Raw genomic sequence first — 57,671 nt, forward strand, 5'->3', positions numbered from 1 at the left:
TTCCCTCCACCTTGAGCGAATGAAAGGTAAATTCATTTTTCTGCTGGAACAGGATCCGCTCCGGCAACGGTGTAATAAAATTGCGTCCAAAAGCGCGCGCCCCGATCTCCAACTCTTCAATCTGGTCGGCGATCATTGAACGGCCGAAGGTAATGCCCTGATCTTGCTCAAACAGCATCTGCATCGACAACGCCAGCCCATCAATATCACGGCGAGGATACACCCCTTGCTTCATACCAGGAGGAACTACTTTTCTGATGAAGCCCTGCTTCACTTTGCGGAAAAACATGGCTTTTGATAAGCCTAGTCGCTGCTGCGCTTCTGAAGCTGTATAATATTGATCAGTCATGGGTCAGCCTTTCTCTCCTACAATCTACCATATTAAAATATAACACATTACAGAGACTTTGTAAACTTTTGGAAATCAGTACATATGTTTGCTACTATAGCAGCTTATTTGAAAAACTTGATGCTCAAGAAAACCATTGCCCTCCTCTCTCACGCGAGAATCAAAGGTAAATCTCAAGAAATAGAGATTCTATTTTAGATTTAGTGAATATTACGTATTTTTGATAGCATGCGGCCGTTTGGTTGTCGATAAAAGCATTCAAACCATGGAAGATAAAGTTGAATTATTTCCACTATTGTATACATTAAAAACAATGCATGCTATAATAAAGGCAACAGGAAATATCCTGCTTTATGCCAAAAGGAGACATAGCAACATATGCCCCAACAGTATTACACAGCCTCTGAGGCACAGCAAAAGCTAGGTTTTTCTCGAGCAGCTTTCTTCCGCAAGGTGAAGCAAGGTATCATCCATAAGGTTGTCCTCCCAGGAATGAAACAGGGGGTGTACCCCAAAAGGGATATTGATGCCTTAGCCCTTTCGATGCAGACCGTTTTTGAGCAATTTCAGGATATCGTTTTCAGCCATTCCAGCCCTGAAGAACAAAAAGAAGAGATGGAGATTGGTATTCGTGTCTTTGGCAAAGATTTTATTACCCCTCTCCCTGAACGCATCGCCTTCCAGGAAAAGTGTGAGTTCACCTTTCATTCTCTAAAAGCGCATGGCAAGGTCGTTGGTTATTTCTCACTCTTTCGCTTTACGGATGAATTTCTGGAAAAACTTTTACATGGTGAACAGGTTGAGCGTAATATTACCCTGGATAACATCCTACCATTTACCCGCCTTGAACGTTTCCATCTCTATATTGATGTTCTTGCAATTGATCCTCTTCTTTCTCATCATCTCAGAAATCTTTATGCGGGCCTGCTTGTTTCCCACCTCTTTCATTTATTAGTCTCTTTCCATAACAATGGTTACTTGATTGACAAGGTCTATACCATTACCAGCAATCAAGAGACGGATAAGCTGGCTGCCCGCTTCAACTTTCACAAAGTACAGACCCGATCCCTCACTCCGAACCGTATCGTCTGGGAGCTCCCATTGCGTGAACAGCAACTCCAGCAGCTCTCATCTTTCTGGCATGGCTAGCAGATGATACCAACGTCTTTTCTATGCCTGCAGGCCCACTCACTGAGAGAAAACCCAGGCTCATTCAGTCGCCTATACAGATCCTGCATACTACACTTCCCTCTATCTGCATTCATCCTCTTCTATGATCCAGTTTCTTCTCTATTTCTCCAGAAACCATATAGCCTCTCAACAAAACCAGGGCGGCCGCTTACGCGGTCGCCCATGTGGGAGCGCTCACGCGGCCTTGATACCTTGAGATTGTGTGCTGAGTAAGGACGAGAGCAAGCGTGCCAGTTCCTGTACATATGGCTCGTCGACCATCTCGCTATGTGGGCCCGGTACGATATGGGCGATAATTTCTCGCTGGGATAAACGTTCCCAACCACCCGTCAGTGCGAGCGGTGATGCAGCTCCTTCCGTATTCAGCCTTCCTTTGCTCCACTCCAGGACCTCACTTGAACGGAAGAAGGTGATGCCACCAGGATACACCTCTGGCCTGTAGTACTTGACGGCTAACAGGTTGCGGCAGTTGATATAGGCAAGGCGTCGGAACTGCTCAAAGCCGGTATCTGCGGGAATGCGATTCGCCTGCCTGGCCTGATTCCAGGCATGCTCCAGCTGTATCCCGGGCTCATAGCGCGCCAGATCCTCCGCACTTAAGCTCAAAACTCCTTCTTCCCGCAGGACATCAGCCACCACCTGATCATTGATGGAGCTGGTGGCAGCGGCAGGTAAGGGCTGCTCCGTCAGCATGGAAGGCGGGACACTGCTATCAATCAGGGCCAGCAACGCGACATGCTCCCCTAACCGGGTGAGCTGCTGCGCGATCTCAAAAGCGACCACGCCACCCAGCGACCAGCCACCGATCTGATAAGGTCCCGAAGGCTGGACCTCTCGTATGGCCCCCACATATTGGGCAGCCATCGCCTCCAGGCTCAGGCTTCCCTGATCCCCCTCAGGCGCCTGCAGTCCATAGAATGGCTGCGCGTTTCCCAGAGCGTGGGCAAAGGCCTGATAGCGAAACACGGTCCCGCCCGAAGGATGGACGCAGAAGAACGGAAGGCGATCACCCTGCGTCTGCAGCGGCACAACGATTGAGGGCGCCTCTTCTGGCACGTCGCGCCGCAAGATACGGGCAAAGGCGGCCAGGGTCGGATGCTTGAATAAGGTTGAAAGCGCCAGGTCACACTGGAATTCCTTATGAATCAACGACATCAAGCGTACCGCGATGATAGAGTTTCCACCCAGGTCAAAAAAGTCATCCAGCGCACCAATCTTATGCACCGAGAGAATCTGAGACCAGATGTGAGCCAGGCGCATCTCGATATGATCACGTGGTCGCACATAGGTCTTCTCTATCTCAACGGATTCGCTGCTCTCCGCCTTGATGGGCTCCTGCTCACGCAGTTTCTTGCTATCTATCTTCCCATTGAGCGTCAACGGCAGCGAGGCGAGCTGCACAATAGTCTGGGGCAGCATATACGCTGGCAGGCGCTCACGCAGAAAGGTCTTCAGCTCTTTTTCGGTCAGGATGGAGGATGGCGCCCCCACTACGTAGGCCACCAGCTTCTGCCCACCTGGCTGTCCTTCTTGCATCAGGGCAACGCATTTCTGCACCAGCTCATGCTTCTGCAGCGCCTGCTCGATCTCACCCAGCTCAACGCGATAGCCGCGAATCTTGACCTGGCCATCGGCCCGGCCCAGAAACTCGATCTTGCCGTCGGAGCGGTAACGGGCCAGATCACCTGTGCGGTAATAACGCACCTCCTCTTGCCCATCCCACCGCTTCAGCAAAAACTTCGCCTGCGTCTGCTCTGGCTTATTGAGGTATCCCTGGGCCAGTCCAGCGCCCGCAATATACAGCTCACCCGCCACCCCTACCGGTACCATATTGCCGCCCGCATTCATAACGGCAACGGAAAGATTGCCAATAGGGCTCCCAATCGGCACGCTCGCCTCCCCGTGTTGACCTTGGGCGATCTGCTGGACATGGCCGAGACGATTGACCAGCGCCCCGATGGTGGTTTCAGTTGGGCCGTAGTGATTGATAATTTCGCATGGAGCCTGCACCTCCACCAGGCGCTCCAGTAGTGAACGGCCCAGGGCCTCTCCGCCCAGAATCAGCTGCTGCCGCGGCAAGGAGACGCTGGCATCATCGACAGCGCTATCACTGGCCAGCAAAGCGTTCAGATGTGACGGGACGATCTTTAAGACATCGATCGGATGCTGCCGCAGATACTGACGCCAGCGCGCGGCCGAGGTGGCGATCTCGTAATCGAGGATATGCAGGCACCCACCGGTCACCAGCGAGCCAAAGATGACAGTATTGCCAAGGTCGGCCGCCAGCGTTGAGACTGTGGCAAAGTGCCAGCCGGGCTGCCAGGCCAGCTGCTGCCACAAGCTCTGTATATAGTTACTGACACTTGCGTGCTGAATAAGCACACCCTTCGGATTTCCAGTTGAGCCGGATGTATAAATCACATAAGCAAGGTCCGTCAGCTGGAGGTCCAGAGGCACCTCACCAGCCAGCTCATCATTGTCGCTCTCCTCTGAATGTTCAAGAATGAGAGGCTGAACAGGATAATCCATGAACAGGTGGCACAAATGTTTCTGCGTCACGACGGTTGTCACCTGGGCATCCTGCAGTTGATAGTGCAAGCGCTGCAGCGGCAACTGGGTGTCCAGAGCCATGTACGCTCCACCAGCCTTGAGGATGCCGAGCAGCCCGACAATCATCTCAACCGACCGCTCAACGCAGAGAGCCACCACGGTATTCCGTCCCACACCCTGACCCAGCAAAGCGTACGCGACGCGATTGGCGCGTCGGTTCAGCTCAGCATAGGTCAGCGCCACACCATTGTGCAGGACCGCCACCTCGTCAGCATGATCTATCACCTGCCGCTCAAACAGCTGCACCAGGCTCAGGGCCGGAAATTGTATCGTGGGACCCTGAAAGCGGGCGCGCAATTGCTGCTCCTGCCAGGATTGGAGCAGGCGCAGGCTCTTCATTGGAGCCTCAGGCCGGGCGAGCGCATCTTCCAGCAGGGTACTAAATGCCAGCGTTAGCGCCGTGACCTCATGGGACGGGAAACAGTTGGCCGCGAAATGCAGATTCAAACTCAGGCCATCCCCATCATGGATCGCCTCTAGCTTCAGGTGAAACGGTTCGCTACATTGATAGCAGAAACGCAACGAGAATGTCACCGAACCTCCCTGCTCCTCGCCAGCGACATTGTGCTCGCGCACATAGGTATATTGCACCGGCAACTGCCTGCACACCTCCTGATCATGCTGGCTCCAGGAGAAATAGTTTTGCTCCTCTAAAGCGTTGTCGTATGTACGGCTAATCTGGTGCATCAGATGGGTCCATGTCTCTCCTATCTCAACCATAGCCGGCAGCGGCACAAAGCGGGTGTAGAGACCAGGGATACTGGCAAGCTCTTCATAGGTGCGACCATCGTTGCCCACGCCAACAATGATCTCTTCATGATTGGTATACAGGGCGAGAAAGAGATACCAGGCGGATAAGATGATATGCTCGACCGGCACCTGCTGTTCATTCGCCAGCGCCTCCAATGCCGGCAGCAGCGCAGTGGAGCAGGGGATCTGCCGCACCTGTGGCAGGAAGGCGGTCTCCTCAGATGCAGTGGCACCGGGAATGGAGAAAGTATCGAGCGCGGACAGATCCAGGTGTTGCCAGAGCATACTATGTTCGGCCGCGTCTTCTTCCTGCAACAACTCGTTCTGCCAGGCGGACACGTCGATGTACTGTAGCGGTTCCTCCTCCTCCGTTTCCTCCTTTTCCGGCACCTGCAGACTGTCGTACGCCTGCTGCAATTCCACACCCAGGAGCTGCAGAGTCTTACGGTCGGCGCAGAAAGCTGGCAGGCTGACGATGAGCATATGCCGAGCCGCATCCAGGGTCAAAACGTGGCAGCGCAGACATGGCATCTGACCAATACTGGCCGGCTGGGCGCGTAGTTGCAGCAGCAGATCATCGATAAAGCTCTGCCGCTCAGACGGCGACAGGTGCTCCAAGGAGGTAACCTGATACCCATAGTTGGGCTTCCCCACAATTTGCATCGGCACATCCATCCCCGGTGGCGTATAGAAAGAGGTACGCAAAATTTCGTGGCGCTCGACGACACGCCCTATCGCCTGGGAAAGGAGATCCAGGGACAGCGGACCGCTCAGTTCGATCGCACCTACTGCATGATAGACCGGATTATGCTGATAGAAATCCCATAGACGCGCCTGCTGAACGGATAGGGGCGAGGCGTGAAGCTGCGACGTTTCCATAAATTTGTAGCTCCTTTGTTTTACTCAGGATGATCAAAAAAGGTAGCAAGCAGATCGCGAGTGGTGAATCCTCGCGATCTGCGATAGCACTTAAAGGTCGGTTAGCTGGGTGCGCTTCCCTTTGATGCTGCCTAACTTGCGCAAGCTCGCAGCGCGCCGCTCCTGCCTGCTCTGCTCACTATTCCCCAGCACAGAGCCCTTTCCAGGCACGCTACGCGCATCGCGCGTTATATCGGCAGAAATCACAATGTCTGCGATCTTAAGATCAGGCTGTGCCAGTGCTGCCTGCAGGAATTGCACAAAGGCTGCCACCAGGCGCTGCATGCTCGCAGCCTCAAAGAGGTCTGTACTATAGGTAATCGAGCCTGTCATCCCTCCTTCGGCCGTTTCAGCCATAAAGACAGCAAAGTCGAACTTTGAGCTGGTTACGTCATTGGGCAGTTGCGAGATACGCAAGCTATCGTCCTGCCCGCTATGCGTCCCCATAGAGCCATCAGGAGTATTTTGCAGCACGAAGAGTAGATTGATGAGCGGTGTACGGCCATAGCTGCGCTTGAGGTGCAGGCGATCAACCAGCACATCGTAGGGCAGATCCTGGTAGGTATAGGCACCCAGAACATTCTCGCGTACGCGAGCCAGGGCCTGGCGGAACGAAGGCTCCCCGCTCAAATCCGTTCTCAAGGCCAGTAGATTGATAAAGAAACCGATCAGCGCCTCGGTCTCCTGGCGCGTTCGATTGGCGATGTCCGTTCCAACGACGATGTCTTCAACCCCTGTCTTACGCGCGAGCACGCATTTGAAGGCCGTTAACAGCGTCATAAAGATGGTGGCTGCTTCCTGCTGGCTAAAGGTTTTCAAGGCTCGTGTCATATCCTCGGAGAGGGTAAACACATAGTTGGCCCCACGGTGGCTGCTGACATCCGGACGCGGGTGATCAAGCGGATACTCAAAGGCCTGCGCGCCTGTGAGGCGCTGCTGCCAGTACGCCAGGTGCTCGGCACAGCCATCCCCTTGGAGCCACTGCCTCTGCCAGGCAGCGAAATCGGCATATTGAATGGTCAGCTCTGGCAATGGAGACGATTGTTGATGGCTGCGCGCCTGGTAGAGAGCCTGCACCTCGGAAGAGAAGATCCCGATTGACCAGCCATCGGTGATGATGTGATGCATCGTGACCAGGAACAGGTGCTTGTGCGGCTGCAGTTTTACCAGCAGTGTACGCAAGAGGCTATCCTGAGCCAGGTTGAAGGGGCGAGCAGCCTCCTGTCGCAAAAGCTCGTTGACCGCCTGCTCCTGCTGTCCCTCTTCCATAACGCTCAGATCCAGCACTGGCAGCGTAAAGTTGGTGGCAGGTGGAGCGATACGCTGTATGGCCTCCCCATCAATGGTTGGGAAGGTTGTACGCAGACTCTCATGGCGGCGGATGATCTCCTGCACGCTCCAGGCTAGCGCCTCTTGATTGAGCGGCCCTTCCAGTTGCAGGAATAACGGGATGTTTTGCGCGCTATCACCGGGATGCAGTTGATCCAGGAACCAGAGCCGCTGCTGCGCAAATGAGAGCGGCAACTGCTGGTCTCGCGACACGACGGTCAGGGTAGGCAACTGTGCAGGTTGCTCATTGCGGCGCATGAAGCCATCGATCAGAGCGGCCTGGTCCGCGATGGAGGTAGCGGTAAACAGGCTGCGCAGTGAGAGCTCCATCCCCGCTTTGCGCAACCGCGTCAATAGTTGCGTGGCCAGCAGAGAGTGGCCGCCCAGCTCAAAAAAGTTATCATGGATGCTGATCCGCTCGCGCCCCAGCACAGCACACCAGTGCTCAAGCAGCTGTGCTTCGAGCTCGGTACGCGGCGCGACCAGCGATTCCCCCGCCTCGGTCTTCACCGCCTCAGGAGCGGGCAAGGCCTTGCGGTCAATCTTTCCATTGGGCGTGAGAGGGAAGGCATCCAGCATCACAAAGGCGGAGGGCAGCATGTACTCCGGCAGGTGTCCACGCACCAGCGCGCGCAGCTCAGGAATGAGCGTCGCCTGTAGCCCGGGTCCAACTAGATAGGCCACGAGGCGTTGATCACCCGGCCGATCTTCCCGTACCATGAGCAGGCTTTCCTGGACCGCGTCATGCTGGTTTAAGACATCTTCGATCTCGCCCAGCTCAATGCGTAGACCACGCAATTTGACCTGGTGGTCGATACGCCCTAAAAACTCTATGTTTCCGTCAGGGAGGTAGCAGGCCAGGTCGCCGGTGCGATACAGACGTCCACCCGGCTCGCTCGTGAAAGGATCGGGGATAAACTTGCTGGCAGTCAGCTCTGGCATCTCCAGATAGCCCCAGGCCAGGCCCACACCCGCGATGTGCAGTTCACCGGGCACGCCCACCGGTACCGGCTGCAAGCCAGCATCCAGCAGGTAGATCTGGAAGCGCTGAATCGGCGTGCCAATCGGCGGCCGGCGCTTGAGCTGTGGCGTACACTCCATGATCGTGGCACAGATCGTGCTCTCGGTCGGCCCATACGCGTTATAGAAGCGGCGCCGCTCTGGATCGGTCCAGCGACGCATCAGTTCCTCCGAGCAGGCTTCACCGACCACCACGATTCTGGCCAGGTCCGGCACATCTTCGGGGTTTAACTGCGCCAGCATCGATGGCGCCAGGGTCACCATACTGATGCGCTGCCGACAGATCAGATCAACCAGAGTATGCGTAGAGAGGAGCTCATCTGCCTGCGCCAGACACAGGGTCGCGCCGGTACACAGCGCGCCAACGATGTCCCAGACCGATGCATCAAAGCTTATCGATGCAAACTGCAAGATGCGATCCTCTGGCGTGAGCGCGAACGCCGCCATCTGGGCATCAACCAGATTGGCCAGGCCATAGTGTGGGACCAGAACTCCCTTGGGTTTCCCCGTTGAACCCGATGTAAAGATGATATAGGCCAGGTCGCTCGCATCCACCGCTACCTGGGGCGCGCTGTCCTGTTCCTGTATCAGGGACGGTGCCAGCTGGTCCAACAGCAGCAGCTGCGCCTGATCGAAAGAAAGCTGCCGGGCAAGCGCCTGATTACTCAGAATGAGCTGGATGCGCGCATTCTCAACCATATACTTCAAGCGCTGCACAGGATAGGCCGGATCAAGGGTTACGTAGGCGGCTCCGGCTTTCAAAACGGCCAGGATACTGATAACCATCTCAAAGGAGCGCTCAACACACACCCCGATGCGATCACCACGCTTGATGCCCTGTCGCAGCAGATAATGGGCCAGCTGGTTCGCGCGCTGATCCAGCTGCCGGTAGCTCAGGCTCTGCTCACCAAAGACCAGGGCCTGCTGCTGTGGTGCACGCTCCACCTGACGCTCAAACATATGCTGCCAGCAACGCGGTGTATACGAACTCCTGGTATCATTCCAGCCATGTAGCAGCTGATCCCGCTCATCCTCTGAGAGCAGCGCCAGCTGGCTGAGTCGCTGTGATGGGTCACCCACCAGGCTGACCAGCAGGTTCTGCCAGTGCGCGAACATACGCTCAACGGTCGCTTGCTCAAACAGGTCCGTATTGTATTCAATCGCGCAGTTCAGGCCTTGCTCACTATCGCCCAGGACCAGGCTCAAGTCGAAGCGTGACGTCTGGCCTGTCACTTCAAATGGGCTGATGGCCAGGCCCGCCACCTCTTCATTCACGCGGTTTGTCTGCAGACCACTCTGCAGGCTAAAGAGGACCTGGAAGAGGGGTGAGCGACTGGGATCGCGCTCGGGCTGTACGGCCTCAACAACCTTCTCAAAAGGGACCTCTTTATACATGTGTGCGTTCAGCGTGGTCTCACGCACGCGCCGCAGCAGTTGACGAAACGTGGGATCGCCTGAGAGATCGCTCCGCAGCACCAGGGTATTGACGAAGAAGCCGATCAGTCCCTCCAGCTCCACCTGGTCGCGATTGGCGATCGGGGTGCCTACGCTGATATCATGCTGTCCACTGTAGCGGCTGAGCAGGGTTTGAAATGATGCTAGCAGCAGCATAAAAAGCGTGACGCCTTCCTGCCGGCCAAGCTGCTTTAATTGCGCAGCCAATGAGATCGGGAGATGGCGCAGGATGGTCGCACCATGCTGCGTCTGTACAGCTGGTCTTGGATGGTCAGTCGGCAACTGCAAGGTCTCCGCACCCACCAGCTGGGACTTCCAGTAGGCCAGCTGGGCACCCAGGCGGGCGCCCTGCAGCCAGTTACACTGCCAGCTGGAGTAATCCGCGTACTGTATCGGCAGTGGTTGAAGCTGCGCATCCAGCTTTTCGTGCTCGGCTTTATACAGCGTCGTTAGCTCATGTACAAAGATCTCCGTTGACCAGCCATCCCAGACGATGTGGTGCACCGTTATGAGCAATACATAGTCGTGCTCGGTCAGCCAGAACAGGTTCACGCGCAGCAGTGGCCCCTGGGACAGCGAGAAGGGCTGCCTCAGCTCATGCTGGATGCGATCTGCAAGCTCCCGCTCGCGCTCCACTCCACCGCATCCACGCAGGTCTTGATGCCGCACATGAACAGGCGAGACCGGCAAGATCACCTGGGCCGGCTGGCCCTCTCGGCTCTGGAAGATGGTGCGCAGAACCTCATGGCGCGCCACGATCCGCTGCAAGCCGCGCTCCAATGCGGACTCGTCCAGTTCTCCCTGCAATCTGAGGATCAATGGCATCGTATACGCGCTGCTCCCCTCAGTCAGCTGGTCCAGCAGCCAGAGACGCTGTTGGGCGAATGAGAGCGGCAGGGCCTCATCGCGTGAGACTGGCAAGAGAGGCGATGGCAACAGATCCTGCTCTGTCTGCAGCAGCTCCTGGATCAGCGCCGCCTGGTCCGCCACCGTGACGGCATGAAAGATAGCGCGCATCGAGATCTGTACATTAAAGGTGGCGCGCAGACGTGCGATGAGCTGATTCACCAGCAGCGAGTGGCCGCCGATCTCAAAAAAGTTATCCTCGATACCGACCTGCTGATAACCCAGAATCTCGCGCCACAGTGCCAGGATAAGCTCTTCAAAGCTATTGCGGGGAGCCGCCAGTTGCCGCAACTGTGACTCTGATGCCTCCACCGGAGCTGGCAGATTCTTGCGATCAACCTTTCCATTGGGCGTAAGTGGTAAGCTCTCCAGCAGGACACAGGTACCGGGGACCATATATTCAGGCAAAGCGTCGCGCAGGTAGTGGCGTAGCTCCACCATGGTCGGAGCCATACCCACCTCTGGCACTACATACGCTACCAGCTGTTGATTGCCCGCCGAGACCTCATAGACGATGACCGCGCAGGACTGTACCGCCGGATGCTGAGCCAGGACGGTCTCGATCTCACCCAGCTCAATGCGATGGCCGCGTAGCTTGACCTGCCGATCGGTTCGACCCAGGCATTCCAGCTTGCCAGCCGTATTCCAACGAGCCAGGTCGCCGGTACGATACATGCGCGCACCGGGATGCACACCGAACGGCTCAGGCAAGAATCTTTCAGCGGTTAACTCCGGTCGCTGGCGATATCCCCAGGCCAGGCCATCACCCGCGATGTACAATTCGCCAACTACTCCTGCCGGCGTTGGCATCAGATGCTCATCAAGGACATATATCCGGGTATTGGCTATCGGCCGGCCGATCAGCACCTCGCGCTCATCAACCACCTGATCGAGCGTTGACCAGATAGTTGTTTCGGTTGGCCCGTACATATTCCATAAGCTGGCGCCACGCTCAAGGAGCGGCCGCACGATCTCCTGTGGCAGAACCTCGCCGCCACACAGCATTTTCAAGCTCGCGCGTTGGACGTGCTGCTGTTCACCCGTCCAGCCACTCGTCAGCAGCATGCGCCAGGTCGCCGGCGTCGCCTGCATCAGGGTAGGCCTGACCTGCTCAAGCCAGTGCAAAAGATCAGCCCCATTAGTCGTCACCGCGCGACTCACGACAAACACCTGCGCGCCCACAGTCAGGGGCAAGAGCAATTCAAGGACCGCGATATCGAAGGAGAGCGAGGTCACAGCCAGAACGCGATCCTCAGCAGTCATCCCGGGACGGTTGGCGATGCTGGCAAAGAAGTTGACGACCGATTGATGAGGCAGGATCGTCCCCTTGGGCTTGCCCGTTGAGCCGGAGGTATAGATGACATAGGCCGGCTGCTGTGGATCAAATGGCACCTTTGGATTGGGTGCCCCCGCCTCGAAGTCAAGGTCTTCCAGGCAGACCACCTGAGCGTGATGAGGCGGCAAGCTGGCGACCAGCCAGGGCTGTGTGATGATGACCGGAACCTGGCTATCCTCCAGCATGTAGGCGACGCGATCCTGAGGATAATCGGGATCGATCGGCACATAGGCCGCCCCTGTCTTCAAGATGCCCAGCAACGCGACCAGCATTCCGGCTGAGCGCTCCATACAATGCCCAACCAGCATTCCGGGTCCTATCCCCAGCTGTACGAGATGGTGTGCCAGGACATTGGCCTGGTGATTGAGCTCTTGATAGGAAAGATGCGTCGTGTCAAAGTGCAACGCCGGTGCCTGTGGCGTGCGTTCAACCTGCTCCTCAAAGAGCTGATGGATACTCGTATCCCAGGTGTAAGGCTGCTCCGTCGCATTCCAGGTCTGCAGAAGCAGGCGGTGCTCCTGATCGGACAGCACATCACGTGCCTGGCTAGGAGCCGCGACATCGCAGGCAATCGTGGAGAGGGTCCGCGCATAATACTCGGCAATCCGCTGCAGCTGCTTCGTGCTAAAGGCTTCACCATTGCTTTGCAGAGAAAGGCGAATCTGGTCCGAGATGGGATCCACCATCACATTCGTGCTGAGGGCGAAATTGTTGCGCTCAAAACCATGCTGCCCGAGCACTTTCATATCTGAAGCCGCCGTGGATGAGAGCAGGTCTTTGTAGACGTGGAAGTGGGTATAGTTAAAGATAGCGTCAAAAAGGACGCCTCCGCCCTGGCGGCGCTGTATCTCTGCCAATGGATACCAACGATGCGCCAGCAGTTCCTGCTCCTGTTTGAAAACGGCTTGAATGAGCTCGCGCCAGCTGCCGCCGCTGAGATCACAGCGCAGCGGGAGTGTATTCAAGAACAGGCCCAGGATACGCTCGCTGTCCATCGTCTCAGGACGCCCATTGGAGACCAGTCCGGTGAGAATATCGCTCTGCCCGCTTAATGTGGAGAGCACGGCGAGATGGGCTGTGAGCAGCACACTTTTGTAGGGAACTGTGAGCTGCTGCGCCAGCTTCCTCAGGGCTCGCGCCGTATCGGGATTGAGCGTGAAGGTGAACTGGGGCACATCCTCTTCTTCGGGCTCCGTGGACGGCCAGGTGGGCAGAGGGGTAAGACTGTAGCCCGCCAGCTTCTCCTGCCAGTAGGCACCCTCATCGGGAGAGGCCAGCTGCCTGCGCTCCATGGCCACAAATTCATGATAAGAATGGGTGAGCGGCAACACAGCAACGTCTGGTTCGCCCTGTACGAGCTTGAGATAGATCGTAAAGAGCTCGGTCACCAATGAGGCAACGCTCCAACCATCCAGGATCGCGTGATGGCAGGTGAGTGAAAACTGAAATGAATGCTGGCCGCGCAGGTGAATCGTCACCCGTAACAGTGGAGCTTCCGCAAGATTGAGCACCTGCTGCCTGTCCTCTTCAAGCCAGCGCAGCAAGGTGGCGCGCTGCTCCTCTTCAGATAAGGCAGAAATGTCGTGGATAAAGAGCGGGATACACACCTCTTTATGCACGAATTGTAAGAACTCACTATAATTATTGATATCAAAAGAGGTTCGTAAGATAGGATGATGCGCGGCCAGCATCTGCAATGCCTGCTGGAGGTAGGCCGGGTTGAAAGCAGCTTCCAGGTGATAGCTGGTAATATCGTGGTACATGCCATTGGCGGCATGAAGCTGACTGTGGTAGAGCATGCCAGCCTGCATTAAAGCCAGTGGATAGGCGTCTTCAACATCGTCAGGTAACGCCAGGTGATCTTTCTCAGCGATGAGGCTAAACGGCAAGGCGGTTACCTGAACCGGCTGCTGCGGCTGCTGGATCTGGATCTGCTCCGCCAGTTCAGCGATAGTCTGGTATTGAAAGAGTTGCTGCAATGAAAAGTAGAGCTCGCGTTCTTTCGCCTTTGCCACAATCTGGATGCTGCGGATCGAGTCACCACCCAGGGTGAAGAAATTCGCATGAACGCCAACTTTGTCGCGCTGTAAGACCTCGCCCCAGATGGCAGCAAGCCGGGCTTCCAGAGAAGTGCGCGGAGCGACATACTCAAGCTCTAACTGGGCCAGGCTATTCTCGGGTGCCGGTAAGGCCCTGCGATCTAACTTCCCATTGGCGGTTAATGGCAACTCGGACAGGGTGATGAACAGCGCTGGCACCATATATTCGGGCAGATGGGCCTGAAGCTGCCGACGCAGCGCCCCGGTCTCCCAGTTGCTCCCTTCCTCCTGCACCAGGTAACCGACCAGCCTCTTGCCTCCCCGACCGTCCTCCGCTACCTGTACCGTGCAACCCCGGATCCCTGGCAGCTTGCGCAGCTGGCTCTCGATCTCTCCCAGCTCGATGCGGAAGCCACGGATCTTCACCTGCTGATCAATGCGACCCAGATACTCCAGCTCGCCCGCTCCCCGATAGCGCACCAGGTCTCCCGTCTGATACAGCCGCTCACCCGGCCCTCCAAAGGGCGATTGGATAAAGCGCTGCGCCGTCAGGGCCTCTCGATGCAGGTAGCCCGAGGCCAGTCCCGCTCCCCCCACGTAGAGCTGTCCCGCCACGCCCACCGGTACCGGCTGCAAGCGCTCACCCAGCACATACACCTGCAGATCGGCCATCGGCTGCCCGATCAGGCTACCACGCCCCTGCTCCACATCCTCCCAGCGGATCCGCCGGTAGGTCACATGTACCGTGGTCTCGGTGATCCCATACATGTTGATCAGCTGCGGTCGCTCATCCCCGTGCCGCTGCAGCCAGGGGCGTAGCCGTTCCAACTCCAGCGCCTCGCCCCCAAAGATCACGTAGCGTAAATTCAGCGCGGCTACTTGCTCCGGATCTACAGAGGCTTCCACTTGCTGCAGCTGCTCGAAGGCCGAAGGAGTCTGATTGAGCACCGTTACCTGCTCCCGCTGTAGCAGTTGATAGAACGCCTCCGGCGTCCGGCTGGTCTCGTAGGAGACGACCACCAGCTTGCCGCCATGCAGTAGCGCACCCCAGATCTCCCACACCGAGAAGTCAAAGGCATAGGAATGGAACAGCGTCCATACGTCCCGCTCGTCGAAGCGGAACCAGTGCTGTGTCGCCGCGAAGAGCCGCTGCACATTGGCGTGCGAGATGCACACGCCCTTGGGCTGCCCCGTCGAACCCGAGGTATAGATCACATAGGCCAGATCCTGGAGAGCATTCACTGGCTCTGGATTGTGCATCGGCTCCAGGGAGATGCTGGCCTCTGGCTCATCGAGCAAGAACAGTTGCAGCTCGGGCTGATCCGCGAACAGCTGGCTCTGCGTCTGCTCGCTCACGATGCGCGCCACTCTGGCATCCTCCAGCATAAAGCGCAGCCGATCCGCCGGGTAGCTGGGGTCCAGCGGCAGATAGGCTCCGCCCGCCTTCAGGATACCCAACAGGCCCACCAGCGTGTGCACCGATCGATCCACACACAACCCGACCAGTTGATTGGGTCCTACTCCCTGCCTCCGCAACGCGTGGGCCAGCTGATTAGCTCGCGCATTGAGCTGTGCATAGCTCAGCGCCTGTTGTTCATCCACCACCGCGATGGCCGTAGGATGGGCTTTGACCTGTCGCTCAAAGCTCTGCACCAGCGTCTCGCTCACCGGGAAGGTCTGCCGGGGCTCATTCCAGTCCACCAGCAGTTGCTGTCGCTCCTGGGCGCTCAGGAAGGAGATCTCTTGAATCGGCGTCTCTGGCTGACTGACCAGCGCGCTCAGCAGGCGCTGCCAGTGCCCGGTCAGCCGCTCGATCGTCTCGGCTTCAAACAGATCGCTGTTGTATTCCAGATCGAAGACGAGCCCCTGTGGTGTTTCAGAGGCAGCCATACTTACATCGAACTTGGCGGTTCTGTGAGGAGCCTCAAGCACATCGATCTGAATATCGGTCCACTGTTGCTGTTTGGCTGGTAGGTTCTGTAGCACAAAAAGGACCTGGAAGAGCGGCGAGCGGCTCCGATCCCGTTCTGGCTGCAGCGTATCGACCAGCTTCTCAAAGGGGATATCCTGATGGGCATAAGCCTGCAGGGCCACCTCTTTCACCCGGTGCAGGACCTCGCGGAAGTCGGGATTGCCCGAGAGATCGCTGCGCAGCACCAGCATATTGACGAAGAAGCCGATCAAGCCCTCCACCTGTTCCTGCGTCCGATTGGCAATCGGCGTCCCGACGCTGATATCCTCCTGTCCGCTATAGCGACTCAGCAGCACCTGCCAGGCCGCCAGCAGCGTCATAAACAGCGTGGTCCCCTCGCGCTGGCTCAGTTGCTTGAGCCGCTGGCTCAAGGCATTTGAGAGGGTCAGGCGTCGGCTGGCTCCACGATAGGTCTGCACCGCCGGACGGGGGTGATCGGTGGGCAAAGCCAGTGGCTCAGATCCCCCCAGCTGCTTCTTCCAATACTCTAGCTGGACATTCAGTACCTCGCCCTGCAGCCATTGGCGCTGCCAGCTGGCGTAGTCAGCATACTGCAGTGGTAGCTCCGGCAGTGGAGAAGGTTGGCCAGCCATAAACGTTGGGTAGAGCTGGCCCAGTTCATGGGATAAAACGCCCATGGACCAGCCATCGGCGATACTATGATGCAGGGTCAGCAGTAAGATAGCCTCCCGCTCAGAGAGCACGAGCAGACTGGCCCGGAACAGCGGCCCCTGCTCCAGGTCGAAGGGCCGCTGCGCCTCCTGCTCGATCAGGTTCGGGACCTGGTCCTGCCCCACATCTGACACAATAACCAGGCAAAAGCTCTCTACCGGATCAATCTGTTGATATGCCTCACCAGCACGCGAGACAAAACGGGTGCGCAAGCTTTCATGGCGGCGCACAATCTCGCGCAGTGTCTGCTCAAGGGCAGACACATTGAACGCGCCACGCAGGCGTAAAGCCAGCGGAATATTATAGACAGAGCTACCAGGTTCTAACTGATCAAGGAACCAGAGACGCTGCTGCGCGAATGAGAGTGGTGCCGGAGCACCGTCTTTACGACGCATCAAGACGGGATAGGACGCCGAATGCTCACGCTTCTCCGCGATATTCTTCAGAAAAAGCTTGCGCTTCTCTGGCGAAAGAGTGGCAATACGCTGAGCAAGACCAGGCATAATCATACTCCTCTATACTACTCAGGCATTCTTCTCAAGGAAGTATTGCGCTACTTCCTGTTCAGAAAGCTGTTCAATCTCGGCTAGCATCGCCGTAGCCTCGGCATCATCCTCATCAACGTCAAACGATTGCAGGTGGGCAGCGAAGTCCGCCAACACCGGTTTTTCAAAGAGATCGCGTAAAGGCACATCGATCTGGAGCATCTGGCGCAGATGTGAGAGCAACTGGGTCGCCAGCAGCGAATGGCCGCCGATTTCAAAGAAATTGTCATAGATGCTGATCATTTCCAGACCCAGAATCTCTTTCCACAGATCAGCGACAATCTCCTCGACCGCGTCGCGTGGCGCCACCAGCTCGCGTGCGCCCTGGCTTGCAGCCTGCTCAGGCGTGGGTAGAGCGCGGCGGTCCAGTTTGCCATTGGCAGTTAATGGCAGTTCGGACAGGCTAATGAACAGCGATGGAAGCATGTAATCTGGCAGGACAGTCTGCAATTGCCGGCGCAGTGCCCCGGTCTCCCAATTGCTTTCTTCCTCCTGCACCAGGTAGCCGACCAGCCTCTTGCCTCCCCGACCATCCGCCGCTACCTGCACCGTGCAACCTCGGATCCCCGGCAGCTTGCGCAGCTGGCTCTCGATCTCCCCCAGCTCGATGCGGAAGCCACGAATCTTCACCTGCTGATCAATGCGACCCAGATACTCCAGCTCGCCCGCTCCCCGATAGCGCACCAGGTCTCCCGTCTGATACAGCCGCTCCCCCGGCCCTCCAAAGGGCGATTGGATAAAGCGCTGCGCCGTCAGCGCCTCGCGATGCAGATAGCCCGAGGCCAATCCCGCTCCCCCCACGTAGAGTTGCCCCGCCACACCTACTGGCACCGGCTGCAAGCGCTCACCCAGCACGTAGAGCTGCAGGTCGGGCATAGCGCAACCGATCAGGCTACCACGCCCCTGCTCCACATCCTCCCAGCGGATCCGCCGATAGGTGACATGCACCGTGGTCTCGGTGATCCCATACATGTTGATCAGCTGCGGCTGCTCATCCCCATGCCGCTGCAGCCAGAGTCGCAGTCGCTCCAGTTCCAGTGCCTCGCCTCCAAAGATCACATAACGCAGGGCCAGGGCTGAATTGATTTCCGGCTCATAGCTCGCATCGACCTGCTGCAGTTGCTCAAAGGCCGAGGGCGTCTGGTTGAGCACCGTCACCTGCTCGCGGAGCAGCAGCAGATAGAATGCTTCTGGCGTGCGACTGGTCTCGTAGGAGACGACCACCAGCTTGCCGCCATGCAGCAGCGCGCCCCAGATCTCCCACACCGAGAAGTCAAAGGCGTAGGAATGAAACAGCGTCCACACGTCCCGCTCGTTGAAGCGGAACCAGTGCTGTGTCGCCGCGAAGAGCCGCTGCACATTGGCGTGTGAGATGCACACGCCCTTGGGCTGCCCCGTCGAACCCGAGGTATAGATCACATAGGCCAAATCCCGGGGGCCATTCACTGGCTCTGGATTGTGCATCGGCTCCTGGGTGATGCTGGCCTCTGGCTCATCGAGCAAGAACAGTTGCAGCTCGGGCTGATCCGCGAACAGCTGGCTTTGCGCCTGCTCGCTCACGATGCGCGCCACTCTGGCATCCTCCAGCATAAAGCGCAGCCGATCCGCCGGATAGCTGGGATCCAGTGGTAGATAGGCTCCGCCCGCCTTCAGGATACCCAACAGGCCCACCAGCGTGTGCACCGACCGATCCACACACAACCCGACCAGTTGATTGGGTCCTACTCCCTGCCTCCGCAACGCGTGGGCCAGCTGATTAGCTCGCGCATTGAGCTGTGCATAGCTCAATGCATCGCGCTCGTCAGCTACCGCTATCGCCTTGGGATGGGCTTTGACCTGTCGCTCAAAGCTCTGCACCAGCGTCTCGCTCACCGAGAAGGTCTGCCGGGGCTCATTCCAGTCCACCAGCAGTTGCTGTTGCTCCTGGGCGCACAGGAAGGAGATCTCCTGAATCGGCGTCTCCGGCTGACTGACCAGCGCGCTCAGCAGGCGCTGCCAGTGCCCGGCCAGCCGCTCGATCGTCTCGGCTTCAAACAGATCGCTGTTGTATTCAAACTCGCACAACAGGTTCTGCGTTGTATCCACAACCGTCAGGCTCAGCTCAAACTTGGCGGTGGTCGCTTCACTACCGGGAAGTTCGACTTCTAAGCCCGGTAGCGTCAGGGTATTTGGCGCTACGTGCTGCACGCCGAACAGCGCCTGGAACAACGGAGAGCGGCTCCGATCTCGTTCGGGCTGCAGCGCCTCCACCAGCTTTTCAAAGGGGACATCCTGATGGGCATAGGCTTGCAGGGCCACCTCTCTCACCCGGTGCAGGACCTCGCGGAAGTCGGGATTGCCCGAGAGATCGCTGCGCAGCACCAGCGTATTGACGAAGAAGCCGATCAAGCCCTCCACCTGCTCCTGGGTCCGATTGGCGATCGGCGTCCCGACGCTGATATCCTCCTGTCCGCTATAGCGGCTCAGCAATACCTGCCAGGCCGCCAGCAGCGTCATAAACAGCGTGGTCCCTTCGCTCTGCCCCAGCTGCTTGAGCCGCTGGCTCAGCTCACTCGACAATTCATAGCGCAGACAGGCGCCACGATGGGTCTGCACCGCCGGACGAGGGTGATCGGTGAGCAGGGCCAGCGGCTCAGCACCTGCCAGTTGCTCTTTCCAGTAGGCCAGCTGAGCGTCCAGAACCTCGCCTTGCAGCCATTGGCGCTGCCACAACGCGTAATCCGCATACTGCAGCGGTAATGTGGCCAGGGGAGAAGGCTTCCCGTTCACATAGGCCGTATACAGCTGGCTGATTTCACTGATCAGGATGTTCAGAGACCAGCCATCGGCGATACTATGATGCAGAGTCAGCAGGAAGATGGCTTCCTGGGCAGAGATCTGCAGCAGGCGGGCGCGGAACAACGGACCCTGCTCCAGATCAAAGGGCTGCTGTGCCTCCTGCTCGATCAGATCCTGAACCGACTGATCCTGCTCAACCGGCTCAAGCGAAAAGACAAAGCTCGTGCATGGATCGATCTGCTGGTGCGCCTCGCCATCAATAATCACAAAACGGGTGCGCAGGCTCTCATGACGGCGCACCACCTCATGGATGGTTCGCTGTAGCGCGGACACATTCAATGCGCCGCGCAGGTGCAGGGCCAGTGGAATGTTATAGGCGATATTCCCCGGCTCTAGCTGTTCCAGGAACCACAGGCGCTGCTGCGCGAATGAAAGCGGAGCCAGATCGTGTGGAGTGGCCTCGATCACCGGCGCGGCGGCCTGCAGTTGATCCTGCTCCTGCAGGTGTTGTGAAAGCAGAGCAATGGTTGGTGCTTCAAACAGGACTCGCAGGGCGATATCGATATTTAGCAGCTTACGAATACGCGAGGCCAGCCGGGTTGCCAGCAGAGAATGACCACCAACCTCGAAGAAATTATCGTGGATACCAATCTGCTGCCGCCCAAGGATCTGTTGCCAGATCTCAAGCAACAGCTCCTGGAGAGGATTTCTGGGCGCAGCCTCCGTGGTAATGGCCGAGGCTTGCTCAGTCTCTATCGCGGGCAGGGCACGCCGATCGACCTTGCCATTGGCGGTCAATGGCAGCCGCTCCAGAAAGATGATGTGCGACGGCAGCATATATTCTGGCAGCGTCTCGCGTAAAAAGGCCTTCAGTTCGGCGCTGGTAACGCTGGCATCCTGCCGCGGAACCACATAGGCCACCAGGACCTTATCCCTCTCACGCGTCTGAGTCACCACAATATGATCGCCGACGGCTGGATGTTGAGCGAGCACAGCTTCAACCTCGCCAGGCTCGATACGGAAGCCACGAATCTTGACCTGAAAATCGCGGCGACCGACAAATTCCAGGCGACCATCCTCCCGATAGCGTACCAGGTCTCCTGTGCGGTACAGACGCCCGCCCGCTTCCTGCGCAAAAGGATCTGGAATGAAACGCTCGGCGGTCAGTTCCGGATGGTGCAGGTAGCCGCGCGCCAATCCATCGCCACCGGTATAGAGCTCACCAATGACGCCCGTAGGCGCCGGACGCAGATGCTCATCCAGCACATAGATGCGCGTATTGGCGATCGGATAGCCAATGGGAACGGTATCGCCCGGCTCATCCCCCTGCTGCATGGGATAACAGGTGGTGAAGGTTGTATTCTCGGTCGGGCCGTAGCCGTTGATCACCACGCTGTCAGGCGCATGGCGCAGCAGGCGCTGAACATGCGGGACCGAGAGCACATCGCCACCGGCCAGAATATATTTCACCTGTGCCAGTTCTTCAACATGCTCATCAACCATCTGGTGGAACAGGCCGGCCGTCAGCCAGAGCACGCTGACGCGCTCGGAGCGCACTATCTGTGCCAGTTCCGCCAGCGATGGCTTCGCCACCGGTGGAAGGACTAAGCGAGCTCCATTCAACAGGCTCCCCCAGATCTCAAGTGTCGAAGCATCAAAAGACGTTGCCGACAGCTGCAGAAAGGTTTCCTGCACGCTAAAAGGGAGATAGGTTGTGTTTTTCACCAAGCGCACCACACCACGCTGAGGAACCGCTACCCCCTTTGGCTTACCAGTTGAACCAGAGGTATAGACAACATAGGCTAACTGATGCGCGGCGACAGCAATGCCAGGATTCTCGCTACTGTAGTCTGGAACCAGGCACTCTCGCAGCGTCAACACGGTCGGAGCGGTCTCCAACCGAGCAGAAAAATCCAGACGACCGGCAAGATCGCTACTGCTGAGCACCAATTTTGTGCGCGCATCATCAATAAGCAGCGCAAGGCGCTCCTGAGGATAGGTTGGATCTAATGGCAGGTAGGCCGCGCCAGCCTTAAGGATGCCTAGCATGCCGACAATCAGGGCCGGTGTGCGCTCGGTATATACACCCACCAGGTCTTCATCGCGTACGCCATGCGCCCGCAAGGCATGGGCCACCTGGTTGGCGTGCGCGTTCAATTCGGCATACGTCAACTCAACATCTTGCCACTTGACGGCGATAGCATGCGGACGGGTCCGCACCTGCTCGTGAAACAACTGTGCAATACTGACATCGCGCGGATAGTCGGTCGCTACCCCACTCCATGTATCCAGCAGCATCTGCTGTTCCTGTTCAGGCAACAATGAAAGATCGGCCAGGGCGCTCGACGGACTGGCCACGATCGAGGCCAGCAAGGTCAACCAGTGCTGCTGCAGCCGCTCAATGGTCTGATCTTTAAACAGGTCGGTGTTGTACTCAAACCAGCAGACCAGCGCGGAATCATCCTGGCTGGCGATTAAGCTCAGATCAAACTTGGTGGTCTCATGCGCCAGCTGAACGGTATCCACCGCCAGGTCTAAGAGCTGCTCCTGCTCTCCCTGATCGACATTCTGCAGGCTGAACAGCACCTGGAACAGTGGTGAACGACTGGGATCACGCTCAGGTTGCAGCACCTCGACCAGCTTCTCAAACGGCAGATCCTGATGACTATATGCATCCAGGGCCACCTGGCGTACCCGCTGCAGCAGTTGGGTAAAGGCTGGATTGCCCGAGAGATCGCTGCGCAGCACCAGTGTATTGACAAAGAAGCCGAGCAATGCCTCAACCTCAGTCGAGGTACGATTGGCGATCGGCGTCCCCACACTGATATCGGTCTGTCCCGCATAGCGGCTGAGTAGAACCTGGAAGGCGGCCAACAGGGTCATAAACAGGGTCACGCCTTCACGCTGGCTCAGCAGTTCTAAATCCCTCCCCAGCTCGGCAGGGATAACGAGCTTCTTTCGCGCGCCGCGATAGCTCTGGACAGCGGGCCGCGTGAAATCTGTCGGCAGATCAAGGGCTGGCGCGGACGCCAGCTGCTGCTGCCAGTAGGCCAGCTGGCGCTCAAGCACCTCACCCTGCAGCCAGTTGCGTTGCCAGACCGCGAAGTCCCCATACTGCACAGCTAATTCGGCCAGTGGAGATGCAAGGCCTTTATGATAAGCAGTATAGAGTGCATTCAATTCACCCAGAAAGACGCTGGTTGACCATCCATCCCAGGCCAGGTGATGCACATTGACAAACAGCACATATTCTTCTGCCGCGCAGCGAATGATAGCGCTACGAATCAACAGCTCGTGCTCAATATCAAAGGGGATCAGCATCTCGGCCTGCAAGAAGCGTAGCAGACAAGCTTCGACCTCTTCCGCCTCCGTACTCGCCAGATCCACATGTCGCACCTGGAACGCCGACAGATCTTGCACCTGTGGCAAGGGCTGACCAGACTGGTCAACAAAAACGGTGCGCAGCACCTCGTGGCGGCGCACAATCTCCCGCAGGCTCTGCTCCAGGGCGCTCACGTTCAGCGTGCCCTTCAAACGCAGGACCAGGGGGATCGTATACGCGGTACTTTCTGGCTCAAGCTGCTGCAGGAACCAGAGGCGCTGCTGCGCGAACGAGAGCTGCACCCTTTCAGTTGCCGCCACCGGGACCAGCGGTTGCAGGGCCGTCCCATGCGCCTGACGGAGCGCGCCCTCGACATAGTGTGCCAGCTGGGCGATGACCGGCTTATCAAAGAGCACATTCAAGTTCATCTCTATATGGAGCGCGGCACGCATCCGCGCGACCAGCTGGGTAGCCAGCAGCGAATGACCGCCGATCTCGAAAAAGTTGTCATACAGCGGCACTCGCTGGCGATGCAACACCTTGCCCCAGATATCAGCGATCAGTTGCTCAATTGGAGTCCTGGGCGCGGCATAGCTCCCCTGCTCCTGTCCCTCGACGCTGCCCGGCTCTGGCAGGGCGTGGCGATTAATCTTGCCATTGGAGGTAAGCGGCAAGGCATCCAGCACAACGATATGCACCGGCACCATATAGGCGGGAAGCTGTTGCTGCAGAAAAGCCTTCAGAGCAGGGAGCGCCAGCGGCTCGGTCGCGCGCGCTACTACATAGGCCACCAGCTGCTTGTCACCGGCCCGGTCCTCACGCACAACCACTACATTCTCACGCACAGCGGGAAACTGGCTGAGCAAAACTTCAATCTCACCCAGCTCAATGCGAAAGCCGCGAATTTTCACCTGATGGTCGATACGCCCGATGTATTCAAGCACCCCATCGCCGCGATAGCGAACGACGTCACCCGTCTTGTAGAGGCGCGCACCAGACCTGCCGCTGAAGGCATCGGGGATGAAACGTTCAGCGGTTAAGCCGGGGCGATTGAGATAGCCACGAGCGACGCCATCACCTCCGATATAGAGCTCGCCAGGCATACCGGCCGGCAGCGGCTGCAGACACTCATCCAGCACGTACAGCCAGGTATTGGCGATCGGCGTCCCTATCGGGACCGCTGAGGGTAGATCAGCGGAAAGCGGGGCATCATAGATGCAGCATCCTACCACCGTCTCGGTTGGTCCATACTCATTGATCAGGCGCGTCTGAGGCGCGAAATCACGCCAGGGCAAGAGCTGTTCCGCCAGTAGAGCCTCCCCACCGATCACCAGGGCGCGAGTGGAGGCGGCAAACTCTTCTGGTCGCAACACCTGGTTCAACATCTCCAGGTGCGCGGGCGTAATCTTTATCAGGCTGTAGTTGTGGCCCTGCTTCATAACCGCGGCCAGGGCCTCAATATTTTGCGCTTCAGGGACCAGTGTCACACCGCGTCCACTGAGCAAGGGCAGGAACAGACTGGTCACCGTCAAATCAAAGGCCAGCGAAGAATGAACCGGCGCCCCGCTGCCGGACTCGACGGCGTAAAATTGCCGGGCCCAGCAGAGGTAGTTTGTCAGTCCCTGCAGTGTAATCATGGCCCCTTTGGGTTTGCCCGTTGAGCCGGAGGTATAGATTACATAGGCCAGATTGCCAGGCTGCGTCTCAAGAGCGAGGTTGGTGCTTGCACTGCTTGAGATCACCTCTCCGTGCTCTTCGAGCAGGATCATAGGGGTTACCTGCGGGAGCAGAGCGGAGAGGTCGCCGGTTGTCAGCAAGAGCACCGCCTGCGCATCCTCAATGATAAAGTGCAGCCGCTCCTGCGGATAGGTAGGATCCAGGGGCAGATAGGCGCCTCCAGCCTTGAGGATCGCCAGGATACTGACTACCATCTCGCAGTTGCGAGGCAAACAGATACCAACCAGGGTCTCCGCGCCAACCCCACGCGCGCGCAGAAAACGCGCCAACTGATTGGCGCGGGCATTCACGCTGGCATAGGTGAGCTGCTGCTCGGCATCCCGGACAGCGATCGCGTCGGGGGTGCACTCAGCCTGCAGTTCAAACAGCCGGGCCACCCCTGTCTGCGCGGGATACTCGCTGGCGGTAGCATTCCACGTCTCCAGCAGCTGCTCTCGCTCAGCTTCACTTAAGATTGGCAGCACACCAATCAGCGTCTGGGGAGCCTGGACAGCCCGCTCAAGCAGAGTCAGATATTGCGCGGCCAGGCGCTCGATAGTTTCCTGTGAGAAGGAGATTGCATCGTATTGCCATTGGAGCGCCAGCTTCTTGTCATGCTCAATAACGCTCAGCTTGATTTTCGTTGGAGCACTGTGGATACTACTCGTGCGCATGGCAATACTGCCATCCGCCAGTTGAGACGCAGTTGGTAGTACCACCGATACGAAGCTAAATGGGACCGCAACATTGCCCGGCTCATACTCGAAATATTGCTGCATCTCGTCAACTTCGTTCCGGGTCGCCTGCGTGGCCGCTAGCGCATCCAAGAAGGACTGCCGATCATAGAGACGGCTGGCGAACGGCACAAACTGGGTGACGGGACCAGCAACCTCGGTCAGTTCATCATAGATGCGCCCATTCATGGCCAGCCCAAGCTGAACCTCGCTCTTGCCGCTCAAGCGCCACAATAAGACGATCCAGGCGGTCAGCAGGCTCTGTTCAACCGTACTCTGCTGAATGGCAGAGAAGTGCTGCACCTGGGCATATAGGGCGGGAGATACCGCTTGCTGGTAGATCTGAGGAATGGAGGACGAGCCACGCGCAGCGAGCGCTTTACGCTCTCCTGGCAGGGAGAGATCGGCAAAGGCGGAGGCCCGCTGCTTCTGCCAGTACGCTCTCCCAGCTTCACCCTCTTCATCCTGCAGCAGCTCATTCTGCCATTCAGAAACCTGCAGATACTGCACCAGCTCTTCATCATCGTTGGGAATCGATGCGGGTGCATCGTATGCCTGCGCCACCTCTTTCACAAATTGCTGCAGGGTCGCCTGGTCGGCGTTGAGGGCGGGCAGGGTCATAATCAACAGAGCGTTGTGGGCCTCAAGGGAGACATAGTGCAGCAGAGCCAGTGGGCCATGTTCCAGATCGAATACATGCTCACGTTCCTGTTGCACCAGTTCTTCCAGCACCACTTCCCGTTCGGCTACCGCCAGGTCTCGCAGATCGGTCATCTTCCAATCGTAGAGAGCCTGCTCCTGTACCACCTGAAGTGGCATCGACGTACCGGACAGGACAACAAAGGTCGTACGAAAAATCTCATGGCGCAACAACACCTGTTCGCAGGCCAGCTTGAGCCGCTCACTGACAAGATTGCCAGTGAGCTCAACAACGGCCTGCGCGTAAAATCGATTCCCCTGCTGCGCACCCCAGAGGTAATGCTGCTGTGGAGAGAGGCGATAGCCTTCAATTGTTTTTTGCACGTGCTTTTTCCTCGCCAGACTATAAGTCATTCAAACTCATCATGCCGCCCATCGCGACATAGAGCTTACGCGCGCCTTTAAAGGGATTGCGGGCATGCGCCATCAGCATGTTGTCCAACATTACAATGTCGCCCTGCTGCCAGGGAAAACTGATCTCATTGCGCTCATAGACCGCGCAGATATGCTCCATCACCTCGTCGGCAATGGGACTCCCATCTCCCAGGTAACAGCAACGCGGCAGATCATCTTCGGCGAAGAGCTCGAAGAGGGAGGCCCGTACATCGGGGTCCAGGCAGGCGGTATGCCAGTGTGTTGCCTGGTTCCACCAGACCTTCTCACCGGTCTGTGGATGCTTCAGGACGGCGGGACGGATCTGGAAGGTTTTCAAGCGGTCATTATCTTTCCACTCGAATTCGATATGTTCACGACGGCAATACGCCTCGATCTCGCCCTTGTCTTTGGTGCGAAACACGGTCTGCCAGTTTAAGCCCAGGCCGGTGCCATAGTTACGCACATACATCACATTCTTCTGCTCAAACTCCGCAACAATGGCCGGATCGATCTGCTGATAAATGGCGCGGCTATCCACAATAGGTGTTTCGCCACCCTGGTCGGCCGGTCGACCACAATGGAACCAGATCTTGACGGGCCAGGTAGCATTAAAGGAATTCTCATTGTGCCAGAGCAGCTTTTTCTCCGGAGGATAGAAGACCGGCGTGTAGATGTTGCCACTGATCTCCTCGCGCGGATGCTCCCCATTCTCGCTGTACAGATCCTGGCACAGGGTACTGGCGAACTCCTCAAATACCAGCGGGTTGGCCAGCTTAAAGCCACGGAAGAGGATCGCGCCATGCTTGAGGAGTTGCTCCTCAAGCATAGCGGTATTGTCTTTGGCCCAGGCAACAAGGTCCACACTGCTCTCAACAGGCTGGATAACCAGTGGAGATACACCTTCTCGATTGGGCAGCGAACCTAAACTGACCAGTTGAGCCGGCTGTACAACCACTTTCGGTTTAATATGTTTAAACTTGTTGATCGCGCTCATAACAGTATCTCCTTCAGAAAAGTTAATCGATTTTCGTGGAAATGGCTTTCGGCTTGATGCCTTTGAACTTCTTCAAGGCTGATTGGGCACGTTGCTTCTGTGCTCGCTCTTGTTGCTCACGCTCCTCTGGCGTCAGCATCTCCAACGTGGAGATGCGAGCATCGGGATTATTCAGTACGCTTAACACCAACACCTTAAAGTGTTCGGCCAGGCGCTTGATCGTCGCGCCATCAAACAGATCGGTGTTGTAGGTAAAGAGGCCATGTAAGCCGCTCTCAGACGGTGTCATCTGTAAAATGACATCGAGCTTGGAGCCGGTGACTTCTGGTTCAAGGACGGAAACATGAATGTTGCTCAAGGCCTGTGTGCCACTGGCGGGCAGGTTCTGCAGCAAGAACTTCACCTGGAAGAATGGCGAGAGGTTACCTCCCCTGCCGGGGCGAATCTCTTCGACCAGTTTTTCAAAGGGCACATCCTGGTGCACATAGGCCTGCAAGCACATCGTGCGGTTCTGGCGCAATAGTTCGCGGAACGTCGGTTCACCAGAGAAACTGGTACGCAGCACCAGCTGATTGACGAAGAAACCGATCAGGCCCTCCATCTCGGCATGGCTACGGCCCGCGACATCGGTCCCCAGCACAATGTCATCCTGCTGGCTATAGCGCTGCAAGGCCAGTTGGAAGATGCTGAGCAGGGTCATGAACAGGGTCGCGCCCTCGCGCTGACTGAGTTCATGCAATGCCTCGGCAACAGCGGGCGGCAGGGTAAATTGTAGGGCAGCGCCGTTACTGGTTGGCGTAGCCTGGCGGGGACGGTCGATCGGCAACTGCAGGGGGGTAAAACCACTGAGTTGCTGCTTCCAATAATCCAGGTGATAGTTGAGCAAGTCGCCCTGCAGCCATGTGCGCTCCCAGAGGGCTACATCGGCATACTGCACCGGCAAGCTCGCGAGCGGCGAGCCCTGCCCCTGACTGAAAGCGTTATAGAGGACGCTTAACTCGCGCAACAGCACCCCCATCGACCAGCCATCCGAGACGATATGATGCATAGTGAGCAACAGGACCAGTTCGTCTTCGGACGTATGTCCAGGCTCGTGCGCATCGTCGGTGACCGAACTGATCTGCATAGGCTCTGGATCACTACAGTAGACAATGGTGGCGCGGAAGAGGGGGCCAGCGGTCAAATCAAATGGCCGTTGCGCCTCCTCCAGGGCCAGTTGCCGCACCAGCGAGTCGCGTGCATCAGCCTGCAGCTCGCTCAGATCCAGCTGCCGCACCTGGAAGGTATCGGCCGCGTGAATCACCTGCACAGGCTGCTCATCCTGTACCACGAAACTGGTGCGCAGAATCTCATGGCGGCGCACAATCTCCTGCAGGCTGCGCAGCAGAGCAGCGGCATTCAACTCCCCTTTCAAATGGAGGGCGAGCGGAATGTTATAGGCGGCATTAGCAGGCTCCAGCTGATCAATAAACCAGAGGCGCTGTTGCGCGAACGACAGCGGAATCGCCCCATCGCGCGGCATTGACACCAGGGGTGGAGTCGCCACGTGCTGCTTCTCACGCTGAAGCTGCGCGATCTTGACCACCATCCCAGCTACCGTCGGCGCCTCAAAGAGGCTCTTCAGCGGGATCTCAACCTGGAATTCGGCGCGAATACGTGAGATCAAGCGTGTCGCCAGTAGCGAATGTCCACCCAGTTCGAAAAAGTTATCATGCACACTGACGTAATCCAGCGAAAGGACCTCGCGCCAGATGTTGACCAGCAATTCTTCAAGCGGGTTGAGCGCGACCAGGTTCTGTTCACCGGTCTGCTCGATCTGCTCCTCAGGCGCCGGTAAGGCCCGGCGATCGATCTTCCCATTGGGGGTCAACGGCAGCGCTGGCAGCTGCACAAATGCACCTGGGACCATGTAGTCCGGCAGCTTCTGCCGCAGAAACTGCTTGAGCTCGTCTGCCACTGGCACATCGTCTTGCTGAGCGCAGACGATGTAGGCCACTAAACGCTGCTGCGTTGGCACATCCTCGCGTACCAGCACCACATTTTGCTGGATGGCGGTATGTTGCTGCAATGCGGCCTCGATCTCACCCAGCTCAATACGGAAGCCACGGACTTTGACCTGGTAATCGACGCGTCCAACAAACTCAACGGTGCCATCGGGCAGGTAGCGCGCCAGGTCGCCAGTACAGTACATGCGATCACCGGGAATACCGCTGAACGGATTGGGGATAAATGTTGCAGCGGTACGCTGCGGATCTCGCAGGTAGCCGCGCCCCACTCCGGTACCACTGATATACAGCTGGGCTGCGACCCCCATCGGGACCGGCTGGAAGCCCTCGTCCAGAATATACAGGCTGGTATTGGGCAGGGCCTTACCAATGGGCATAATGCTCAGATGTGGCGCTGGAGGCTCTTCAATCACCAGGTGGGTCACATCGTCCGAGCATTCAGTTGGTCCATAGGCGTTGACCAGCGGCAAGCAGCTCTGCTGGCACCAGCGTCGGCAGAGGTCAGCTGGCAGCGCCTCACCGGTAGCCACCAGCCAGCGCAAGCTGCGCAGCTGAGCGTTCAGGCGTTCCGCCGGAATCATCTCAACCATAGCACGCAACAGGGAAGGCACAACCTCCAGGATGCTCAGGCGCGCCTGAGCTACCGCCTGCACCAGGTTTTCCGGATCATGAGCAACCTCGTCGGGCAGGATGTGAACGCGAGAACCGCTGAGCAGGCCCGCGAAGATCTGCCAGACCGAGATGTCAAAGCAGTGTGACGCCGTCTGAGCGATGAGGTCGTATTCGGTAATATCGAGCTCCTCAATCTTCATGAAGAGGTGATTGAGCATGCCCTTCTGGGTCACCATGACTCCCTTTGGCTTCCCGGTTGAACCGGAAGTATAAATGACGTATGCCAGGCGCTGATTATCCGCGTCATCGGGGAGAGCGACCGTGCTCTCTTGCGCAAAGTCCTGCCAGTTCGGATTAAGGCATAGGGTCGGGATCGTGCTGATAATAGGCAATTGATCGCGCAGGTGCGCGTAGGTCAACAGCACCTTTGGCTGCGCCTCCTGCAAGATCGTCTCCAGGCGGCCCTTTGGTGTCGCGAGATCCAGCGGCAGATAGGCTCCTCCAGCCTGGAAGATCGCCAGCATACCGATGACCATCTCAATCGAGCGCGGCATGTAGAGTCCGACCAGCACATCAGGGCCAACTCCCATCGCGCGCAAGCGATGTGCCAGTTGTGTGGCACGCTCTTGCATCTGTCCATAGGTCAGGCGTGTCTGCCCACAGACCAGGGCAATGCTGGTTGGATAGCGATTGGCGTGATTGGCGATCAACTGATGCAGTGAGGTATCCAGGTTGTACGGAACGCGTGTGTGATTCAGGACATGTACGACCTGCACCAGTTCATCACTGGTGAGCAGCGGCAGCTCCGCCACCACAGCTTCCGGTCGCGCCAGGATACCTTCGAGGAGTACCTGCAGATGCTGCAGCAGGCCTTCGGCGACCGCGCTGGAGAAGCTACTGCGCAGGTAGCTCAGCTGGAAGAGGATCTGCTGATTCGGCAACACCTCTAACATCAATGGATAGTTGGTCTGCTCTACAGTGTGATTAAATTGAACGCTCAGCTGCTGTTGAGCATTGGAGCTCTCTTTGAGGCTCGCATCCATAGGATAGCGTTCAAAGACAAACAGACTCTCAAACAGACTGCTACCTCGTGGCACCTCGCTCCAGCCCTGCACGCTCACCAGCGGGCTATATTCATACTGACTGACCTCCGATTGATACTGCTGCAGTTGCTGTAAAACCTCTCTCACAGGCGTTGTGCCGGAGAATTGAGCACGCACCGGCAGGGTATTGATAAAGAGACCGACCATGCGCTCAATATCGGGAACCGCCGCTGAGCGTCCAGAGACCGTTGCCCCAAAGACGACATCGGTCTCACCGCTATAACGGCTCATCAGGATGGCCCAGGCGCCCTGGATCAGCGTGTTCAGGGTGAGCTGCTGCTGCCGACTCAGGCTCTGCAAGCCCTGCGACACCTGTTCAGAGAGCTGCAGCTGACATTTGCCATAGCTGACCTCGCGTACGGCGGCCTGCCCCTTCTCGACGGAGATCGAGGTGGGCGCGGTAAAACCACGCAGCTTCTCGCGCCAGAACGCCTCGGCCCCGGCCATATCCTGCTGCTGCAGCCAGAGGATGTAATCCTGGTACGAACGCACACGTCCCAACACGGGCGCGCGCTGCTGATCAGTGGCCTGATAGCACTCAAACAGGTCCGTTAACAGCACCGGGATACTCCAGCCGTCCAGCAACAGGTGGTGGTAGGTCCAGACAACCTGGTATTGCTCCGGAGCGACCTGACACAGTAGCAGGCGCATCAACGGCGCCTCTGAGAGGGTAAAGCCCTGGAAGCGATCGGCCTTCAGATATTCGGCCAACCGGACGCGCTGCTCCTCGGCCGTGTCTGCCTGCCAATCAACGTTGACTACGGGGATCTGCGCCCGCTGGGATACGACCTGTAGTGGCTCCGAGAGACCTTCCCAGATAAAGCCGGTACGCAGGATGGCGTGACGCTCACCAACCAGCTGCCAGGCACGCTCAAACGCGGCGACGTTGAGCGCCCCCTCAATGCTGAAGCAGGTCTGGATAATATGATCACCACCAACCGGTTCGTAGAGGCTATGGAATAGCAGACCCTGCTGCAACGGCGATAAGGGATAGACAGCTTCCACGTTGCGATTATTCCCCAGCAGGCGATCGATCTGCTCCTGGGTCATGCTGGCCAAGGGGAAATCGGATGGCGTGTAGCCATAGTTGCGCACATCCTGGCACAGCACGATAATCTGACGGATACGCTGCACAAAGTTGTTGGCCAGGTGCTCAATGGTCTGAGCCTGATAATGCGACGAGCTATACGCCCAATCGATGGAGAAGCGGCCATCCATGATACTGGCGGTGATATCGATCAGGTGGGCGCGCAGGTTGTTCTCGTGCTGCGACATCCCACTGGATTCAGGGGCCTCCCCGAAGATGCCATCAGCCTGCACCACCTGGTCAAACTGGCCGAGGTAGTTAAAGCTGATCTGCGCGCCCGGCAGCGTCCGCAATTGCTCCAGGGCCGCCACTTGATCGGTGGGCAGCTTGCGGTCCGGCTGATAGAGATAGCGCAGGGCACCATAGCCAATGCCTGACCGTGGCACCTGGCGCAACTGTTCTTTAATCAGCTTCAAGGCCGTCAGAGGCTGCGTCGCTCCCTGCGCCCGCAGGTCCAGCAGCAAGGGGTATAAGCTGGTAAACCAGCCAACCGACCGAGACAGATCTGTGCCAGGCTGGAGATACTCACGTCCATGGCTCTCGACATTGATAAAGAGGGCACGATTGCCGCTCCAGGATAACAGAGTCAGGGCCAGAGCCGTCAACAGCGCATCGTTGATCTGAGTGTTGAAGGCTGGTGGCACAGACTGCAGCAGCGCCCGGGTCTCTTCCTGGTTGAGAACCTGCCGCACATGCCTGACCGCGGTACTGGTATTGGCACCGATCTGATGATCAGTTGGCAGGCTATGGAACAGATGATCGGTCTGAGCCAGCCAGTACGGGATCTGCGCTATCACCTCATCCTGCCGGGCATAGCTCTGTAGCTGCTCGGCCCAGTGCTGGAACGAGGTCGTCTTCGCTGGCAGCTGCACCGGTTTGTTTTGTAGCAGTTGATTGTAGGCCAGTTGGATATCTTCCAGCAGGATACGCCAGGAGACACCGTCAACCAGCAGGTGATGGATCACCAGGAGTAGGCGCGAGGGCTTCCCGGCACCCAGGTCAAACCAGACAGCCTTCCAGAGTGGGCCCCGCGATAGATTTAGAGAAGCCTGGGCCACCTGGGCCTGCTGCTCAATCGCTTGCTGCAAAGCGTCGCCGCCATATTGACAGACATCTATCTTTTCCAGCACAAACGGTGCGAGCGCCTCTGGTTCCGCGATCGATTGCGTCCAGCGCCCATCGCGATAAGCGAAGCTGGTACGCAAACCATCATGGTGGAGCTGCAGTTGTGCCAGCGCTTGCTGCAACAACGCTACCTGAATATCGGGGCGCACCGTGAGCAGGAAGGACTGATTCCAATGTCGGGGCTCAACCAGGCGCTGCTCAAAGAACCAGCGTTGAATCGGGGTCAACAGCACATCGCCACTGACTATCCCCTGGTCGATCTCATTGACGGTCATCTGACCCTGCCTGGCCAGGACCGTGGCCAGCCCGGCAATGGTCTGATGTTCAAAGATATCACGCGGCGTGAGCTGTACGCCCAGCTCGCGTGCGCGCGAAACGATCTGCAGGCTCAAAATAGAATCGCCGCCGATCTCAAAGAAGTTATCATCAACGCTGATCGCGCGCTCGGTATTGAGCACCTGGCTCCAGAGCTGTAGCAGGAGCTCCTCCTCCTGGTTGCGTGGCGCAACGATATCGCGCACCACGCTCTCCTGATGTTGATCAGGCGTTGGTAGCGCTTTGCGATCAACCTTCCCATTTGGCGTCTGGGGCAGCGCCTGCAGATGCACGAAGAAGGCCGGGATCATGTAGGCAGGCAGGTACTCCTGCAGGTAGCTACGCAAGGCGTTGGTATCGGCGGTGCCGACGATATAGGCCACGATATGCTTGGTGCCGTTCGACTCTTCGTGGACCGTGACCACCACATCCTTTACCTCAGGATGGCGTCGCAGGCAGCTTTCAATCTCACCCAGCTCGATGCGAAAGCCACGGATCTTCACCTGGTGATCAACGCGCCCGATGAAGTCCAGGTCTCCATTGGGGAGGTAGCGCACGACATCACCCGTACGATACATACGCGCCCCTGGACGTAAGCTAAAGGGATCGGGGATGAAGCGCTCGGCCGTCAATTCTCCGCGCCCGTAGTAGCCACGCGCCAGGCCCTCACCACTCAAGTAGAGCTCTCCGCGCACCCCTAATGGAACCTGCTGTAGAAACGCATCCAGCACATACACCTGTGTCCCATTCAGCGGGCGGCCGATCGTGAGGTAGTTGGAGTTCACCAGCGTATAGGTTGAATAGGTCGTATCCTCCGAAGGTCCATACAGATTATAAATGTACTTGATATCGGTGATCTGCTCTAACCCCTGCACCACCGTCATCGGCAGGGCCTCACCGCACATGTTGATGGTCAACACCCCGGCAGGGAACGCCTTTTGCCGGACCAGTTCCGCCGCCGCCGACGGAACGGTATTGACCAGCGTCACCTGATCGCGGTAGGGATGGTGGGCCAGCTCCAGCGCATTCTCCGCGAGGATGACTGTGCCACCGGTATTAAGGGTAACAAAGATCTCAAAGATGGAGAGATCAAAGCAGATCGATGTACTTGCCAGCACACCCCGCAGTTCGGCGTCCGAGTAGGTCCGCCTGGACCACGCGACGAAGCTGGTCGCGCTGGCATGCGTGACCATCACGCCTTTGGGTTTTCCGGTCGAGCCTGAGGTATAGATCACATAGGCCAGGTTCTCCTTCACCACCGCAACCTCGGGAGCGGTGACCGGCTCAGATGCCCATAAGGCGCCGTCGCGGTCGCTACACAACACAGGTAGATTCGGCAGGGCGATCTGCTCCTGCAGCGAGGTCTGGGTGAGCAAGAGCTCCATGTGAGCGTCCTCTTGGATAAAGTGGAGCCGCTCCACCGGATAGTGAGGGTCCAGCGGCACATACGCCGCGCCGGCCTTCAGGATGGCCAGCATGCTCACCAGGAGCGACACGCCTCGATCCAGACACAGGCCAACCTTACTATCGGTTCCGATACCACGTCGACGCAGATAGTGCGCCAGTTGATTCGAGCACTGCTCTAACTCCTCATAGCTCATGCGCTCCGTCGCCGAGAGCAAGGCGGTCTGCTGCGGGGTCTTGCCGGCCTGGTTACTGATTCCATCGTGTAACGTCTGGATGGTCACGGTTCCCAGGTCCGGCCCCTGCCAACTCGCAAACAGAGACTGCTCGCGCTCAGTGAGCAGGCGATAGCGCCCGATGGGATGCTGCGGATCACCAACAATGGCGGCCAGCAACTGCTGGAAATGAACACTCAATCGTTCAATGGTCTCGGGCGAGAACAGTTCGGTGCTATATTCAAAGGAAGCACTCAAGCCATCGCTGGTCTCAGCCACCGTCAGGGTGAGGTCAAACTTGGCGGTGTGCGTCTCAATATCGACCACTCCCATCTCGACCTCAGAGATACTGTCAGCCGAGAACGGCACGTTCTGCAGCATGAAAAGGACCTGGAAGATTGGTGACGAGCTGAGATCACGCGTGGCCTGGACCGCATCGACCATCAGATCGAAGGGCACATCCTGATGCGCATAGGCATTGAGCGTGGTCTCCCGCACCGATCGCAGCAGGTGCTGGAAGGACCACTCCCAGTCCAGCTGTGTGCGCAGCGGCAGCGTATTGATAAAGAAACCGATCAGTGACTCCAGCTCACGCTGCGAGCGATGTGCGGAAACCGTGCCCACGACGACATCGGTCTGCTGGCTATAGCGCGCCAGCAGCAGCTGGAAGGCCGACAACAGCGTCATGAAGAGGGTCGCCCCCTCCTCGCGGCTGATGCGATGCAGACCGGCCAGCACCTCGGGCTCCACCACAAAGCCCAGCTTCGCTCCCTGACGCGTCATCACCGCCGGACGCGCATAGTCAGTCGGCAGGTTTAACGGCTCAAGGCCGGCCAGGTTCTCCTTCCAATACTGCACCTGGGTCTGGATCACCTCTTTCTGCAACCAGTTACGTTGCCATAGAGCATAATCCGCGTATTGCAGAGTCGGCTCGGGCAAGGGAGAGGAAAGTTGCTGGTTAAAGGCGGTGTAGAGCGTCGTCAATTCCTGGATCAGGATACCAACGGACCAGCCATCGGCCACAATATGATGCATGTTGAGAACCAGAATGTGCTCCTGGGCGGAAAGCGCGATCAGGAGTGCCCTGAACAGTGGGCCCTGCTCCAGATCAAAGGGACGCTGCAACTCTACCTGGACCAGCTCAAGCGCCTGCGCTTCTTCATCCAGACCTTCCTGAGGCAGGATGGTCAACAGAGGAAGAGAAAACCGCTCAGCAGGCGCGACACGCTGGACCGGCTGGTTGTGAACGGTTGAAAAGGTCGTACGCAAGCTTTCATGGCGCCGCACAATCTCAGTTAAGGCAGACTCCAGCAGGCCGAGCTGGATCTCGCCTTTGAGCCGGACCACCAGCGGCAACGAGTAAGCTACGCTCTCTGCATCCATATGATGCATGAACCAGAGGCGCTGCTGCTCAAAGGAGAGCGGCAGGTGCTGTGGCCGCTGCTCAACCGCCGCCAGGGCAGGGGCCAGCGTATTGGCCTGCGTCCGGCGCATCTGCTCAAACATGACCGCCTGCTCGGCGATCGTGGGAGCATCAAAGAGGGCGCGCAACGGGATCTCGATCTGGAAAGCGTTACGCAGACGCGAGACCAGCTGAGAAGCCAGCAGCGAATGCCCACCGATGGCGAAGAAATTATCCTCCACGCTGATATGCTCGCGTTCAAGCACCTCGCACCAGCAGGACAGAATAATCTCTTCATTCAAGGTGCGCGGCCCCACAGAGGTCCGTGAAGGTTCCTCAACGATGTCCATGGCCAACAAGGCCTTGCGATCAACCTTGCCATTGGGCATGAGTGGCAGCGCTGGCAGGCAAACGAAATGATTCGGGATCATGTATTCAGGCAACGCCTGTCGCACCAGCGCGCGTAGTTCCTCGCCGCTCACCTGTCCCGATGCTACAGCCAGGTAGGCGACCAGCTTTTTATTACTCGCCCCCTCACCGTGAACCAGCACCACATTCTCGTATACCGCCTCGTGCTGATTGAGGGCATTCTCGATCTCACCCAGCTCGATGCGGAAGCCACGCACTTTGACCTGATCATCGGTACGTCCCAGGACCTTGATCTCCCCATTGGGCAGGTAGCGTACCAGGTCGCCCGTCTTGTACATGCGAGCTCCGGCCTGGGCGTTCCATGGATCAGGCAAAAAGCGTTCCGCCGTCACCCCTGGCCGATTGAGATAGCCCCGGCTAACGCCCGCACCACCGATATAGAGCTCCCCGGGCACCCCCAATGGCACCGGCTGCAAGGCCGCATCCAGCACATAGGCGTAGGCATTAGCGATCGGCCGGCCAACGGTGACCTCTTGCGTGCCGGTCTCACACCTGGCGAATGTGCACAGCACGGTAGTCTCGGTCGGACCATATTCATTGACGAACTGGCCCTGTCCTATCCAGCGTGCAAGCAGATCAGGAGTCCAACGATCTCCGCCCGTGATCACTGTTTCCAGATGGGGAAGATCTTGGTTCGACAACGCCTGCAGAACTGATGGCGGGAAACGCCCCGATGTGGCTGCATACTCCTGTATCAGCGCGTGCAGGCCATCACCAGGGATCATCAGATCTTTCGGCACCAGGCATAACCGCGCGCCACTCACAAGGCTCGTGAAGATGTCGGCAATCGACACATCGAAGCTAAGGGACATATATTGCAGCACCCGACTCTCAGGGCCCAGATTGTAGACTGGCTTCACGGCCTGAACCAGGTTGAGCAGATTTCCATGTTCAACCAGTACTCCCTTTGGTGTGCCGGTTGAGCCAGAGGTATAGATGGCGTACGCCAGATTGTGGTTGCTGACGACACACATCGGATCACCTGTACTATAAGATGCGATCTCAGGCCACGATGTATCCAGATTGACAAACATCGCATCAGCGACCTGGGCGGGCTTTTCGACCTGTTCCATACTCAGCACCACCGCCACCTGAGAATCATTGATCATAAAGGCCAGACGCTCAGAGGGATAGGACGGATCCAGAGGCAGATACGCTCCCCCGGCTTTTAAGACGCCCAGGATCGCGACCAGGGCCTCAGGTGAGCGCTCGATACTGATGCCGACCAGCGTATCGGGTCCGACCTGATGACGCGCACGTAGATAGTGCGCCACCTGGTTAGCCCGCGCGTTCAGCTCCTGGTAGGTCACCGTACTATCACGATAAGCGAGCGCGATGGTCTGGGGCTGCAAGCGTACCTGCCTCTCAAACATCTCCTGCAAGGTTTCAGTTGACAGGAACTCAACAGCGGTCTCATTCCATTGCGCGAACAACTCCTGTTCCTGAACGGAGAGGATAGCGAACTGGTTCAGGCGCAGCTCCGGGCTCTGCACGATCCCCTCCAGCAGCAGCTGCCAGTGCTGTAAGAAGCGCTGGATGGTCTGAGCGGTGAACAGGTCCGTGCTGTACTCGAGCACACAATTGAGCGTCTTGCCGGTTTCGGCCACCGAGAGGGTCAGGTCGAATTTGGCGGTACACTTTTCGTTCTCGACAGGCGTGACAACCAGATGAGCCGGGGCGTTGCGCGCGGCGACCGCGTGCTGGTAGACAAACATGACCTGGAACAGGGGCGAGCGATTCTGCTCGCGCTCTGGCTGCAGTGTCTCGACCAGCTTCTCAAAGGGGAGATCTTGATGCGCATAGGCATCAAGCGTGGTTTCGCGTACACGCTGCAGCAGCTCCAGGAACGCCGGATTGCCGCTGAGATCGCTGCGCATCACCAGCGTATTCACAAAGAAACCAATCAACTTTTCAATCTCTTGCTGACCCCGATTGGCGACCGGTGTGCCCACGCTGATATCCAGTTGCTGGCTATATTTCGAGAGCAGAAGCTGGAATGCCGCCAGCAGGGTCATATAGGTAGTTACCCCGGCCCGCTTACTCAGGTTCTGGATACGTTGATACAGGGTCTCAGGCAAGGTTATTGCTTGCCGCAGGCCCTGGCCAGACGAGACATCCGGTCGCGCAAAGTCAGTTGGCAACTCAAGGGGCTGGACATCCTCTAGCTGTCGCCGCCAATAATTCAGCTGATATTCTAAGACCTCACCGCGCAGCCAGTTGCGCTGCCACAACGCGTAATCGGCGTATTGCACCGGCAGCTCAGGCAGATGAGCCGTCTTCCCGGCAATGTTGGCGCTATACAGCGTGAAGAACTCGTCCTCGAATACGCCCATCGACCAGCCATCCCAGGTGATGTGATGGACGGTCATTAAAAAGATATGCTCATTCACCGCTAGCTTGATACAGCTGGCTCGCAGCAGTGGGCCCGTCGCCAGGTTGAAGGGGCGCTGCACCTCGGCCTGGACCGTATTTTGTACAAAGGCATACTGCTCCCACGGCGTCTGCTGGCTGACATCAAAAACAGTGAGCTGCAGATCCACCTCGGACGCGATACTCTGCACAACCTGTCCGTCACGCTCGACAAATGTCGTGCGCAGGCTTTCATGGCGCCGTACAATCGTCTGCAGGCTAGCCTCCACGGCTGCCAGGTTCAATTCTCCCTGGATGCGCAGCACAATGGGACTGTTATACGCCGCGCTCTCGGGTTCTAACTGATGGAGCAGCCAGAGACGCTGCTGCGCAAAGGAGAGCGGCAGATCCTCCCGTTCAAGCACCGGTGTCATCACCGGGGGCTGATGCTTGCGACTGGCCTCTTGAATCCAGCGCGCCTGCGCGGCAACGGTAGGATACTCAAACAAACAGCGCAGAGGCATATCGACATGCAGGACCTGGCGAATACGTGTCAGCAGCGTGGTCGCCAGCAACGAATGACCACCCAGCTCAAAGAAGGAGGTCTCCACACTGATACTCTGCACACCCAGGACCTGGGACCACAGTTCCACCAGAGATTCTTCAATAGGATTGCTCGCGGCGATGAAGGTATCAGGGGTGACGTTGAATTCCGGCTCCGGCAGGGCTTTATAATCCACCTTCCCGTTTGGAGTCAGTGGCAGCGTATCCAATTGGAGAAAGGCGGAGGGCAGCATATATTCCGGAAGATGCTGCGCCAGGAAGTCTTTGAGCAGGGGAACATCGCAGACCGTTCCGGGCTTCGCCAGTAGGTAAGCAACGATCTGCTTTTGCCCCGATGGAGTGGTACAAACGCTGACCACGCTCTCTTCCAGATCAGGATACTGTGCCAGCACGGCTCCGATCTCACCCAGTTCGATACGGAAACCTCGTACCTTGACCTGGTCATCGGCGCGACCCTGAAACTCTAACTGGCCATCGGGTAGAAAGCGCGCCAGGTCACCGGTGCGGTACAGCCGGGCGCCCAGCTGGTGTTGGTTATAGGGATCGGGAACAAAACGTTCGGCGGTGAAATCCGGTCGGCCCTGGTAGCCGCGCCCAACGCCTGCGCCACCGATATAAAGCTCGCCAACCACACCCAGCGGAACCTGCTGCAGGTTCTTATCCAGCACATAGACACTGCTGTGCGCCACCGCTCGCCCAATGCTGGGCGCGCGCCCGATGTTCTGCTCCAGATCCTCTACCTCGCCCGCGGTGGCCAGCACAGTGGCCTCCGTTGGGCCATAGTGATTGACCAGCGTGAATGCTGTACCGGCCTGTGGCCTCCGCTGGAGCGCATCACCACCGGTCAGCAGGATGCGCAAACTGCAGTTCCCGGTATCCTGAACCAGGAACTGCTCGGCCAGCGGTGTCGGCAAGAAGCTCAGCGTAATCTCCTGCTCAACCAGCCACTGCTGAAGCAGTTCCGGCGAGAGCCTGGTCTGCTCATCAGGAACAAACAGGCTCGCGCCAGCCGTCAGATACGGCCAGACCTCCCAGACGCAGGCATCAAAGGCCACACCGGCCAGCTGCGTCGCCCGGTCAGCGGTGGTCACTGCGTAAGCTTGCTGATGCCAGAGCACCAGGTTGAGCAGGTTTTCCTGCGTAATCTGCACACCCTTGGGACGACCAGTTGAGCCAGAGGTATAAATGATGTACGCAAGATTGTCCGGACTCGCAACAACCGGCGGATTATCTATCGCGTTCCCGGCCAGCTCATCCCACTGCGTATCCACCAGCCAGACCAGTTCAGCCGCTGTGGATAGGTCAGGCGCCAGAGAGGAAGCGGTCAGCAGGATGCGCGCGCCCGCATCCTGTAGCATATACGTGATGCGATCAGTCGGATAGGCTGGATCAAGTGGTAGGTAAGCGCCTCCGGCCTTCAAAACAGCTAGCATGGCGACAAACATATCGAGAGAACGAGGCAGGCAGACCGCCACAACCGCCTCTGGCCCGACATTATGGGCGCGCAAGAAATGGGCCAGTTGATTGGCGCGACTATTGAGCTGTGCATACGTCAATTCCCCGCTAAGAGTGCTGACAGCCAGCGCCTCCGGACGCTGAGCGGCCTGCTGCTCTACATATTCCTGCACCAGAAAAGTGACCTGGAAGGGAGAGGTGGCCTCATTCCACTCGTCCAGCGTTTTCTGGGTACGAGGCGACAGGAGCGGTAGCCCACCGATCGGGCGATCAGGATCGGTCACAATCCCGTTGAGCAGTACCTCAAACTGCGACACAAACTGCTCGATGGTCGCAGCATCAAACAGATCGGTATTATAGATCAGCGTCCCCTGCAAACTTCCAGGCGTCTCCCACATGTGCAGTTCCAGATCGACCTTGCTGGTCGCTTCCAGGGTATTGACCGGGCTAAGCAGCAGTCCGGGTAGACTCAGTTCCGCCTGAGGAGTATTCTGCAGGCTGAAGCTCACCTGGAAAAGCGGATTCACACTGAGATTGCGATCTGGATGGAGCTCCTCTACAATCTTCTCAAATGGCAGATCCTGGTGGGTAAAGGCCCGCAGAGCCGTCTCACGCACCTGCTGCAGCAGGTTGGCAAAGGTAGGATTGCCAGAGAGGTTACTACGCAAGACCAGCATATTGACGAAGAACCCGATCAGCCCTTCGATCTCTGCCCGATTGCGGTTCGCGATCGGCGAACCAACACTGATATCTTCCTGACCACTATAGCGAGCCAGTAATACCTGGAAGGCCGCCAGCAGCGTCATGAACAGCGTCGTACCAGAGGTGCGGCTCAGATCCTGCAGCTTCTGCTGCAATGGGCCCGCGAATGTAAACGGGAAATGACGCGCGTGGCCGCTGGAGAGCGCCGGTCGCGGTCGATCGGTCGGCAGATTCAGCGTTTCCACATTCCGCAACTGCTGTTTCCAGTAATTGAGATGGGCCTCTAACACGCCACCCTGCAGATAGTCCTGTTGCCAGGCCGCGAAATCAGCATACTGGATAGGGAGAGCAGGCAATTGGGTTGCGACACCCTCAACGTGCGCCGTATAGAAATGCGACAGCTCAGACAGGAAGATGGTATTGGACCAGGCATCCGAAACGATATGGTGCATGGTCAGAACGAGTACATGCTCGTTATCCGCCAGCGCGAACAGTTGCGCACGCAACAGAGGGCCTGTGACCAGGTCAAATGGCTGATTAACACATTCGCCAATGAAACGCTCCAGGGCTGTATCCTGATCGGCCTGCTGGCCACCCTTCGCATTCAGCACGGTGATGACCGGAAGCTTCAGCGATACCGCATCATGAATCACCTGCACCGCCTGGCCATCAACCATATCAAAGGTCGTACGCAGACTCTCATGGCGCTGAATAATCTCATTCAAGCTATATTCAAGAGCGGCCACGTGCAGGGTACCAGTTAAACGCAGCGCGAAATGCTTATTATAGGCGATGTTACCAGGATCTAACTGATCAAGGAACCAGAGACGCTGCTGCGCGAACGAGAGCGGGAGCACCTGATCACGCGAGATGACAGGGATAGCAGCCGCCTGGCGCGTCTCTTGCTCACCCCGAGTCCGCGCTAACAACTCATCCACACGCTGAGCAAGACCAGCCACGGTCGGCTCTTCAAACAGCTTCAGGATCGGGATCTCGACGCCCACCGCTGTACGGACACGCGAGATGATCTGCGTGGCGAGCAGTGAATGGCCACCCAGCGTAAAGAAGTTGTCAAACACCCCCACACGTTTCACATGCAATACGTCCATCCAGATGCCTTCCAGGAGCTCTTCGAGCGCACTGCGCGGGGCTACATAGAGATCGGTAATCACCGGCAACGTCTCTTCAGGCTCTGGCAACCGGCGGCGATCGATCTTCCCGTTCGCAGTCAATGGCAGCGACGCAAGCACAACAACCGCTCCGGGAACCATATAGGCGGGCAGCCGCTGCCGGGCAAAGGTGATCAATTCAGCCGAATCGAGGGACTGGGCATGCTTCAGGACCACATAGGCCACCAGCCGCTGCTCTCCAGACAGATCTGTCCCCAGCAGAACCACGCTTTCCTGCACCTGCTCATGCTCGCGTAGCACCTGCTCAATCTCACCCAGCTCCACCCGGTAGCCACGGATCTTCACCTGCGAGTCGGCGCGTCCCAGAAACTCAATCTTCCCATCTTCCCCGTAGCGTGCCAGGTCACCGGTACGGTAGAAGCGCCGCGGCTCCTGCTGCGACCAACCCAGCTCAACAAATCGGCTAGCCGTCAACTCGGGCTGATTCAGATATCCCTGCGCCACGCCCGCGCCCGCGACGTACAGCTCACCAGCCACCCCGGGAGGCACCAGCTGCCCACCCTGATTCACGACCACTACATTGATATTATTCAATGGAAGACCCAGAGGCAGCACCGCGGCCTTCTCCGTCTGCTTCCACGCTTGCTGGACCGGGCCAAGCCTGTTGACCAGCACGCCGATCGTGGTTTCGGTCGGGCCATAGTGATTGATGACCTCACAGGTGGCGCCGCATTCAGCCAGGCGCGCCAGGAGCGTTCCAGTTAAGGACTCGCCGCCCAGGATCAACTGCTGACGAGGCAGAACGGCTGCCCCGTTATCGCTGGCGGCAAGCAGGGCATGTAAGTGCGACGGCACAATCTTTACCACATCAACTGGATGATCGTGCACATACTGCGCCCAGAGCTGGGCCGAGGTGACCGTCTCGTAATCCAGCACATGCAGACATCCCCCTGAGACCAGCGAACCAAAGATCACGGTATTACCGAGATCGGCGGCCAGGGTTGAGACGGTCGCGAACTGCCATCCGGGCTGCCAGTTCAATTGCTGCTGCAGGGACTGGATATAATTGCTCACATTCTGATGCTGCACCAGCACGCCTTTGGGCGTTCCAGTTGAACCGGAGGTATAGATGACGTAAGCTAAATCGGTTGGTTGCAGCGCGACATTCAGGTTTTCCACAACCTGGGAGTTCAACGCATATTGATAGGCCTCAACCGGCAGAATATCAAGCTGAGCATCAGCAAAAAGATCCTGGTACGCATTCTGAGTAACCACCACATTGACCGCCGTATCTTTGATTTGATACGCCAGGCGTTGCGCGGGGAGATGGGGATCTAAGGCGACATACGCGCCACCGGCCTTCAAAATCGCCAGCAGACCAACGAGTGTTTCGACCGAGCGTGACGCACACAGACCGACCAGAACATTGGGGGCAATTCCTCGCTTCTGCAAGGCCACAGCCAGGCGATTCGCCCAGGCATTCGCCTCCCGATACGTGAGCGTTCCACTGGTACCGGTACAGGCCGGCCACTCTGGATGTAGCTCGACCTGTGCCTCAAACAGCTCAACCAGTGTGCGATTGTCAAACGCGGTCCGAGAACCACTAAACTGCTGCAGCAGGTCCACTTCTTCAGCCGGTGAGAGCGACGCCAGGCTCTGGAGCGCGACATCTTGATGGGCCAGGGCATTGCCGAACAGGGTCAGAAATGAGGCCACCAGATTCTCTACTTGCTGGGCCGTATAAAGACCGGCATCAAAATGCAGGCGCAGTTGCAGTTCGCTCTGCAGCTCAATCGCCTCTAGCTTCAACGCGAACGGCTCAGAATGGCTGGCGATAAGATCAACCAGCTCAAAGGCGCCAGCTGTATTTTGCGCCTGCTGGACACGGGGTAGATAAGAAAAATGGGCGGGGAAGGTAATGCCGCGATCAATATTGAGCTTCTCCCATGAGAAGTACAGTTGTCGCTGCTCCATCTCGGTCGTGGTCAGCGCGACCTGCCGAACCAGTTGTACAAAGGTAACAGTGGCATCGACAAAGGTGGTAAAGGGGAGGACGCGCGTATACAGCCCAAGCGCCCCCTGCAGCTCTTCATAACTGCGTCCTGTATAGGCGACGCCTGTAACGAGCTCATCCTGATTGCTCATACGGGCCAGAAAGAGCTGCCAGCCCGCCAGCAAGACATTTTCTACCGTCACCTGTAACGCCTGCGCGGTCTCCTGCAGGGTCGCATACAGATCTGACGCTATAGAGAAGCGATATGCCCGCGAGGAGAAAACCGAGGCGGACCGTTTCTGCCCCGCAGGGCCAGCAGGCACATAAAATCCATCGAGCGCGGAAAACTGGATGTGCTGCCAGAAGGAGCAATACTCCTCAGCCTCATCCTCTTCAAACAATTCGTTCTGCCAGGCGGCCACGTCGGCGTACTGTAACGGCTCCTCCTCGTTGGTCACCTCTCCAAAGAGGCAAGCTTGATACTCCTGAGCCAGTTCGTCGCTAAACGCCTGCAGGCTGGGCCCATCCGCACACAGCGCGGGGAGCGACACCAGTAGATACGCCGTATCCGTAGCCACAAACTGGAAGAGGTGGACAGAAAGTAACGGTCCCTGCTCCAGGTTGACATTCTGCTGAAGAGATGGAAGCAACGACTGAATGTGAGCCATCTGTGCCGTCACGGCCATCGGTTCCACAATCTCTGTTTGCTGCCAGCAGAACTCAGGATCTCCCACAATCTGCATTGGAAAATCCATCCCAGGCAGGGAACGAAATACCGTATGTAAGATTTCGTGTCGCTCAACCAACTGCCGCAGAGCACGCTGCAACACCGGTGCCTGGAGCGAACCGTTGAACGAGATGACGCCTTGCACCAGGTAAGCATGCTGGTTTTCCTGAGAAAAAGGCCAGAGGCGTATTTGCTGCAGTGAGAGGCGTGAACCGCGTAATGATACCTCCATAATACCAATCCGTTCCTTTACTTTTCAAGCAGAATGAGGACATAATGCATACCATACCTATTTCTTATGCCCATCAATCGAGGTTTTCCTACAGATTTCCTAGATGCATACATAAAGAAGAGTAGTCAATTTGAGCAAAGAATACTTGCCCTCAAAAGCGTATTTTTTCTGCATTTATAAGGGATATGGATATATTTGAGGAGGTTGAGGATGAAGGGAGTGAGAGGATAGCAGAGCAAGGAGGATGGTGGTTCCACGCAACATGTAAAGTACCCAGTAAAAAAGACGTTCTCATAAGGAAATCAAGGGAGCACCATGCAACTGATGATCTTGCGCATAGCGCAGGGGTGAACAATTGCCGACGCCCTCATGGGGACGTAACGTATTGTAAAAATTGATCCATGCCTCTGCCGCCCCGAGAAAGTGGCCCAGGCTGTGATACGAACGGCGGTCAGCTACTGCGAGCTTGAAGGTGCCCACAAAACGCTCGGCATAGCCATTATCCGTGGGCGTGCCGGCACGACTCATCGATTGCAGGAATCCTTTTTGCAACAACAGATCTCGAGTACATTGTGCTCCATATTGTTTGCCTTGATCGCTATGCCAAATGGCGTCAGCCGTAGGAAAGGTCATGGTCTCAATGACGCTGGTCACCAGATCGGCGCGCATATGATAATCAAAAGCTAACCCGAAGATTTGGCGCGTCTGTTTCTCCAGGGCAAAACAGCCTCGTACGCGTGATTGATCCGCGAGATGCACTTCAAAAATGTCGGAAAAAATCACCTGGTGCGTGTCCTCCTCGCTCATGTCTCGGACTAGATTTGGAGCCGTCTGCGTCGCCTTGCCAGGATAGACATACTTCTTCTTTTTGCGTCGAGCGGCGATGCCATATTTGTGCATCACTCGTTTGACGCGATTCTTTCCGGTGTTGATGAGCTTCGCTAGTTTGCGATGCCCCAGTGTGTCATCGAGTTCCTGCCAACCCTCAATTGCGACGACGAGCTGCTTATCCATCTGCGGTCGCTTAAGCTGCAGATACAGACTACTGCGAGCGATACCAAGAGCACGGGCGAGTTGTGTTTTGTTGATCGGACCACCAGAAGCGCAGAGGGTTCGCCCAAGTTCCACTTTCTCATGTGCGCTTAATTGCCCAGTAGCCCGCGGGATTTTTTTAGCAGATCATTTTGCACGGTGAGGTCACCAATGAGCTGCTTCAATTCTTCAGGAGATTCTCCTGGTGCATGGCCCTGTGACTGGTTCCGTGTTTTGGGATCGCGTTGATCGGCAAAAATCTCTGGCCCTTTTTGTTGAAATTCTTGACGCCATCGGCTGATCACCGAGCTGGCCAGGCCAAACTTTCGGCACACTTCTTCCAGGGTGGTCTCGCGCTGAAAGCTTTCCATGACGACTTTAAATTTAAATTCCGGCGTATACGTTTTCCGCTTGCTTGCCATGTTTCCGTACCTCTCTTCTTTCACCGTCTATTGTACCAGGTACGTTACAACATACGAGAAATAGGGTGAGCAAGGGACCACTGCGCGGAACTTCCTGTCTCTGTATTATAAGGAACAGGGAGAGTGCTGCAAGTCCCTTGCCCGATGGGATCACTTCATGCAATCTGTAGTGCGCTCTGTTTTACACCATTGAGCACCTCGTGAATGGCATACGTATCCTCAACGATGGATTGCAGTTGCATGGGAGAGAGTGCCTGATTTTTATCGGTCAGAGCCTGGGCTGCATTATGATGTACCTCTATCATCAAACCGGAAGCGCCCGCGGCGATCCCCGCCCGAGCCATAACCGGAACAAGCCGGCTAAAACCGGTCCCATGGCTGGGATCAATGAGCACTGGCAGATGGGTTAACTCTTTTAAGACAGGCACCGAAGCCACATCTAACACATTGCGCGTGTGCGAGTCATAACTACGAATGCCACGTTCACAGAGCACAACATTAGGATTGCCCGCGGCAACGATATATTCAGCAGCCAGCAGCCATTCATCAATGGTCGCGGACAGACCGCGTTTCAGCATCACCGGGCGCTTGAGAGGATGGGAGCCGACGGCACGCAAGAGCGGATAATTATACATATTGCGACTCCCAATCTGCAGCATGTCCGCGTACTCAGCGACAACATCGACCATGGCTGGTTCCATCACTTCAGTCACAACTGGTAAACCGGTGAGCTGTCGGGCCTCGGCGAGCAACTTTAATCCTTCAATGCCCAGACCCTGAAATTGATAGGGTGAGGTCCGTGGTTTAAAGGCACCCCCACGTAACATCTGGGCACCCGCATTCTTCACAGATTGGGCCGATGCCAGCAGCTGATCACGACTTTCAACGGAGCAGGGTCCAGCAATAACAACCGGGGCCAGTTCACTGCTATCGCCGATCGCAACCTCCTGGCAATCATGATCCTTCCCAACCACAACACAGCTACTCTCTTTGTAGAAGGCCCGGCTCACCAGCTTATAGGGAGTGTCAACGGTGACAACGTCCTCAACAACGCCATGGTTGCGAATAATGGTTGCTTGCATATGATCCAGCGCGGCCGCGTCGATCGCTATCGTCTCATAGTGGCCGATCCGCACAATCTCCAGTGCGGGGTGTGATTCTAAAAAGCAGGAAAGTAACGATAGCAGTTGTGTTTTCTCCTCCATGGAGGCTTGCTTTCGCAGCAAAATAATCATGTTTCATCCTCTCTATGTAAAAGCCCGACGGTGGCGGCTGGCCGGGCATGCGGCACCGCTAGTGGTGCGGCTCCGTCTCCCCTTGTATCCCACTCTGGTTGGGAGTGCCTGAAAGGATATGCCCCCACGTCACCTCCTTTTCTGGGGGCATGAAAAATACCTCAGGCAGGGCATGACTTGCGCTACATGAATAGGTAGGATATAGAAAGATGCGTCTCAGTATGAGAAGGGAGAAAAATGCTGTGCGTCTCACACCATATGTGATAGAGAAAACTACCATGCATACAGGCCTCCACCTTTCATTGCTTGGTTCGCCGGAGGTAACAAACGCAGGGAAAACCATACATTTTTCTTCTTCGCGCAAGGCGCTGGCATTACTGATCTATCTGGTGGTTGAAGGCCAGGTACAGTCCCGCAAAAGATTGGCGGAATTGCTCTGGCCTGAAAGCGATGCCATCCATGCCAGGGCCGCATTGCGCATTACCTTATTGGACTTACGGAAAATGTTAGAGGTCATGGATCATCCTCCATTACTCATCGATCGCAACACCTTGAGCATCGATATGCAGGCCGGGGTGACGACCGATCTACAGGTGGTACAGACTTCTCTACATATCATCAAAACGCTGGCGAACAATCCGCTCATTGCGGCGGAAGAGCTACGCATCCAACTACTCACCCATCTGCATACGGCGGTGAAGCACTATCGTGGAAGCTTTCTGGATAGCTTCTCACTGCGTGACTCGGCCGCCTTCGATGACTGGGCCCGCTACCAACGCAACTACTGGCATCAGAGTATGCATATGGTCTTTGAGCAGCTGGCCCAACTGCATGAACGAGCCGGCGAGCTCCAACAGGCCATTGAGATCGTCTCACGCTGGCTGACCCTTGATCCCTTTGACGAGGCGGCTTGCCGCCAATTGATGGGCCTACAGGCGGCGGCGGGCAATCGCATTGCGGCGTTACAGACATTCGATACCTACCGCCTGCACCTGGTCGCTGAAATGGGGGCCGAACCATCATCGGCCACCATCGCCCTCAAAGAGCGTATCCGTGCCTCGACCCCAAAGGAGTCGCGCACAAAAAAAGTTCAACCGACTGCTTCTCCCTCCTCGCTCCTGGTGCCGCCCTTTGTCGGGCGGGCCCAGGAATTTAATACACTCCTCGAACATTTCTACCAGGCTGAAGGCGGAACGCCACAGGTCATTACGCTAGAGGGTCACGCCGGATCAGGCAAGACACGTCTGGCGAACGAGTTCTTGCAGTGGTGTTCAGCACAAAATGCCACCATCCTGCGGGGGAGCGCGTTTGAGGGCAGTAGCAGCCTGCCCTTCCAACCACTGATCGATGCCCTACGCGTCCGCGTAGAACAGGAGAACGCTCCCGATGATCTGCTGGCCGATGTATGGCTGGCGGAACTCAGCCGGATATTGCCCGAACTACGTGAGCGATACCCTGACCTGATCCTGCCTCAGAACGAAGATGCGATCATTCGCACCCAGATCTTTGAGGCAATCGCTCGCTTATGCAATGCCTTTGCCCGGCAACGCAGCGTCATCCTGTTCCTCGATGATCTCCACTGGGCACATCCTGACCTGCTCGGTGGCATGTACTATCTCATACAACGCTGGCAACAGGCCTGTAGCCCTATTCTGGTCTTCCTCTCCTTTCGACCAGGTCAAACACACAATTCATTCATCACATTGGAGGATTGGAGCAAAAAGCTGCAACGCCTCATTCCTTCAGTTGTTCATATCTCTCTGCCTCCTTTCATGCCATCTGATATCATCGTGGTGCTCCAATCATTGACAGCCGATCTGCATACTGATTCGGCGTTCTCCTTTGCTGCACCCGATATCACGAATGCGGACCAGCTCAATGGACTGGCAGACAAAATCTACGCGCTCACCAGTGGGCATGTGTTCTACACCATCGAGACCATCAAAAGCCTGGTCGAGACCAGGGCCTTCTTACCCCTACAACAACGACTGCATGCCCAGGAGAGAATGGGAGATGCGCTGCACACAATACTGCCGGACAGTATTCAGCGGCACATCCTGCTCGCCTTTAAGCAAGCGACCCCGCAAGCGCAGGCGCTCTCCATCGCCATCGCTATTCTCGGGCCAGGTACCACATTTGATCAGCTCTGCCGCGCCGCCGACCTGACAGAAAATGAGGGGCTGGCAGCCTTAGATGAACTGCAGAACACCGCCCTGTTACGCCCGGGTACCAGCCAGGACGAGCCACCCTACCACTATCAATTCACCTACAGCAAGACCGACGAGATACTCAAGACGGCAGCTGGCCCTACTCGCTCTCAGATGATGTTACGCCGAACGTCAGCGACAGATTCAATGGACAGCCAGTTCAGAGACCTCCATCACCATAGCGGTAATGGTATGTAGATTCTGAAACACGGCGGGGACCATCTTTTCCGGCGGCACATCGAGTCCATAGGTTTCATGAATAAAAGCGACCAGGTGAGCGATCTCCAACGAATTGATGAAGCCCCAATCCAATAATGGCGTATATTCCTCCAATTCCTCTTCCACTCCATCCAGAACCCGATAGGTAAAGTAGTCTTTAATCTGTGTGAGCACCACAGCGTGATCCATGCTCAACATTTCCTTTCCATCTCCTGGCACTCCAGGCTTGCACTCAGATCTGGGCAAGCAAGCTAGATAAGGGCGACATCTAATTCCCTGAACATCGTTTCCTGGGCCACCTGCGCGAACCATTGATCGTTATAGACCAGGTCCAGGTAGCGCTCACCGCGATCGGGCAGAACCGTCATTACCCGGTACATCGGCGGGAAGGTTGGCATGAGCTTATAGAGGGCCGCGATCACAGAGCCAGAAGAACCGCCGGCAAAGATACCCTCACGGGCCAGCAGCGAACGGCAGCCCAGCGCCGACTCATAATCATTGACATGGACCACGTCATCGATCTCGTCCCGACTGAGCAGTTCCGGCACACGACTTGAGCCAATCCCCGGGAGTTCACGCGGGCCAGAGGCCTGGCCAAAGATCACCGACCCCACCGCATCAACCGCAACCACTCGCACATTCGGAAAAGCCTTCCGCAGTCGGCGCGAGATCCCCAGCAGCGTACCGGTCGTACTGACAGCGACCATAACACAATCAACCGGAGCATCCAGGTCCGCCACCATTTCTTCGCCGGTACCGTAATAGTGGGCCTGCCAGTTCAACTGGTTGGCATACTGGTTAATCCAGTAGCCATTAGGAGTCGTTTGCAGCAGTTGCTGAACCCGCGCGATACGCGTCTTGAGATAGCCTCCCTGGTCGTCTTTGGTTTGCACCATATCGATGTTGGCACCCATCAGGCGGAGAATCTTCAAGTTCGTGGGTGAGATCTTGGGGTCCACCACACAGGTCAGCTTCAGGCCATATGAGCGGGCCACCATCGCCAGGGCGATACCCAGATTGCCAGAGGTGCTCTCGATAATATGGGTGGAACTGGTAATGGTTTTATCGCGCAGCCCTTGCTCGATAATGAAGCGGGCCGGCCGATCTTTAATACTCCCTCCTGGATTTAAAAACTCTAATTTCGCGATCACACTTAAATCGGCCTGCGGAAACAGTCGATTCAGATAGACCATGGGCGTTGTACCCACGCATTGAGTGATAGAAGAATAAATCATAGATACCTCATGCTCCTTTTGCTTGCCATTGCCATAGTTCAATCAGAGGGTCGTTCGATGGACGGGTTTCGACAACCAGCGCGGCTTTATATTGTCGGGCAAAAGATGAAGGCAGGGAAATATTCTGCAATTTCCAACGCTGCACCTCTGCTGGTTTCCCCTGTACAGCCAGCAGTTCAGCCGCCTCTCCTGGGAGAAGCGAAACATCAAACTGATCCAGGGGCTGCGACAAACCATTGCCCAGGGCTTTCACATATGCCTCTTTGCGGGTCCAACACGAAAAAAATGCTTCGGTCCGTTGATCCTGCGTCATCAGAGAACGCAGAGCTTTACGCTCAGAGAGCGAGAAAAAGTTATCAGCAATCTGCTCAGCATCGGCAAGATGGCGCATATGTTCCACATCAACACCCAGTTCGCGATTGAGCGCCACCGCATACAAGGCAATGCCATGAGAGTGCGACACATTAAAATTGAGAATATCATTCGCCCGTAACTGCAAAAGAGCCGGCTTGCCGTGCGCGCCATAGCAGAAGTGCAATTGTTGCGCGTCCAGGCCAATATAGCGTCCAAGCACATCGCGCAGCACTCCGCGGCCAACAATAAAATGCTGTCGATCGTGTTCAAAGTAAAAGCGCCTGGCACGGGCGCGCTCCTCAGTCGAGAGGGTTTGATAGAGCTGCTCAACCACCGATTTGGGTTGCTCAAGTACCGCATACCAGAGATGAACGGTGCGTGCTGATAAGTGCGGCAACGCAGGTGGTGAGCGCCACAAATCCTGCGCAAGTGAAGTCATCATGACGCAAGCCCCCGCAGGCAGCCACACGTTTGACAGGCAACCGTATTCAGATTCAGCAGCTTCTGGGCAATAAACTTTGTTAGATACTGCCGATGGCGATGCAAGAAGAAGTGATCGCCATAGAAAAAGCGCCGACAGAAATGAGCGGAGGTGTGCTCACACCAACCTTCAAGCGCGTCACGCGGCACATCCTCATCCTGCAACCCTCCCAGGGCAACAATGGGACAACTCAGCTTCGCCTGCGACTGGTATGCATAGGTCTCGCAAAGCTCAAAGTCGGCGCGCAAAAGCGGCAGGAATAGCTCTAAAAGCTCCTCGCTCTGCAAGACCTCTTCCGGCGTCCCGTTAAGTTTGCGCACCTCCTGAATAAAATCGGCCGTCGGTAAGTGATGGAGCGTTTTGCGCTGGCGCGGGACATGTGGGGCGCTATGGCCTGAGACAAACAGATACTCTGGCTCCCAGCCATAGGCATTACGGATAGCCCGGGCCAGTTCAAACGCGGTTAAAGCGCCCATGCTATGGCCGAAAAAGGCAAATGGGACATCTAGATATGGTTTGAGCACGGGCAACAGCGTTTCAACCAGCTGATTCAGATTGGTAAAGGGAGGCTCAGCAAAGCGGTTCTCACGCCCCGGCAATTGCAAGGCACAGAGCTCGATCTGCGCGGGAAGCTCCTCGGCCCAGCTATTATAGATAGAAGCCCCCCCACCGGCATACGGAAAACAGAACAAGCGCACCTGTGATTCGCGTTGCTGCTTCTGCGGAAAAAAGAGCCACGACTTATCATTTGGATGAGATGACATAGAGTCCGCCTTTCATTGCTGCATCGTCATCTGGTTCTGGTAGATACCAGCCATAGCACTTTGTGTTGCTGGTCTCATGATAGCGGACATGGCGTTAGATACAACGTTAGCGGAAGTGTTAAGCCGCAAAAAGACAAAAAAACCTTTTGCTGGAAGGCAAAAAGGTTTGAAGGGTGAGGCTACGTTTGAAACAGGAAGCTTAATACTCGAGATAGGTGCCCAGACCTAATGCCAGGGCGCGCTGATAGATATGGGAAGCCAGGCCAATATCATCGATAGAAAGGCCAAAGGGATTGATCAGGATGATATCTTCCGCCCGCTCACGTCCCTTACGGGTCCCAAGCACAAGATCGCCGATCTGGGCGTCGATCCGACGCTGCCCAGGTCCGGGAAGGGCTGTCTCATCGTCAGGACCAATGATCTGACCCGCGCGATACATGCGCCCGATCAACCTACGTGGATCATTTTTCACCAGCGACCAATCATCAACGATAACTTTGTCAGCCTGAAAAACAATTTCGGGGAGCGCATCATCTAAAGAAACATTCACCAGCATTGCCCCCGGCTTGAGCCAGCCATAGTGAATATACCCTGTGGTCGTGGTTGTGGCCGGGATAATGACGTCGGCCTGTTCAATTGCCTGCTGGGCACTTTCAGCCAGAGACAACTGCACATCGTGCTCCTGTAAGAGGGGGGAGAGGTGCTCGCCACATGCCTGCACGCGCTCGGGGAGCAGATCGAACATCAGCACATGACGCACCTCGGGAAAACGTTGAATGAACAGCGACACATGCGCCTCAGCCAGCACACCAGCGCCGATCACCGCAATCGTGGTAATGTTCTTCTCGCCCCGACAGAGCTCTGTCGCCAGGGCCGACACGCTGGCAGTACGCAGGCTGGAGATGTAGGCCGCCTCCATAATACAGGTAATGCGAGCCGTCATCGTATCAAACAACAATGTCACGCCACTGGCGCGCGGCAGATGACGCCGTGGATTGCTGGGATTGCTATTGATGATTTTGGTACCGGCCGCATCAAACTCGCCTCCCAGATAACTGGGCATGTTCAGGCTGCGCAGGCTCTCATCTTCCCGATTGCGCCAGCCCAGGTACGCCTCATCAGGTAAGAGCGTTTCATGCAATGCGTGCAAGCGAAACACCTGGCGCAAGACATCAACGCTATCAAGAGATCGGCTGGCCTCAATCACATCCGCGCGCTTGAGGTACAGCAACCGGTCAGCATGCGATACATCCCTGCTTCCATTATTCATGATTAATAGTCCTTCTTTTCATCTTTGAGCATCAGATCATCAAAAAGGGAAAGAATGCCAATATAGTAAGCCGCCAGCAAAGCATCACGCTCATTATGGACGCCAAGGCGTTCGTAGATGTGCTGCCGATGTTTATTCACAGTAGCGGGAGCAATACATAATTGTTCGGCAATCTGCTCCTGATCATAGCCACGAAACATCAATTTCAGCACTTCACTCTCCCTCTTCGTCAGTGGCTCATACACCTGGTAATCGATATGCGGGCATTGACTATGAAGAAAGGTAGATTGCTCCAGGGTGTAGAGCAGCCAGCTGCAGGATTGGGCGAGCAGCTGCGCAATGACCAGAGGGAGGGCTGGCTGTTCTGTATTGAATGGATCAACGGCAATATGTAAAGAGCCATACACATTCCGGCCAAATTGAACCGGCAGAGACATGGCCACTTGATGAAAATCGTGAGGAAGCTTCACATCGCGCTCTTTCTCCTTTGTTAAGGAGAGCTGGGCGCGATTCTTCGTCACATACCGTACTTCCTGGCAGAGTCGAAATACAGCTCCTCTCACCTGATGGCATAAAATTTGTCCCAACGAAAGAATATGCATAACTACATGGATGTCATCAATAGAAGTGTTGAGAGCATCGGGGGACGCACCCACCTCACCGAGAGGAGAAAGCGCGCTCATAACGTTTATCGGCGCGGATCTGATATGCATCGACTTCTCCATTGTTTCACTAGCCTCAAAAGTTTCAAAAGTATCTTCTCTGTTGATATACCCTATTCTCAACAGTTTGTCAAGTATTTAAAATACTAATAATATCCTTAGTTTTAAAAGTTTCAAAAGTTTCATTGATATCTAAAGGTTGAGTTTGACAACATGTATATGCATGTGTTAAATTTATGCATATACATGCTTTGTTAGCTAAAGAAACAAAAACTATTGAAAGTCCATTTATCTCAAAAAGTCATCTTCCTTCCACCATAAAATCATCTGCCTCATATGTTACAGCAATGCGCCACAGTACCTGCCGATTTCCCATAAGAACCTTGTTCATGCCTTTTTGTTGGTAGCAAAGGAGCAGTTATGGATCAGACCATGCAAACCTCAGATGTGTTGGCCCAAAAGCACCGGCGCGCTCGCGCTACGCAGGCTGGTACATTTTAGGAGTCATGTTTGGCATCAACCTGTTAAATTACATGGATCGCTATATTTTCTCCAGCATCGCGACCGCGGTCGCCAAAGATCTCCACTTTGGTATAGATGGTATCGGCTTCATCGCCTCAGCCTTTCTCATCGTCTACACCATCTTTACGTTGCCACTGGGATTGCTCGCCGACAGCATCTCTAAGAAACGGCTGATTGCTTTCTGCACCATGCTGTGGAGCGTGAGTACCATTTTCTCCGCACTGGCAACCAGTTTTATCGCTCTCTTTTGTACGCGCATGCTGCTAGGGATTGGTGAGGCGGGCTACTATCCCGCGGGAACGGCACTGCTCAGCCAGAGATTTCCAGCCGATAAGTGGGGAAAAGTCTTGAGCTGGTGGAATGTGGGGGCTACCATTGGATTGATGGTTGGTTTCATTCTGGGAGGTATGATCGTCAGTACGTCACCACACGCCTGGCGCCTGGCCTTTGTGCTAAGCAGCGTCCCGGGTATCCTGCTTGGATTTCTCGTATGGAAGTTTCCCATACAGGAAAAAAACGTCAGAAAACTACGTATCAATCGGCAAGCACTCAAGCAAGCTGGTACGCAAACCGTGGAGCGCATCAGCAACTTACTGCACATTCGCAGCTTTCTCATGCTCACTGCGATGCAGATCTTCGCCTTCTTCTTCCTCGGCGTCGCGGTTATTTTTATGCCAACTTATCTACAACAAAAGGATGCTTTTCATC

18 protein-coding genes and 2 pseudogenes (2 of these 20 only partly in view) are annotated in these 57,671 nt (G+C 56.6%); 3 read left to right on the forward strand and 17 right to left on the reverse strand.

What is annotated here, in order from left to right; translation table 11 throughout:
- Positions 1 to 349: the beginning of a helix-turn-helix transcriptional regulator gene (locus AABA21_RS03800; protein ID WP_338247656.1), read on the reverse strand. The gene continues 443 nt to the left of window position 1, outside the view; the window shows 349 of its 792 coding nt (coding positions 1-349); the start codon lies at positions 347 to 349; the stop codon falls past the left edge of the window.
- A 378-nt stretch (positions 350 to 727) separates the two neighbouring features.
- Between AABA21_RS03800 and AABA21_RS03805 the strand changes: the two genes are divergently transcribed.
- Entirely contained in the window at positions 728 to 1,498 is a 771-nt protein-coding gene (locus AABA21_RS03805) for a helix-turn-helix transcriptional regulator (RefSeq protein WP_338247657.1), read from the forward strand.
- Between the two features lie 216 nt (positions 1,499 to 1,714).
- On the opposite strand, the gene AABA21_RS03810 is transcribed toward AABA21_RS03805, so the two are convergent.
- The 10 genes and pseudogenes from AABA21_RS03810 to aroF form a co-directional block, all read right to left on the reverse strand.
- On the reverse strand, positions 1,715 to 5,779 hold the full coding sequence (locus tag AABA21_RS03810) for a non-ribosomal peptide synthetase (RefSeq protein WP_338247658.1): 4,065 nt from the start codon (positions 5,777 to 5,779) through the stop codon (positions 1,715 to 1,717).
- A gap of 90 nt (positions 5,780 to 5,869) precedes the next feature.
- Positions 5,870 to 13,753: an amino acid adenylation domain-containing protein gene (locus AABA21_RS03815; protein ID WP_479430357.1), complete on the reverse strand. Its 7,884-nt coding sequence runs from the start codon at positions 13,751 to 13,753 to the stop codon at positions 5,870 to 5,872.
- Positions 13,754 to 13,762: 9 nt separating this feature from the next.
- Positions 13,763 to 15,604: pseudogene (locus AABA21_RS39645) on the reverse strand (amino acid adenylation domain-containing protein); the annotation flags it as partial.
- Positions 15,605 to 15,616: 12 nt separating this feature from the next.
- Positions 15,617 to 17,056 (reverse strand): annotated as a pseudogene (locus AABA21_RS39650) (condensation domain-containing protein); the annotation flags it as partial.
- 15 nt (positions 17,057 to 17,071) lie between these two features.
- A complete protein-coding gene (locus AABA21_RS03820; RefSeq protein WP_338247660.1) occupies positions 17,072 to 26,665 on the reverse strand; it encodes a non-ribosomal peptide synthetase in 9,594 nt (3,197 codons plus the stop codon).
- Between the two features lie 19 nt (positions 26,666 to 26,684).
- Positions 26,685 to 27,710: a TauD/TfdA family dioxygenase gene (locus tag AABA21_RS03825; RefSeq protein WP_338247661.1), complete on the reverse strand. Its 1,026-nt coding sequence runs from the start codon at positions 27,708 to 27,710 to the stop codon at positions 26,685 to 26,687.
- A gap of 22 nt (positions 27,711 to 27,732) precedes the next feature.
- Complete coding sequence (locus AABA21_RS03830; RefSeq protein WP_338247662.1) at positions 27,733 to 46,560, reverse strand: non-ribosomal peptide synthase/polyketide synthase; 18,828 nt, start codon at positions 46,558 to 46,560, stop codon at positions 27,733 to 27,735.
- 291 nt (positions 46,561 to 46,851) lie between these two features.
- Positions 46,852 to 47,688 (reverse strand): IS3 family transposase, encoded by an 837-nt coding sequence (locus AABA21_RS03835; RefSeq protein ID WP_338247663.1) that lies wholly within the window; start codon positions 47,686 to 47,688, stop codon positions 46,852 to 46,854.
- Between the two features lie 14 nt (positions 47,689 to 47,702).
- Positions 47,703 to 48,014, reverse strand: coding sequence for a transposase (locus tag AABA21_RS03840; RefSeq protein ID WP_338247664.1), 312 nt, complete (start codon positions 48,012 to 48,014; stop codon positions 47,703 to 47,705).
- 155 nt (positions 48,015 to 48,169) lie between these two features.
- A complete protein-coding gene (aroF, locus tag AABA21_RS03845; protein WP_338247665.1) occupies positions 48,170 to 49,249 on the reverse strand; it encodes a 3-deoxy-7-phosphoheptulonate synthase in 1,080 nt (359 codons plus the stop codon).
- A gap of 242 nt (positions 49,250 to 49,491) precedes the next feature.
- Between aroF and AABA21_RS03850 the strand changes: the two genes are divergently transcribed.
- Complete coding sequence (locus AABA21_RS03850) at positions 49,492 to 51,654, forward strand: ATP-binding protein (RefSeq protein WP_338247666.1); 2,163 nt, start codon at positions 49,492 to 49,494, stop codon at positions 51,652 to 51,654.
- Here AABA21_RS03850 and AABA21_RS03855 read toward each other — a convergent pair.
- The 6 genes from AABA21_RS03855 to AABA21_RS03880 form a co-directional block, all read right to left on the reverse strand.
- A complete protein-coding gene (locus tag AABA21_RS03855) occupies positions 51,601 to 51,864 on the reverse strand; it encodes a hypothetical protein (RefSeq protein ID WP_338247667.1) in 264 nt (87 codons plus the stop codon). The genes AABA21_RS03850 and AABA21_RS03855 overlap by 54 nt on opposite strands.
- A gap of 62 nt (positions 51,865 to 51,926) precedes the next feature.
- The gene (gene sbnA / locus AABA21_RS03860; protein WP_338247668.1) at positions 51,927 to 52,910 is read right to left on the reverse strand and encodes a 2,3-diaminopropionate biosynthesis protein SbnA; all 984 of its coding nucleotides are present in this window, start codon (positions 52,908 to 52,910) and stop codon (positions 51,927 to 51,929) included.
- Positions 52,911 to 52,917: 7 nt separating this feature from the next.
- The gene (locus tag AABA21_RS03865) at positions 52,918 to 53,706 is read right to left on the reverse strand and encodes a 4'-phosphopantetheinyl transferase family protein (RefSeq protein ID WP_338247669.1); all 789 of its coding nucleotides are present in this window, start codon (positions 53,704 to 53,706) and stop codon (positions 52,918 to 52,920) included.
- On the reverse strand, positions 53,703 to 54,509 hold the full coding sequence (locus tag AABA21_RS03870) for a thioesterase II family protein (protein ID WP_338247670.1): 807 nt from the start codon (positions 54,507 to 54,509) through the stop codon (positions 53,703 to 53,705). Before AABA21_RS03870 ends, AABA21_RS03865 begins: the two co-directional genes overlap by 4 nt.
- Before the next feature lie 199 nt (positions 54,510 to 54,708).
- A complete protein-coding gene (locus AABA21_RS03875; protein WP_338247671.1) occupies positions 54,709 to 55,779 on the reverse strand; it encodes an ornithine cyclodeaminase family protein in 1,071 nt (356 codons plus the stop codon).
- 2 nt (positions 55,780 to 55,781) lie between these two features.
- Entirely contained in the window at positions 55,782 to 56,300 is a 519-nt protein-coding gene (locus AABA21_RS03880) for a helix-turn-helix domain-containing protein (protein WP_338247672.1), read from the reverse strand.
- Positions 56,301 to 56,947: 647 nt separating this feature from the next.
- Between AABA21_RS03880 and AABA21_RS03885 the strand changes: the two genes are divergently transcribed.
- Positions 56,948 to 57,671, forward strand: partial view of a spinster family MFS transporter gene (locus tag AABA21_RS03885; RefSeq protein ID WP_338247673.1) — the 5' portion only. It continues 551 nt past the right edge of the window; only the first 724 of its 1,275 coding nucleotides appear in the window; it begins with the start codon at positions 56,948 to 56,950; the stop codon falls past the right edge of the window.

It is taken from the genome of Dictyobacter halimunensis, from assembly GCF_036245075.1.

Coding starts and splice junctions, on each gene's coding strand:
- sbnA (WP_338247668.1), bottom strand. CDS start 52,910: ATGATTTATTCTTCTATCACTCAATGCGTGGGTACAACGCCCATGGTC.
- AABA21_RS03855 (WP_338247667.1), bottom strand. CDS start 51,864: ATGGATCACGCTGTGGTGCTCACACAGATTAAAGACTACTTTACCTAT.
- AABA21_RS03830 (WP_338247662.1), bottom strand. CDS start 46,560: ATGGAGGTATCATTACGCGGTTCACGCCTCTCACTGCAGCAAATACGC.
- AABA21_RS03825 (WP_338247661.1), bottom strand. CDS start 27,710: ATGAGCGCGATCAACAAGTTTAAACATATTAAACCGAAAGTGGTTGTA.
- AABA21_RS03810 (WP_338247658.1), bottom strand. CDS start 5,779: ATGGAAACGTCGCAGCTTCACGCCTCGCCCCTATCCGTTCAGCAGGCG.
- AABA21_RS03875 (WP_338247671.1), bottom strand. CDS start 55,779: ATGAATAATGGAAGCAGGGATGTATCGCATGCTGACCGGTTGCTGTAC.
- AABA21_RS03865 (WP_338247669.1), bottom strand. CDS start 53,706: ATGATGACTTCACTTGCGCAGGATTTGTGGCGCTCACCACCTGCGTTG.
- aroF (WP_338247665.1), bottom strand. CDS start 49,249: ATGATTATTTTGCTGCGAAAGCAAGCCTCCATGGAGGAGAAAACACAA.
- AABA21_RS03805 (WP_338247657.1), top strand. CDS start 728: ATGCCCCAACAGTATTACACAGCCTCTGAGGCACAGCAAAAGCTAGGT.
- AABA21_RS03870 (WP_338247670.1), bottom strand. CDS start 54,509: ATGTCATCTCATCCAAATGATAAGTCGTGGCTCTTTTTTCCGCAGAAG.
- AABA21_RS03840 (WP_338247664.1), bottom strand. CDS start 48,014: ATGGCAAGCAAGCGGAAAACGTATACGCCGGAATTTAAATTTAAAGTC.